The organism is Streptomyces sp. NPDC008121 (assembly GCF_042957155.1).
Lineage (GTDB): Bacteria > Actinomycetota > Actinomycetes > Streptomycetales > Streptomycetaceae > Streptomyces.
In genome coordinates, this window is sequence record NZ_JBIBHT010000005.1 from 1 (window position 1) to 54454 (window position 54454).

General features: G+C 72.0%; 58 protein-coding genes (1 of these 58 cut by a window edge). 24 read left to right on the top strand and 34 right to left on the bottom strand.

What is annotated here, in order from left to right; all coding sequences use genetic code 11:
* Window positions 1–560: 560 nt before the first annotated feature.
* The gene (locus ACFZBD_RS17560; protein ID WP_391140473.1) at window positions 561–1202 is read right to left on the bottom strand and encodes a DNA-3-methyladenine glycosylase; all 642 of its coding nucleotides are present in this window, start codon (window positions 1200–1202) and stop codon (window positions 561–563) included.
* 94 nt (window positions 1203–1296) lie between these two features.
* Between ACFZBD_RS17560 and ACFZBD_RS17565 the strand changes: the two genes are divergently transcribed.
* The 3 genes from ACFZBD_RS17565 (at window position 1297) to ACFZBD_RS17575 (ending at window position 3328) form a co-directional block, all read left to right on the top strand.
* A complete protein-coding gene (locus ACFZBD_RS17565) occupies window positions 1297–2079 on the top strand; it encodes a sporulation protein (RefSeq protein ID WP_391140474.1) in 783 nt (260 codons plus the stop codon).
* 41 nt (window positions 2080–2120) lie between these two features.
* The gene (locus ACFZBD_RS17570) at window positions 2121–2657 is read left to right on the top strand and encodes a YbhB/YbcL family Raf kinase inhibitor-like protein (RefSeq protein WP_391140475.1); all 537 of its coding nucleotides are present in this window, start codon (window positions 2121–2123) and stop codon (window positions 2655–2657) included.
* A gap of 164 nt (window positions 2658–2821) precedes the next feature.
* On the top strand, window positions 2822–3328 hold the full coding sequence (locus tag ACFZBD_RS17575; protein ID WP_391140476.1) for an HNH endonuclease: 507 nt from the start codon (window positions 2822–2824) through the stop codon (window positions 3326–3328).
* A 60-nt stretch (window positions 3329–3388) separates the two neighbouring features.
* On the opposite strand, the gene ACFZBD_RS17580 is transcribed toward ACFZBD_RS17575, so the two are convergent.
* The 4 genes from ACFZBD_RS17580 to ACFZBD_RS17595 all read right to left on the bottom strand — a co-directional run bounded on the left by ACFZBD_RS17580 (window position 3389) and on the right by ACFZBD_RS17595 (window position 6627).
* A complete protein-coding gene (locus ACFZBD_RS17580) occupies window positions 3389–4162 on the bottom strand; it encodes a TSUP family transporter (protein WP_391140477.1) in 774 nt (257 codons plus the stop codon).
* Window positions 4163–4250: 88 nt separating this feature from the next.
* Entirely contained in the window at window positions 4251–5213 is a 963-nt protein-coding gene (locus ACFZBD_RS17585; RefSeq protein ID WP_391140478.1) for an SPFH domain-containing protein, read from the bottom strand.
* Between the two features lie 93 nt (window positions 5214–5306).
* On the bottom strand, window positions 5307–5735 hold the full coding sequence (locus tag ACFZBD_RS17590; RefSeq protein WP_391140479.1) for an NfeD family protein: 429 nt from the start codon (window positions 5733–5735) through the stop codon (window positions 5307–5309).
* 94 nt (window positions 5736–5829) lie between these two features.
* Window positions 5830–6627: an ATP-binding cassette domain-containing protein gene (locus ACFZBD_RS17595; protein WP_391140480.1), complete on the bottom strand. Its 798-nt coding sequence runs from the start codon at window positions 6625–6627 to the stop codon at window positions 5830–5832.
* 151 nt (window positions 6628–6778) lie between these two features.
* Here ACFZBD_RS17595 and ACFZBD_RS17600 point away from each other — a divergent pair, with 151 nt between their 5' ends.
* On the top strand, window positions 6779–7564 hold the full coding sequence (locus tag ACFZBD_RS17600; RefSeq protein WP_391140481.1) for a hypothetical protein: 786 nt from the start codon (window positions 6779–6781) through the stop codon (window positions 7562–7564).
* Window positions 7565–7673: 109 nt separating this feature from the next.
* On the opposite strand, the gene ACFZBD_RS17605 is transcribed toward ACFZBD_RS17600, so the two are convergent.
* The 3 genes from ACFZBD_RS17605 to ACFZBD_RS17615 form a co-directional block, all read right to left on the bottom strand.
* A complete protein-coding gene (locus ACFZBD_RS17605; protein WP_391140482.1) occupies window positions 7674–7919 on the bottom strand; it encodes a chaplin family protein in 246 nt (81 codons plus the stop codon).
* A 158-nt stretch (window positions 7920–8077) separates the two neighbouring features.
* Window positions 8078–8722 (bottom strand): response regulator, encoded by a 645-nt coding sequence (locus ACFZBD_RS17610; RefSeq protein WP_391140483.1) that lies wholly within the window; start codon window positions 8720–8722, stop codon window positions 8078–8080.
* Window positions 8715–9860: a GAF domain-containing protein gene (locus tag ACFZBD_RS17615; protein ID WP_391140484.1), complete on the bottom strand. Its 1146-nt coding sequence runs from the start codon at window positions 9858–9860 to the stop codon at window positions 8715–8717. Before ACFZBD_RS17615 ends, ACFZBD_RS17610 begins: the two co-directional genes overlap by 8 nt.
* A 173-nt stretch (window positions 9861–10033) precedes the next feature.
* Between ACFZBD_RS17615 and ACFZBD_RS17620 the strand changes: the two genes are divergently transcribed.
* The 3 genes from ACFZBD_RS17620 to ACFZBD_RS17630 all read left to right on the top strand — a co-directional run bounded on the left by ACFZBD_RS17620 (window position 10034) and on the right by ACFZBD_RS17630 (window position 12952).
* The gene (locus ACFZBD_RS17620; RefSeq protein ID WP_391141177.1) at window positions 10034–10834 is read left to right on the top strand and encodes an SDR family NAD(P)-dependent oxidoreductase; all 801 of its coding nucleotides are present in this window, start codon (window positions 10034–10036) and stop codon (window positions 10832–10834) included.
* The gene (locus tag ACFZBD_RS17625) at window positions 10831–11934 is read left to right on the top strand and encodes an S-adenosylmethionine:tRNA ribosyltransferase-isomerase (RefSeq protein ID WP_391140485.1); all 1104 of its coding nucleotides are present in this window, start codon (window positions 10831–10833) and stop codon (window positions 11932–11934) included. Before ACFZBD_RS17620 ends, ACFZBD_RS17625 begins: the two co-directional genes overlap by 4 nt.
* Window positions 11935–12226: 292 nt before the next feature.
* The gene (locus tag ACFZBD_RS17630; protein ID WP_391140486.1) at window positions 12227–12952 is read left to right on the top strand and encodes a transglycosylase SLT domain-containing protein; all 726 of its coding nucleotides are present in this window, start codon (window positions 12227–12229) and stop codon (window positions 12950–12952) included.
* Between the two features lie 73 nt (window positions 12953–13025).
* Here the strand turns inward: ACFZBD_RS17630 and ACFZBD_RS17635 are convergent, their stop codons facing one another.
* Window positions 13026–15599, bottom strand: a complete 2574-nt coding sequence (locus tag ACFZBD_RS17635; protein ID WP_391140487.1) for an FHA domain-containing protein — start codon at window positions 15597–15599, stop codon at window positions 13026–13028.
* A gap of 323 nt (window positions 15600–15922) precedes the next feature.
* On the opposite strand from ACFZBD_RS17635, the gene serB reads away from it, so the two are divergent.
* On the top strand, window positions 15923–17137 hold the full coding sequence (serB, locus tag ACFZBD_RS17640) for a phosphoserine phosphatase SerB (protein ID WP_391140488.1): 1215 nt from the start codon (window positions 15923–15925) through the stop codon (window positions 17135–17137).
* Between the two features lie 97 nt (window positions 17138–17234).
* Here the strand turns inward: serB and ACFZBD_RS17645 are convergent, their stop codons facing one another.
* The 4 genes from ACFZBD_RS17645 to ACFZBD_RS17660 form a co-directional block, all read right to left on the bottom strand.
* Window positions 17235–17753, bottom strand: a complete 519-nt coding sequence (locus tag ACFZBD_RS17645; RefSeq protein WP_391140489.1) for a histidine phosphatase family protein — start codon at window positions 17751–17753, stop codon at window positions 17235–17237.
* A gap of 35 nt (window positions 17754–17788) precedes the next feature.
* The gene (locus tag ACFZBD_RS17650; RefSeq protein WP_391140490.1) at window positions 17789–17992 is read right to left on the bottom strand and encodes a hypothetical protein; all 204 of its coding nucleotides are present in this window, start codon (window positions 17990–17992) and stop codon (window positions 17789–17791) included.
* A 212-nt stretch (window positions 17993–18204) separates the two neighbouring features.
* A complete protein-coding gene (locus tag ACFZBD_RS17655; protein WP_268247900.1) occupies window positions 18205–18321 on the bottom strand; it encodes an SGM_5486 family transporter-associated protein in 117 nt (38 codons plus the stop codon).
* 17 nt (window positions 18322–18338) lie between these two features.
* A complete protein-coding gene (locus ACFZBD_RS17660; RefSeq protein WP_391140491.1) occupies window positions 18339–19643 on the bottom strand; it encodes a CynX/NimT family MFS transporter in 1305 nt (434 codons plus the stop codon).
* A 63-nt stretch (window positions 19644–19706) separates the two neighbouring features.
* Between ACFZBD_RS17660 and ACFZBD_RS17665 the strand changes: the two genes are divergently transcribed.
* Window positions 19707–20414 (top strand): FCD domain-containing protein, encoded by a 708-nt coding sequence (locus ACFZBD_RS17665; RefSeq protein ID WP_391140492.1) that lies wholly within the window; start codon window positions 19707–19709, stop codon window positions 20412–20414.
* Here ACFZBD_RS17665 and ACFZBD_RS17670 read toward each other — a convergent pair.
* From ACFZBD_RS17670 to fabG, 3 genes are all read right to left on the bottom strand, one after another.
* Window positions 20365–20760 carry a hypothetical protein gene (locus ACFZBD_RS17670; RefSeq protein WP_391140493.1) on the bottom strand — a complete coding sequence of 132 codons (396 nt, stop codon included), beginning with the start codon at window positions 20758–20760 and terminating at the stop codon, window positions 20365–20367. The genes ACFZBD_RS17665 and ACFZBD_RS17670 overlap by 50 nt on opposite strands.
* Before the next feature lie 217 nt (window positions 20761–20977).
* The gene (fabI, locus tag ACFZBD_RS17675) at window positions 20978–21754 is read right to left on the bottom strand and encodes an enoyl-ACP reductase FabI (protein ID WP_391140494.1); all 777 of its coding nucleotides are present in this window, start codon (window positions 21752–21754) and stop codon (window positions 20978–20980) included.
* A gap of 5 nt (window positions 21755–21759) precedes the next feature.
* A complete protein-coding gene (fabG, locus tag ACFZBD_RS17680; RefSeq protein ID WP_391140495.1) occupies window positions 21760–22464 on the bottom strand; it encodes a 3-oxoacyl-[acyl-carrier-protein] reductase in 705 nt (234 codons plus the stop codon).
* Between the two features lie 146 nt (window positions 22465–22610).
* Here fabG and ACFZBD_RS17685 point away from each other — a divergent pair, with 146 nt between their 5' ends.
* The 3 genes from ACFZBD_RS17685 to tyrS are packed head-to-tail and all read left to right on the top strand — an operon-like array spanning window position 22611 to window position 26887.
* Window positions 22611–24173 carry a metallopeptidase TldD-related protein gene (locus tag ACFZBD_RS17685; RefSeq protein WP_391140496.1) on the top strand — a complete coding sequence of 521 codons (1563 nt, stop codon included), beginning with the start codon at window positions 22611–22613 and terminating at the stop codon, window positions 24171–24173.
* Window positions 24170–25561 (top strand): metallopeptidase TldD-related protein, encoded by a 1392-nt coding sequence (locus ACFZBD_RS17690; RefSeq protein WP_391140497.1) that lies wholly within the window; start codon window positions 24170–24172, stop codon window positions 25559–25561. The genes ACFZBD_RS17685 and ACFZBD_RS17690 overlap by 4 nt, the downstream gene beginning before the upstream one ends.
* A gap of 54 nt (window positions 25562–25615) precedes the next feature.
* The gene (tyrS, locus tag ACFZBD_RS17695; RefSeq protein WP_391140498.1) at window positions 25616–26887 is read left to right on the top strand and encodes a tyrosine--tRNA ligase; all 1272 of its coding nucleotides are present in this window, start codon (window positions 25616–25618) and stop codon (window positions 26885–26887) included.
* Between the two features lie 145 nt (window positions 26888–27032).
* Here the strand turns inward: tyrS and ACFZBD_RS17700 are convergent, their stop codons facing one another.
* Window positions 27033–27308 carry a GlsB/YeaQ/YmgE family stress response membrane protein gene (locus tag ACFZBD_RS17700; RefSeq protein ID WP_391140499.1) on the bottom strand — a complete coding sequence of 92 codons (276 nt, stop codon included), beginning with the start codon at window positions 27306–27308 and terminating at the stop codon, window positions 27033–27035.
* Window positions 27309–27490: 182 nt separating this feature from the next.
* Here ACFZBD_RS17700 and ACFZBD_RS17705 point away from each other — a divergent pair, with 182 nt between their 5' ends.
* Together ACFZBD_RS17705 and ACFZBD_RS17710 are read left to right on the top strand one after the other, a co-directional pair.
* Window positions 27491–27895 (top strand): DUF3099 domain-containing protein, encoded by a 405-nt coding sequence (locus tag ACFZBD_RS17705; protein WP_391140500.1) that lies wholly within the window; start codon window positions 27491–27493, stop codon window positions 27893–27895.
* Between the two features lie 193 nt (window positions 27896–28088).
* Window positions 28089–28385: a hypothetical protein gene (locus ACFZBD_RS17710; protein ID WP_391141180.1), complete on the top strand. Its 297-nt coding sequence runs from the start codon at window positions 28089–28091 to the stop codon at window positions 28383–28385.
* On the opposite strand, the gene moaA is transcribed toward ACFZBD_RS17710, so the two are convergent.
* The 3 genes from moaA to ACFZBD_RS17725 form a co-directional block, all read right to left on the bottom strand.
* The gene (moaA, locus tag ACFZBD_RS17715) at window positions 28368–29357 is read right to left on the bottom strand and encodes a GTP 3',8-cyclase MoaA (RefSeq protein WP_391140501.1); all 990 of its coding nucleotides are present in this window, start codon (window positions 29355–29357) and stop codon (window positions 28368–28370) included. The genes ACFZBD_RS17710 and moaA overlap by 18 nt on opposite strands.
* Before the next feature lie 161 nt (window positions 29358–29518).
* A complete protein-coding gene (locus tag ACFZBD_RS17720; protein WP_391140502.1) occupies window positions 29519–31153 on the bottom strand; it encodes a sodium/solute symporter in 1635 nt (544 codons plus the stop codon).
* Entirely contained in the window at window positions 31150–31524 is a 375-nt protein-coding gene (locus tag ACFZBD_RS17725) for a DUF485 domain-containing protein (RefSeq protein WP_391140503.1), read from the bottom strand. The genes ACFZBD_RS17720 and ACFZBD_RS17725 overlap by 4 nt, the downstream gene beginning before the upstream one ends.
* Before the next feature lie 283 nt (window positions 31525–31807).
* Between ACFZBD_RS17725 and ACFZBD_RS17730 the strand changes: the two genes are divergently transcribed.
* Window positions 31808–33346 (top strand): S8 family serine peptidase, encoded by a 1539-nt coding sequence (locus ACFZBD_RS17730; protein ID WP_391140504.1) that lies wholly within the window; start codon window positions 31808–31810, stop codon window positions 33344–33346.
* Window positions 33347–33509: 163 nt separating this feature from the next.
* Window positions 33510–34943 (top strand): CoA transferase, encoded by a 1434-nt coding sequence (locus ACFZBD_RS17735; protein ID WP_391140505.1) that lies wholly within the window; start codon window positions 33510–33512, stop codon window positions 34941–34943.
* A gap of 7 nt (window positions 34944–34950) precedes the next feature.
* On the opposite strand, the gene ACFZBD_RS17740 is transcribed toward ACFZBD_RS17735, so the two are convergent.
* From ACFZBD_RS17740 to ACFZBD_RS17765, 6 genes are all read right to left on the bottom strand, one after another.
* Window positions 34951–35994, bottom strand: coding sequence for a zinc-binding dehydrogenase (locus ACFZBD_RS17740; protein ID WP_391140506.1), 1044 nt, complete (start codon window positions 35992–35994; stop codon window positions 34951–34953).
* A gap of 139 nt (window positions 35995–36133) precedes the next feature.
* Window positions 36134–37048 carry a sterol desaturase family protein gene (locus ACFZBD_RS17745; RefSeq protein WP_391140507.1) on the bottom strand — a complete coding sequence of 305 codons (915 nt, stop codon included), beginning with the start codon at window positions 37046–37048 and terminating at the stop codon, window positions 36134–36136.
* A 145-nt stretch (window positions 37049–37193) separates the two neighbouring features.
* Window positions 37194–38417, bottom strand: coding sequence for an amidohydrolase family protein (locus ACFZBD_RS17750; RefSeq protein WP_391140508.1), 1224 nt, complete (start codon window positions 38415–38417; stop codon window positions 37194–37196).
* Window positions 38417–39697, bottom strand: a complete 1281-nt coding sequence (locus ACFZBD_RS17755; protein WP_391140509.1) for an amidohydrolase family protein — start codon at window positions 39695–39697, stop codon at window positions 38417–38419. Before ACFZBD_RS17755 ends, ACFZBD_RS17750 begins: the two co-directional genes overlap by 1 nt.
* Window positions 39698–39707: 10 nt before the next feature.
* On the bottom strand, window positions 39708–40592 hold the full coding sequence (locus ACFZBD_RS17760; protein WP_391140510.1) for an SDR family NAD(P)-dependent oxidoreductase: 885 nt from the start codon (window positions 40590–40592) through the stop codon (window positions 39708–39710).
* Entirely contained in the window at window positions 40592–41395 is an 804-nt protein-coding gene (locus ACFZBD_RS17765) for an acetoacetate decarboxylase family protein (RefSeq protein WP_391140511.1), read from the bottom strand. The genes ACFZBD_RS17760 and ACFZBD_RS17765 overlap by 1 nt, the downstream gene beginning before the upstream one ends.
* Window positions 41396–41489: 94 nt before the next feature.
* Here ACFZBD_RS17765 and ACFZBD_RS17770 point away from each other — a divergent pair, with 94 nt between their 5' ends.
* The 6 genes from ACFZBD_RS17770 to ACFZBD_RS17795 all read left to right on the top strand — a co-directional run bounded on the left by ACFZBD_RS17770 (window position 41490) and on the right by ACFZBD_RS17795 (window position 47374).
* Window positions 41490–42146 carry a TetR family transcriptional regulator gene (locus tag ACFZBD_RS17770; RefSeq protein ID WP_391140512.1) on the top strand — a complete coding sequence of 219 codons (657 nt, stop codon included), beginning with the start codon at window positions 41490–41492 and terminating at the stop codon, window positions 42144–42146.
* Between the two features lie 250 nt (window positions 42147–42396).
* A complete protein-coding gene (locus ACFZBD_RS17775; protein ID WP_391140513.1) occupies window positions 42397–43371 on the top strand; it encodes a DEDDh family exonuclease in 975 nt (324 codons plus the stop codon).
* A 54-nt stretch (window positions 43372–43425) separates the two neighbouring features.
* The gene (locus tag ACFZBD_RS17780; protein ID WP_391140514.1) at window positions 43426–43659 is read left to right on the top strand and encodes a hypothetical protein; all 234 of its coding nucleotides are present in this window, start codon (window positions 43426–43428) and stop codon (window positions 43657–43659) included.
* 179 nt (window positions 43660–43838) lie between these two features.
* Complete coding sequence (locus ACFZBD_RS17785) at window positions 43839–44639, top strand: SURF1 family cytochrome oxidase biogenesis protein (RefSeq protein ID WP_391140515.1); 801 nt, start codon at window positions 43839–43841, stop codon at window positions 44637–44639.
* Window positions 44640–44691: 52 nt separating this feature from the next.
* Window positions 44692–46614 (top strand): glycoside hydrolase family 15 protein, encoded by a 1923-nt coding sequence (locus ACFZBD_RS17790; protein WP_391140516.1) that lies wholly within the window; start codon window positions 44692–44694, stop codon window positions 46612–46614.
* A gap of 4 nt (window positions 46615–46618) precedes the next feature.
* The gene (locus ACFZBD_RS17795) at window positions 46619–47374 is read left to right on the top strand and encodes an SDR family oxidoreductase (RefSeq protein WP_391140517.1); all 756 of its coding nucleotides are present in this window, start codon (window positions 46619–46621) and stop codon (window positions 47372–47374) included.
* Window positions 47375–47454: 80 nt separating this feature from the next.
* On the opposite strand, the gene amaP is transcribed toward ACFZBD_RS17795, so the two are convergent.
* Genes amaP through ACFZBD_RS17820 form a run of 5 tightly spaced genes read right to left on the bottom strand, consistent with a single transcriptional unit; the run spans window position 47455 to window position 49710 of the window.
* Window positions 47455–48042: an alkaline shock response membrane anchor protein AmaP gene (gene amaP, locus ACFZBD_RS17800; protein WP_391140518.1), complete on the bottom strand. Its 588-nt coding sequence runs from the start codon at window positions 48040–48042 to the stop codon at window positions 47455–47457.
* Between the two features lie 4 nt (window positions 48043–48046).
* Window positions 48047–48679, bottom strand: coding sequence for a DUF6286 domain-containing protein (locus ACFZBD_RS17805; protein WP_391140519.1), 633 nt, complete (start codon window positions 48677–48679; stop codon window positions 48047–48049).
* On the bottom strand, window positions 48676–49023 hold the full coding sequence (locus tag ACFZBD_RS17810; protein WP_391140520.1) for a hypothetical protein: 348 nt from the start codon (window positions 49021–49023) through the stop codon (window positions 48676–48678). Before ACFZBD_RS17810 ends, ACFZBD_RS17805 begins: the two co-directional genes overlap by 4 nt.
* Window positions 49024–49035: 12 nt before the next feature.
* Window positions 49036–49224, bottom strand: coding sequence for a hypothetical protein (locus ACFZBD_RS17815; protein WP_391140521.1), 189 nt, complete (start codon window positions 49222–49224; stop codon window positions 49036–49038).
* A gap of 36 nt (window positions 49225–49260) precedes the next feature.
* Window positions 49261–49710, bottom strand: a complete 450-nt coding sequence (locus ACFZBD_RS17820) for an Asp23/Gls24 family envelope stress response protein (protein WP_391140522.1) — start codon at window positions 49708–49710, stop codon at window positions 49261–49263.
* A gap of 92 nt (window positions 49711–49802) precedes the next feature.
* Between ACFZBD_RS17820 and ACFZBD_RS17825 the strand changes: the two genes are divergently transcribed.
* The gene (locus tag ACFZBD_RS17825; protein ID WP_391140523.1) at window positions 49803–50480 is read left to right on the top strand and encodes a hypothetical protein; all 678 of its coding nucleotides are present in this window, start codon (window positions 49803–49805) and stop codon (window positions 50478–50480) included.
* Window positions 50481–50569: 89 nt separating this feature from the next.
* Here ACFZBD_RS17825 and ACFZBD_RS17830 read toward each other — a convergent pair whose 3' ends face one another.
* From ACFZBD_RS17830 to ACFZBD_RS17840, 3 genes are all read right to left on the bottom strand, one after another.
* The gene (locus ACFZBD_RS17830) at window positions 50570–51367 is read right to left on the bottom strand and encodes an enoyl-CoA hydratase-related protein (protein WP_391140524.1); all 798 of its coding nucleotides are present in this window, start codon (window positions 51365–51367) and stop codon (window positions 50570–50572) included.
* A 122-nt stretch (window positions 51368–51489) separates the two neighbouring features.
* Window positions 51490–51711, bottom strand: a complete 222-nt coding sequence (locus tag ACFZBD_RS17835; RefSeq protein ID WP_043439149.1) for a helix-turn-helix domain-containing protein — start codon at window positions 51709–51711, stop codon at window positions 51490–51492.
* A 322-nt stretch (window positions 51712–52033) separates the two neighbouring features.
* On the bottom strand, window positions 52034–53632 hold the full coding sequence (locus ACFZBD_RS17840; protein ID WP_391140525.1) for an ATP-binding cassette domain-containing protein: 1599 nt from the start codon (window positions 53630–53632) through the stop codon (window positions 52034–52036).
* A gap of 290 nt (window positions 53633–53922) precedes the next feature.
* Here ACFZBD_RS17840 and ACFZBD_RS17845 point away from each other — a divergent pair, with 290 nt between their 5' ends.
* Window positions 53923–54454, top strand: partial view of a neutral zinc metallopeptidase gene (locus ACFZBD_RS17845; RefSeq protein WP_391140526.1) — the 5' portion only. It continues 359 nt past the right edge of the window; only the first 532 of its 891 coding nucleotides appear in the window; the start codon lies at window positions 53923–53925; its stop codon lies off the right edge, out of view.

The window sequence follows — 54454 nt, forward strand, 5'->3', positions numbered from 1 at the left end:
TCTCCGTGAATGTTTACCCGTAATCGGGTGCACACCACGAGAGCGGAACGATCGGTCGGAATAAGACCGGTCGTTCACAGCGTCCTCGCTGTGTTTCGCCTACCCGCCACACGGGCCGGTAGGACTTTTCAAAGGAACCTCGCCATCCGAAGATGGACGGGGTATCAACTAATCTGGCGTTGATTTTTGGCACGCTGTTGAGTTCTCAAGGAACGGACGCTTCCTTCGTACTCACCCTCTCGGGCTTTCCTCCGGGCTTTTCCCTTCGGTCTTTCGTGTTTCCAACCTTACCAGATCCTTTTTCCGTTCCGTTTCCGGTTCGGATTCTGTTTCCGGTGGCCGATTGGGGGCCTTGCCTTTCGGCGTGGTCACTACTTTAGCCGAATTCCCGGGTGACTCATAATCGAGACTTGAGACCAGATTTCGGCATGCCGAAATCCGACCCCGCCGGGGTTCGTTGTAGGTAGTTGGATGGCCGCTCCGAGGTGCTCGAACAAGCACTGCCCGGTTCCAGCGGCTCGGACTACATTAGGCGTCCCCAGCACCCGGGTCAAGTCGCGTCAAGAGGACCGCTTCCGGGGCACATGGGCCCGGTACGGGCTCACCGTCGGGTCGTCGTCGATCCAGAAGCGCCAGGGGTGCGGGGCGCCGTCGCCGCCCACTCCCGTGCGGGGGCCGTTGCGTACCTGGTCAGCCGGGGGCGGGGTGCCGGTGAGGACGGTCAGGGGAGAGTCGGGGCCCGCGCAGGTGTCCGTGCCGTTCAGGGAGAGGGCGACGTCGAGCGCGGTGGCCAGACGGGCCGGGCCCTTGGCCAGTTCCTTGTCGTATCGGGCCGATCGTCGACGCTTCCGGGCCTCCTCCGCCCCGACCGTGATCTCGCCCGCGCGGAGCAGGACCCCGCTCGCGCGGCCCTCCGGACCGCAGACCAGATTCAGGCAGTGCCACATGCCGTAGGTGAAATAGACGTACGCGTGTCCGGGCGGACCGAACATGACCGCGTTGCGGGCCGTGCGCCCGCGGAAGGCGTGGGAACCGGGGTCGATCTCGCCCGCGTACGCCTCCACCTCCGTCAGGCGGACCTCCATGCGGCCGGTGTCCGACGTTCTCACCAGGGTGCGGCCCAGCAGGTCGGGGGCGACCTCCAGGACGGGGCGGTCGAAGAACTCCCGCGGGAGCGGCGTACGGTCGGGGCTCTCGCTCATGGCGTCCGAGCGTACTGGGGAGGACCGGAAAGCGGTCGGGAACCGGTTACGGTCGTCGCGCGTATGTAGGGGTCAGGACCAAGAAGGAGTGCACATGGGGTTCAAGAAGCTGCTCGCGAGCCTGGGCGCCGGTGGGGCGTCCGTGGAGACCGTGCTCACCGAGGAGAACGTCGTACCCGGCGGAGTCGTCCAGGGTGAGGTGCGGATCCAGGGCGGCTCGGTCGACCAGCAGATCGAGGGGCTGTCCGTGGGGCTCCAGGCCCGCGTCGAGGTCGAGGGCGGGGACCAGGAGACGAAGCAGGACATCGTCTTCACCAAGGTCCGGCTCGGCGGTGCCTTCGAGGTGAAGGCGGGCGCGGTCCACGTCGTCCCGTTCGGGTTCGAGATCCCCTGGGAGACGCCCGTCACGGCCATCGCCGGGCAGCAGCTGCGGGGCATGAACATCGGGGTGACCACCGAGCTGGAGATCGCCCGCGCGGTGGACTCCGGTGACCTGGACCCGATCAACGTGCACCCGCTGCCGGCGCAGCAGGCCCTCCTGGACGCCTTCCTCCAGCTGGGCTTCCGCTTCAAGAGCGCCGACATGGAGCGCGGGCACATCCGTGGCACCCGGCAGAAGCTGCCGTTCTACCAGGAGATCGAGTTCTTCCCGCCGCAGCAGTACCGCGGGCTGAACCAGGTCGAGCTCAGCTTCGTGGCGGACGACCGCGAGATGGACGTCGTCCTGGAGATGGACAAGAAGCCGGGTCTCTTCAGCGAGGGCAGCGACTCGTTCCGCGCGTTCAAGGTGGGTCTGGAGGACTTCCACACCACCGACTGGGCGGCGTACCTCAACCAGTGGCTCGCCGACGTCGGCGGCAAGCGGAACTGGCTCTAGGCTCGGCGGCGTACTGCATCGAGCGATACGGAGGTTCAGACGTGTCCGAGGGCAAGAGGGCGCCGCTCCCTCACGACTTCCATCCGCCGGTGCCGGCGTTCACCGTGGTGAGCGACGACATCGTGGCGGGCGGGGTCCTGAAGGCGGCGCAGGTGTACGCCGAGGGGAACACCTCGCCCCAGCTGAGCTGGGAGGGCTTCCCGGCGGAGACGAAGAGCTTCGCCGTGACCTGCTTCGACCCGGACGCGCCGACGGGCAGCGGATTCTGGCACTGGGTGGTGTTCGACATCCCGGCCTCGGTCACCGAGCTGCCGGCCGGCGCGGGCTCGCGGTCGTTCGAGGGGCTGCCGAAGGGCGCCGTACAGGTGCGCAACGACTACGGCTCCCGTGACTTCGGCGGGGCCGCTCCCCCGGCCGGTGAGAACCACCGCTACGTCTTCACCGTGTACGCGGTGGACACGGAGGAGCTCGGTCCGGACGCGGACGCCTCGCCGGCCGCCGTGGGCTTCAACCTGCGGTTCCACACTCTGGGCCGCGCCCAGTTGATCGCCGAGTACACCGCTCCCGCGGAGAGCTGAGGGTTCGTTTGTTGTTTGCCCGCTTCTGGTCTTGGAGAGATCAGAAGCGGGCATCTTTCGTTGTGCACGGATATTGCGTTGTCCAACCCGGCGCGCCCGGCCAGAGTTGATCCAAGCCCGAAGCTCCGCGAGGGGGCCGGGCCGGCACACGGGAGGTGGGCACAGTGCGGGACACGCTGGTACTGAACGCGAGCTTCGAGCCGCTGTCGACGGTCACACTCAACCGTGCGGTGGTGCTTGTCCTACAGGACAAGGCCGTCGTCGAGCAGGAGCATCCCGATCTCCGCATGCGTGCCGCCGCCGTCGACATCCCCGTCCCCCGGGTGATCAGACTCTGCCGCTATGTCCGGGTGCCGTTCCGAAGACAGGCTCCGTGGTCGAGACGGGGTGTGCTGGTCAGGGACCAGCACCGGTGCGCGTACTGCGGGAGACGCGCGACGACCGTGGACCATGTGGTGCCGCGGGCGCAGGGGGGTGCGGACAGCTGGCTGAACACGGTGGCGTCCTGCGCCGAGGACAATCACCGCAAAGCGGACCGGACTCCGGAGCAGGCGGGGATGCCGCTGCTCCACGAGCCGTTCGTGCCGACGCCGGCCGACGCGATGCTGCTGGCGATGCGGGCCGGTGAGCGGTCGGAGCTTCCGGCCTGGCTGGGGAGCACCGCGGCCTGAGTGGTCCGAGGTGTGCGTGTGTGGGCCCGCCCTGTCGTCCGGGGGCGGGCCCCGCGTCGTTCAGCGCAGCAGGAGCTGGACGATCGCGGCGGTGCCGACGACGACGATGAAGCCGCGCAGGACGGGGGGCGGGAGGCGGCGGCCGACCTTGGCTCCTATCTGGCCGCCGATGGCGGAGCCGACGGCGATGAGGAGGACGGCGGTCCAGTCGAAGGTGGCGACGAAGAGGAAGAAGAGCGCGGCGATGCTGTTGACGATCGCGGCGAGAACGTTCTTGACGGCGTTGAGGCGCTGGAGGGTGTCGGCGAGGAGCATGCCCATGAGGGAGAGGTAGATGATCCCTTGGGCGGCGGTGAAGTAGCCGCCGTAGACGCTGGCGAGGAGCAGTCCGGTCAGCAGGAGCGGGCCGCCGTCGGGATCGCCCTGGGCGCCGGTGCGTTCGCGGCGGGCCTGGACGGCCTTGGAGAGGCGCGGCTGCAGGATGACGAGGACCAGGGCCAGGCCGACCAGGACCGGGACGATCGTCTCGAAGGCCTCGGGCGGGAGCATCAGCAGGAGGACGGCGCCGGCGAGGCCGCCGGTCGCGGCGACGGCGCCGAGACGGAGGATCCTGCGGCGCTGGCCCTTGAGCTCCTCGCGGTAGCCGATGGCGCCGCTGATGGAGCCGGGGATGAGGCCGAGGGCGTTGGAGACGGTGGCGGTGACGGGTGGCAGTCCGGTGAGGAGCAGGACCGGGAACGTGATCAGCGTTCCCGATCCGACGATGGTGTTGATGGTGCCGGCGCCCACACCGGCGGCGAAGACCGCCAGTAGTTCCCAGAGGGACAACGCCATCTCCTCACATGGTCGGTGGGTTCCCTCTCCGCCGGGACGTGGCCGGGTCGAGGGGCGCGCACCGATCATGCACGATCAGGCGTGCGCGTCAGTCGACCGGGGGCTCCTCGCGGCGCTCGACGCCGGAGCCGGTGCGGCTGCCCGGGACGGTGCCCGAGGTGTTGAAGCCGGGGGCCCCGCCGCCGAGGTTGCCGAAGGCGCCGGAGAGTCCCTTCAGGGCGTCGCCGATCTCGCTGGGCACGATCCAGAGCTTGTTGGCGTCGCCCTCGGCGATCTTGGGGAGCATCTGGAGGTACTGGTACGAGAGGAGCTTCTGGTCCGGGTCGCCGGCGTGGATGGCCTCGAAGACCGTGCGTACGGCCTGGGCCTCGCCCTCGGCGCGCAGGGCGGCGGCCTTGGCCTCGCCCTCGGCGCGGAGGATCGCGGACTGCTTCTCGCCCTCGGCGGTGAGGATCTGGGACTGGCGGATGCCCTCGGCGGTGAGGATCGCGGCGCGCTTGTCGCGGTCGGCGCGCATCTGCTTCTCCATCGAGTCCTGGATGGAGGTCGGCGGCTCGATGGCCTTGAGCTCGACGCGGTTGACGCGGATGCCCCACTTGCCGGTGGCCTCGTCGAGGACGCCGCGCAGGGCCGCGTTGATCTCCTCGCGGGAGGTGAGGGTCCGCTCCAGGTCCATGCCGCCGATGATGTTGCGGAGGGTGGTGACGGTGAGCTGCTCGATCGCCTGGATGTAGCTGGCGACTTCGTAGGTGGCGGCCCGTGCGTCGGTCACCTGGTAGTAGATGACGGTGTCGATGTTGACGACCAGGTTGTCCTGGGTGATCACCGGCTGGGGCGGGAAGGGGACGACCTGTTCGCGCAGGTCGATGCGGTTGCGGATGGAGTCGATGAACGGGACGACGATGTTCAGGCCGGCGTTGAGCGTACGGGTGTAGCGGCCGAACCGTTCCACGATCGCGGCGCTCGCCTGCGGGATGACCTGGATCGTCTTGATCAGGGCGATGAAGACAAGCACCACCAGAATGATCAGGACGATGATGACTGCTGACATCGTGTTCCCCGTGCCCTTCGCTGCCGGTTCACTGCCGGGTTGAGTTCGATGATCGAGTTTCCCAGACGGCGGGCCGTCGTGTGGGACGTTCGGTCACATGACCACGGCGGTCGCCCCGTCGATGTCGACGACGTCGACCTGCTGCCCCGGTTCGAAGCTCAGCCCGGAGTCGAGTGCGCGGGCGGACCAGATCTCGCCGGCGAGCTTGATGCGCCCGCCGCTGCCGTCGACCCGTTCGGTGACGACGGCCTGACGGCCTTTCAGGGCGTCGATGCCGCTGGCGTGCCGGGGCGGGCCGTTGCGGTGCCGGGCCGCGATGGGGCGGACCACGGCGAGGAGCGCCACCGAGACGACGACGAAGACGACCACTTGGGCGACGATGCCGAAGCCGAGACCGGCGGTCACGGCTCCGGCGATCGCGCCGACGGAGAACATGCCGAATTCGGGCATCGCGGTCAGGACCAGCGGAATGCCGAGTCCGACCGCGCCGATCAGCCACCAGACCCACGCGTCGATGTCCACATGGTCATGGTAGGGCGGTGTCAACTCCGGGGACAGGGCGCGACGCTGTGCGGCGACGCGGCGCCCGTACGGACCGACTGGCGTGTGGGGGTGGTTACTTGAGCGGGAGGCCCTGGGCGGTGTAGCGGTCGCCGAGGTGTTCGACGACGAGCGGCAGGCCGAAGCAGAGCGAGAGGTTGCGGGAGGTGAGCTCGGTCTCCATGGGGCCGGCGGCGAGGACCTTGCCCTGGCGGATCATGAGGACGTGGGTGAAGCCCGGGGCGATCTCCTCGACATGGTGGGTGACCATGATCATGGAGGGGGCGTACGGGTCGCGGGCGAGGCGGCCGAGACGGCGGACCAGGTCCTCGCGGCCGCCGAGGTCGAGACCGGCGGCGGGCTCGTCGAGGAGGAGGAGCTCCGGGTCGGTCATCATCGCGCGGGCGATGAGGGTGCGCTTGCGCTCGCCCTCGGAGAGGGTGCCGAACCTGCGGTCCAGGTACTCGGTCATGCCGAGCCGGTCGAGGAAGGCGCGGGCGCGGTCCTCGTCGACGGCGTCGTAGTCCTCGTGCCAGGTGGCGGTCATGCCGTAGGCGGCGGTGAGGACGGTCTGCAGGACGGTCTGGCGCTTGGGGAGCTTCTCGGCCATCGCGATGCCGGCCATGCCGATGCGGGGGCGGAGGTCGAAGACGTCGGTGCCGACGCCGCCGAGCTGCTCGCCGAGGACGCGTGCGGTGCCGGTGCTCGGGAAGAGGTAGCTGGAGGCGAGGTTGAGGAGGGTGGTCTTGCCGGCGCCGTTGGGGCCGAGGATGACCCAGCGCTCGCCCTCCTTGACCGACCAGGAGACATCGTCCACCAGAGCCCGTCCGTCGCGGACCACGGATACGTCCACCAGCTCCAGTACATCGCTCATGAGCGCGTTGTCTCCCCTTGCGGTCGAGTCGGGTCGTCGCCTTGCGCCGGTGGGCGCGGCGTCCAGGGAAAACCTACGCCACTGTCGGAGCGGGCCGGTCCTTAGGTCCGGTGGTTCCGTGCTCCGGACCCCGAGTCCCTAGGCTGGGGGCATGCTTTCGGAACCACGCTCAGGACGTCTGGCCGCTTGGGGCAATGCCCTGTCGGCCGGATCGGTGTCGCCGGACGACGCGGCGCTGGCGATTGTCGGGGAGGACGCGGTGCACCGCGTGGAGGGGCTGCCCGGGGAGGCGGGGCGGGTCGGGCTGACCCTGGCGCTCGGGCGGCTGCGGCGGCTCGGGGTGACCGGGTGGCGGGTGGCGCTGCCGGCGCCGGGGCATCCGCTGGGGCTGAGCGGACCGCCGGACTTCAACGCGCGGGCGCTGGAGGCGGAGGAGGCGGCGGTGGGTTTCGGCGCGCCGTACGGGCTGGTGCCGGAGGTCACGGAGGCGGGTCCCGCAGGCGACGTGCACGTGGAGGTGGTCTGGCACTGTCTGCCGGTGCGGGAGGCGCCGCCGGCGGACGTGCCGTCGCTGGGCGAGGCGGAGCGGGAGCTGGCGGAGGCCCTGCGGGAGGCGACCGTGGTCCTGACGAAGCTGGACGTGGCGGGGTCGGGTCCGGTGGCGGACGCGGCCCGTGACGCGTACCGGGCGCGGGCGGAGGCCGGCCGGGAGGTGCTGGCTCCGGGCTATCCGCCGCGGGCGGTACGGGTGTTGGAGCTGGCCCAGCGAGTGGGTCTGCTGATCGACCTGGCGTACGACCACGGGCACGGGGGCGCGGTCAGCGCCGCCGAGATGGCGGCGCGGGGGGAGGCGTTGCGGCCGGTGGAGCGGGTGGCCCGGCGGGCGCAGGTGGCCGCCTACAACGCGTACGTGGAGGAGCGGGAGCGGGAGAGCTAGAGGTTCGACGGCCCGGGGGCGTGTCCCCCGGGGGCACGGGCGGGTGTGGGACACGACGAAGCCCGGTCTCCGGGGGGGTATTCCGGAGCCGGGCTCGGTCAGGGGGGCGTCAGCCGTTGAGGGCGCCGTTGCCGAAGGCCGGGTTGAGCAGGCCGATGACGTTGACCGTGTTGCCGGAGACGTTCACCGGGACGTGGACCGGGGCCTGGACCAGGTTGCCGGAGGCGACGCCCGGGGAGTTGAGGGCCTGCCCGTGGGCGTGCGCACCGCCGTGGGCGGAGGCGGCGCCGGCGCCCGCGGCGACGATGCCGCCGGCGACCATGGTGAGGGCTGCGGCCTTCTTGAGGTTGTTCACTTCAGGATCCTCCTGGTATTCGCCGCGGCCGGCCGCCGCGGCACGCCATGGAGAACGTCGGCGCCCCCGTCGGGTTGCGCCGAATGGGGGACATCCACCCGACAGTATGAAGAGGGGAACGGAGGTGCCTCTTCCGTCTCACCTGTCACACGCGTCGGTCACGAGGTCATGCCGTGGCGGACCGCCCACAGCGCCGCCTGGGTGCGGTCGGCGAGGTCGAGCTTCATCAGGATGTTCGAGACGTGCGTCTTGACCGTCTTCTCCGAGAGGACGAGCGCCCGGGCGATCTCCCGGTTGGACCGCCCGTCGGCGATCAGGCCGAGCACCTCGCGCTCCCGCTCGGTGAGGGTGGTGCCGCGGCCGGTGCCGCCGTGGCCGTCCTCCTGGGCGAGGAGCGCTCCGGCGACCTCCTGCTGGAGCAGGACGTGCCCCGCGTGGACGGAGCGGATGGCGCCGGCCAGGGCGTCGGGGTCCACGTCCTTGTAGACGTATCCCGAGGCGCCCGCGCGGAGGGCCGGGACGACCGTGCGCTGCTCGGTGAAGCTGGTGACGATCAGCACCTTCGCCGGGTTGGCCAGCTCGCGGAGCTTCCGCAGCGCCTCGATACCGTCCATGCCGGGCATCCGCACGTCCATGAGGACGACGTCGGGGCGCAGCTCCTCGGCGCGCGCGACGCCCTCGGCACCGTCCGAGGCCTCCCCCACGACCTCTATGTCGTCCTGGACCTCCAGGAAGGTGCGCAGGCCGCGGCGGACCACCTGGTGGTCGTCGACCAGCAGGACGCGGATGTGGGTGTCAGCCACCGGGGACCTCCATCTCGATCGTGGTGCCCCGGCCGGGCTCCGATGTCACGGTGAGCCGGCCGCCGACGCCGCCGGCCCGGTCGCGCATGGAGACCAGGCCGAGGTGGCGGCCGGCCCTGCGGACCGTGCGCGGGTCGAAGCCCGTCCCGTCGTCGGTGACGGTCAGGAGCGCTCCCTGGCCGTGGCGGGTCAGGGAGACGGCGACCAGCTCGGCACCGGCGTGCCGCAGGGCGTTGTGCAGGGCCTCCTGGGCGACCCGGAGCATCGCCTCCTCCTGGGCGGCGGGCAGCGCCCGCACTCCGGTGCTGTCGAAGGTGACGCGGGCGGTGTGGGCCCGGTCGAGGACCTGGATCTGCGTCCGGAGGGTGTGGACGAGGCCGTCCTCGTCGAGCGCGGCGGGGCGCAGCTCGACGACGGCGGCGCGCAGCTCGTCGGCGGCCTCGGCGGCCAGCGAGGCGACCTGCTGGAGCTCGCCCTTGGCGCGGGCCGGGTCGCGGTCGACGAGGGCCGCGGCGGCCTGGGCGGTGAGCCGGAGCGAGAAGAGCTTCTGGCTGACGGCGTCGTGCAGCTCGTGGGCGAGGCGCGAGCGCTCCTCGGCGATGGTGAGCTCGCGGCTGCGCTCGTACAGCCGGGCGTTGGTCAGGGCGATGGCCGCGTGCTGGGCGAGGATCGACAGCAGCTCCTCGTCCTGTGCCGTGAAGCCGCAGCCGCCGTTGGGCCGGGGGCAGCGCTTGTTGGCGAGGAAGAGGGCGCCGATCGTCTCGTCGCCGTCCTGGATGGGCAGGCCGAGGAAGTCGGACATCTCCGGGTGCGCGGACGGCCAGCCCTCGAAGCGCGCGTCCTCGCGGACGTCGGCGAGCCGCTCGGGCTCCGCCTTGTGGAGCATGGCGGCGAGGATGCCGTGCTGGCGGGGCAGCGGGCCGATGGCGCGCCACTGCTCCTCGCTCACCCCGTCGACGACGAACTGGGCGAAGCCGCCGTGATCGTCCGGCACGCCCAGGGCCGCGTACTCGGCGTCGAGCAGCTCGCGCGCGGAGGCGACGATCGTCTTGAGGACGTCGCGGACCTCCAGATGGCGGCTCATCGCGAGCAGCGCGGTGCTCACGGCGGCGAGGCCGGAGCCGGGTCGGTGACTCATGGCTTCACCGTACCGGTGGGGTGTGACGGTGCGTATCGGCCTGGGGACGGCCATCGGGTAGGGCCGCGGGACTAGGCCGAAGTGCCCCGGGTGGTCGGGGCCCGCGGCGGAGGCGGCGGGCGGGGGCGTGGTCCGAGTCTGGAGGTCGAACGTACCGAGAGGGGATGGACGTCATGCCTGTCGCGATCGTCACGGGAGCGTCGAAGGGGCTGGGGCTGGCGCTGGCCGCCGGGCTGGCCGAGGAGGGCTGGGACCTGGTCCTGGACGCGCGGACGGCGGAGGTGCTGGAGGAGGGTGCGCGGGCGGTCCGGGCGCGGGGCGGGCCGGGGCGGGTGGTGGCGCGGCCGGGCGATGTGACGGACGCGGAGCACCGGGCGGAGCTGGTGGCGGCTGCGCGGGGTCTCGGAGGACTCGATCTGCTGGTGCACAACGCGAGCGCGCTGGGCGCTGAGCCGCTGGTGCGGCTGGAGGGCCTGTCCCTGGACGGGCTGCGGGTGGCCCTGGAGACGAATCTGGTGGCCGCGCTGGGTCTCGTACAGGAGGGGTTGCCTTCGCTGCGGGAGAGCGGGGCCGGTGCGGTGGTCGTGATCAGCTCGGACGCGGCGGTGGAGGCGTACGAGACGTGGGGCGGGTACGGGGCGTCGAAGGCGGCGCTCGACCTGCTGGCGGGGGTGCTGGCGGTGGAGGAGCCGGGGCTGCGGGTGTGGGCGGTCGATCCGGGGGACATGGCGACGGCGCTGTACGCGGCGGCGGTCCCCGGCGACGACGGTCCGCGGCCGGATCCGGGGACGGTGGTGCCGGGGATCCTGCGGCTCCTGGCGGCCCGGCCGGCGAGCGGGCGGTACACGGCGGCGGAGTGGTCGGAAGCGGAGTGGTCGGGGGCGGACGGGGAGCCTCCGGGGCCGGAGGCCGCCTCGGCGTCGGCGTCGGGTTCGGCTTCGGCTTCGGTGGAGCGGGCGGGGGCGGACGGATGAGCGTCCTGGAGGAGCTGAGGGTGCCGGAGGAGCGGTCGGCGCGGGTCCCGGCCGAGCAGCGCGGTCCCGGCCGGGGGCGGGACGACGTACGGCTGATGGTCTCGCGCGGGACGGAGGTGTGGCACCAGGCCTTCCGGGAGCTGCCCGGGTGGCTGCGGGCCGGGGACGTGCTGGTGGTCAACACCTCGCCGACGCTGGCCGCCGCCGTGTCGGGGCGGCTGGGCGGGGAGCCGGCCGGACGGCCGGTCGTCGTGCACTTCTCGACCCGCGGCGACGACGGCCGGTGGGCGGTGGAGCTGCGGGATCCGGACGGCCGGGGCAGCAGCCGGGCGCGGGCGGGCGGCCCGCCGGGGGCGGCGGTACGGCTGCCGGACGGGGCGCGGCTCGTTCTCGATGAGCCCCTGGCGCCGGGGTCGGGCCGGCTGTGGTGGGCGCGGGCGGACGCCCCCGTACCGGAGCTGCTGGCGCGCCACGGGCGCCCGATCCGCTACGGGTACACGGAGCGGGACCAGCCGCTGGAGGCGTACCAGACGGTCTTCGCGCTCCCCTCCCCCGACGGCGCGGGGTCCGCGGAGATGCCGAGCGCCGGGCGGCCCTTCACCACCCGGCTGGTGACGGAGCTGGTCTGCAGGGGGGTGCGGTTCGCGCCGATCACCCTGCACACGGGGGTGGCGTCGGCCGAGGCGCACGAGCCGCCCTATCCGGAGCGCTTCGAGGTGCCGGAGGCGTCGGCGCGGGTGGTGAACGAGGCGAGGGCGACGGGCGGGCGGGTCATCGCGGTGGGGACGACGGCCGTACGGGCGCTGGAGTCGGCCGCGGCGGGCGGGCCGGGCGGGTGGCCGCGGAGCGTGGTGCGGGCCGCGGCGGGGTGGACGGACCTGGTGGTGACACCGGCGCGCGGGGTGCGGGTGGTGGACGGGCTGCTGACCGGGCTCCACGAGCCGGCGGCCTCGCATCTGCTGATGCTGGAGGCGGTGGCCGGGAGGGCCGCCCTGCACCGTGCGTACGAGGAGGCGCTGCGGGCGCTGTACCTGTGGCACGAGTTCGGGGACCTCCACCTCATCCTCCCGGAGGACCCCCCTCACCGAGCGCATTGCTGACGCAACGTGTGGTGAGTTCAGCGGGGGGCCCGTGTGAGCCCTCGCATAGGACCCAGGTCACTTACGAACACCTTTAGTGGAGGGTGAAAGGGTGGATATGGGCTGTATGACGCGGCCCCAGGGGGCTATCCGTGCGCGGTGCACGGGACCCTGATCCACTACCCGGGGTCGTACGTCACACCTTTGCCACAGCATTTTGCGGCCGCTAAGAATTGCAGCCGTCGCCGCCGAACAGGGCGCAGCGCCGCCCGGCCTGAGCGACACCCCCTGCGATTCGAAGAGGTATCTCCGCATGTCTGCGAACACCCCTGGTAACCGTCGTCTGAACAAGACCCACAAGATCTCGATCGCCGGCGTCGCCGCTCTCAGCGCCGCTGCCATCGGCTTCTCCCTGGTTCCCGGCAACGCCGCCGCGGAGACCGAGCCGCAGGCCCTGACGAACACGCAGCAGGTCGCCTGGGCGTACAACGCCGACAGCCCGCAGGCCAAGGCGCTGCACGCCGGCCTTACCGAGCAGCAGAACGTCATCGGCCTCAAGGCCAAGCAGGAGGCCGAGGCGAAGGCCAAGGCCGCCGCCGCCAAGGTCAAGGCCGACGCTCAGGCGAAGGCCGCCAAGGCGAAGGCCGAGGCCGCCGCGAAGAAGCGCGCCGCGGAGAAGGCGGCCGCGAGCCGTGCCGCCGCCCGCACCCCCGTCTTCGCGAACAACCTCGACGGCTGGATCCGCGAGGCGCTGTTCATCATGGACAAGCACAACATCCCGGGCACCTACGAGGGCATCCACCGCAACATCATGCGGGAGTCCAGCGGTAACCCGCGGGCCATCAACAACTGGGACATCAACGCCATCAACGGTGTCCCGTCGAAGGGCCTGCTCCAGGTCATCTACCCGACCTTCAAGACCTACCACGTGGCGGGCACCAAGTTCGACCAGTACGACCCGGTCGCCAACATCGTCGCGGCGTGCAACTACGCCGCCGACCGCTACGGCTCGATGGACAACGTGAACAGCGCCTACTGATCCAGGCGCAGCGCAGACGCCGAAAGGGCGGCACCCGTGCTGGGGTGCCGCCCTTCGGCGCGTCCGGACGCGGTTACTTGCGCATGACCTCAGGCTCGTGGCGGCGCAGCAGACGCGCCACCGCGAAGCCGCAGGCGATGCCGATGAGCAGCAGGACCGTGAGGTTGAAGCCCCACTGGGCGACCGTGTGGTCCCACAGCGGGTCCAGGTTGGTCGGGTTCTTGTGGTCCCACGGCGGCATCAGGTGGGCGAGGTCGAGGGTCGAGCCCGCCGCGGCGATGGCCCAGCGGGAGGGCATCAGCCAGGCGAACTGCTCCAGGCCCGGCGATCCGTACACCTGGAAGAGGATGCCGGTGAAGACGACCTGGACGATCGCGAACATCACCAGGAGCGGCATGGTCTTCTCGGCGGTCTTCACCAGCGAGGAGATGACCAGGCCGAACATCATCGAGGTGAAGCCGAGGGCGATGATCGTGATGCACAGCTCGACGGCCGGCGGGAGGACCAGGCCCTCCGCGGGCAGCTCGCGGGTGGCGAAGCCGATGCCGCAGATGATCACGCCCTGGATGGCGGTGATCACGCCCAGGACGATGACCTTGGACATGAGGTACGCCGAGCGGGACAGGCCGGTGGCCCGCTCCCGTTCGTAGATGACCCGTTCCTTGATCAGCTCTCGTACGGAGTTGGCGGCGCCCGAGAAGCACATGCCGACCGCGAGGATCAGCATGATCGTGCCGGCGTCGCCGTTGAAGCGGGACGGCGGCGTGGGCGGCGCGAGGCCGAAGTCGGCGGGGATGACGACCGAGACCACGCCGAGGACGGCCGGCAGGATCACCATCAGGCCCAGGAAGCCCTTGTCGGAGGCGATGACCGAGGAGTAGCGGCGGATCAGGGTCCACAGCTGGGAGCCCCAGCCCTGCGGCTTGGGCGGCCTGGTCGCCGCGTGCTGCAGCATCTGGACGGGCTGCGCGGCGACGGCGTCGATGTCCGCGGCGTACATCTGGTAGTGCTGCGAGCCCTTCCAGCGGCCCGCCCAGTCGTAGTCGCGGTAGTTCTCGAAGGCGGAGAAGACGTCGGCCCAGGTGCTGTAGCCGAAGAAGTTCAGCGCCTCCTCCGGCGGGCCGAAGTAGGCCACCGAGCCGCCGGGGGCCATCACCAGGAGCTTGTCGCACAGGCCCAGCTCGGCCACCGAGTGGGTGACGACGAGGACGGTGCGGCCGTCGTCGGCGAGGCCGCGCAGCAGCTGCATGACGTCACGGTCCATGCCCGGGTCGAGGCCGGAGGTCGGCTCGTCGAGGAAGATCAGCGACGGCTTGGTGAGGAGCTCCAGGGCGACGGAGACGCGCTTGCGCTGGCCACCGGAGAGGGAGGTGACCTTCTTCTCCTTGTGGATGTCGAGCTTGAGCTCGCGCAGCACCTCGTCGATGCGGGCCTCGCGCTCGGCCGGGGCGGTGTCGCCGGGGAAGCGGAGCTTGGCGGCGTAGCGGAGCGCCTTCTGGACGGTCAGCTCCTTGTGCAGGATGTCGTCCTGCGGGACCAGACCGATGCGCTGGCGCAGCTCGGCGAACTGCTTGTAGAGGCTCCGGTTGTCGTAGAGGACGTCACCCTCGTTGGCCGGGCGGTAGCCGGTCAGCGCCTTGAGCAGGGTGGACTTGCCGGAGCCGGAGGGGCCGATGACGCCGATCAGCGACTTCTCGGGGACGCCGAAGGAGACGTCCTTGAGGATCTGCTTGCCGCCGTCGACCGTGACGGTGAGGTGGCGGGCCGAGAAGGAGACCTCGCCGGTGTCGACGAACTCCTCGAGTTGGCCGCCGACCATCCGGAAGGCCGAGTGACCGACACCGACGATGTCGTTGGGGCCGATGAGGACGGAGCCGCCCTTGGCGATCGGCTGGCCGTTGACGTACGTGCCGTTGTGGGAGCCGAGGTCGCGGATCTCGAAACGGCCGTCGGGTGTGGCGTGGAACTCGGCGTGGTGGCGCGAGACCTGGAGGTCGGAGACGACCAGTTCGTTCTCGAGCGCACGACCGATCCGCATGACGTGGCCGAGCGACAGCTGGTGGAACGTGGTGGGGCTGCGGTCGCCGTAGACCGGCTGCGCCCCCGCGTTGCCGCCGCCCTGGCCCGGCACCTTCTGCGCCAACTGCTCGACGGGACCGGCCTGCTGCTGCGGGAACTGCGGTTGCGGGGCCTGCTGGTGCGGCTGGGCCGGGGCCTGTTGCTGCCAGCCCTGCTGCTGCGGCGGGGCCTGGTGGGTGGCCCAGTCGGCCTGCGCCGCGCCCTGGTGGGCAGGGGCGGCCTGCGCCGGCGCCTGCTGGGCCGGGGCCTGCTGCGGGGCCGCGGCGCTCGCGGCGAGATTCAGCCGGGGCCCGTCGGTCGCGTTGCCGAGGTGCACCGCGGAGCCGGGCCCGATCTCCACCGCGTGGACGCGCTGGCCCTGCACGAAGGTGCCGTTGGTCGAGCCGTGGTCCTCGATGACCCAACTCCGGCCGCCCCAGCTGATGGTGGCGTGCCGCCACGAGACCCTGGCGTCGTCGATCACGAGGTCGCCCTGCGGATCGCGGCCGAGGGTGTACGACCTGGACGGCTCGAGAGTCCAGGTCCTTCCGTTCAATTCCAGTACGAGTTCTGGCACTCCATGCCCCACTACTTGTCCCCCGATGCAACCCCCGTCGTCGGGAGTCCAGGGATGGCGAACATCCGGGGGGAACTATTTCAGGCCGGGTCCCGTATCCGAAAGTCGGGCGGTGTGAAGACCCCGCAGAGGCACGGACGGAGCATCCGTGAATCGGGCAAGCCGTGACGAATGGGAGGCGCGGCGGGGGTGGGGGGTGCGGGGTCGGGGCGCGAGCGGTCGCGAGGCGGGGCGGCCGGCGCGGCGCTACGGTGGCAGGGGCGGGACCAGTCGGGTGTCCGGTACGCGGGACGGGGAGGCTGGTGGCACCCCGTGCCCGATACGGTGGAAGCACCATGAGCGCATCGCAGACCTCAGACGTTCCCACCCTTCTCGTCAAGATCTTCGGGAAGGACCGTCCCGGGATCACCGCCGGACTCTTCGACACCCTCGCCGCCTACTCCGTCGACGTCGTGGACATCGAGCAGGTCGTGTCCCGCGGGCGCCTCGTGCTGTGCGCGCTCGTGACCGAGCCGACCGTCGCCTCGCAGGGCGAGCTCCGGGCCACCGTGCACAGCTGGGCGGAGTCGCTGAAGCTGCAGGCCGAGATCATCTCCGGCACCGGCGACAACCGTCCGCGCGGCAGCGGCCGGTCCCACGTCACCGTGCTGGGGCACCCGCTGACCGCCGAGGCGACGGCCGCCATAGCGGCCAGGATCACCGAGACCGGCGGGAACATCGACCGTATCTTCCGTCTCGCGAAGTACCCGGTGACCGCGGTGGAGTTCGCCGTGTCGGGGTGCGAGCCCGAGCCGCTGCGGACCGCCCTGGCGCCCGCCTCGCACCACATCGGCGTGGACGTCGCCGTCGTCTCGGCGGGGCTGCAGCGCCGCGCCCAGCGGCTGGTGGTGATGGACGTCGACTCGACCCTCATCCAGGACGAGGTCATCGAGCTGTTCGCGGCGCACGCGGGCTGCGAGGACAAGGTCGCCGAGGTCACCGAGGCGGCGATGCGCGGCGAGCTGGACTTCGAGCAGTCGCTGCACGCACGGGTGGCGCTGCTGGAGGGGCTCGACGTCTCGGTGGTGGACAAGGTCCGCGCCGAGGTGCGGCTCACGCCGGGCGCCCGCACCCTGATCCGTACGCTCAAGCGGCTCGGCTATCAGGTCGGGGTGGTCTCCGGTGGCTTCACCCAGGTCACGGACGATCTCCAGGAGCGGCTGGGCCTGGACTTCGCCTCGGCCAACACCCTGGAGATCGTGGACGGCAAGCTGACCGGCCGGGTGACGGGCGAGATCGTGGACCGGGCGGGCAAGGCCCGGCTGCTGCGGCGGTTCGCCGCCGAGGCGGGTGTGCCGCTGGCGCAGACCGTGGCCATCGGCGACGGGGCCAACGACCTGGACATGCTGAACGCCGCCGGGCTCGGGGTGGCGTTCAACGCCAAGCCGGTCGTGCGGGAGGCCGCGCACACGGCGGTGAACGTGCCCTTCCTCGACACCGTCCTCTATCTGCTCGGCATTACCCGCGAAGAGGTCGAGGCGGCGGACGGCGGCGAGGAGCTGCTGCACTGACGGCGCGCCCGCGCGAGCCGTCGCACCCGCCGCGGCGAAAGGCCCGGTCACCCAGCGGTGGCCGGGCCTTTCGCGCGCGGTGGGGCCGGGTCGGTGGTCAGTCGTGCGGTGCCCAGTAGTCGAGCAGGGTGGCGACGCCGTGCTCGACGGACTTCCAGGTGCCCTGGAAGCCGAGGACGGAGAAGGCGGCGGTGGGGAACCCGCCGCGGTTCATCCGGGTCAGCGCGTCCCCCTCGGCCGAGCCCGCGAGGGCGTCGGAGAGCGCGTGCATCCCGGGGTTGTGGCCGATGACGAGGACGTCGTCGACCTCCTCCGGCGTCTCGTTGAGCAGGGCGATGAGCTCGCCGAGGGAGGCTTCGTACAGCCGCTCCTCATAGACCGTCCGGGGACGGTGGGGCAGCTCCTGCACGGCCAGCTTCCAGGTCTCGCGGGTGCGGACGGCGGTCGAGCAGAGGGCCAGATCGAAGGAGATACCGGTGTCGGCGAGCTTGCGGCCGGCGACGGGGGCGTCCGTGCGGCCGCGCTCGGCGAGCGGACGCTCGTGATCGGACACCGGGGGCCAGTCGGCCTTCGCGTGCCGGAGCAGCACGATCCTGCGGGGTGTGTCGACGCTCATGCGCTCCACCTTCCCACGAAACGGCTCACGCCGACTCAGAGAGAGAGCGTTTGCTGGATCTGCCGCAGGACGTGGCCGACCGCCGGATCGGAGCCGACGGCGTGCGCCTTTCCCGGTCCGGCTATCAGCGCGAAGAGCGCGAGGAACGCGGCCACCGGGAGGGCGAGGGCCCACCAGGGCAGCCGGGTGTCGACGCCGTGCGACGTGCTCCGGGTGCTGGGGTGCGTACGGGCCGGCATGGCCGCCTCCGGGGAAAGGGTGATCCGTTGCGATGGCTCCAACGTACGGATCGGCGGCGACCGGGCCCATCCGGTGATCCACCCACTTCACCCTGAGAAGAACCCCCTAGGGGATGGGAGGGCGAACCCCACCCTCCCCCGCCTCACGGCGCGTCGACGGACGGGCGGGAGGGGCGGGGGTGCGGCTCAGGGGGAGGAACGTGGGGTGCGGCTCAGGGGGAGGCGATCGAGGCGATGACGGCGATGACGACCGTGATGCCCAGCATCGCGCCGAGCACGATGAGGAGCTTCTTCTGGCCGTTCTGGGGGTTCGGGTCGAGCACTGGCATGGGGCCAGTCTCGCATCTCAGCACTCGTCCTCGACGATCCGGTCCCTGCCGGCGAGGACACCGACGACCATCTGGGGCACCATCAGCCCGGCCATCAGGGCGATGGGCAGGCCCCAGCCGCCGCTGTGCTGGTAGAGGACGCCCACGAGGAGCGGCCCGGGGATCGAGAGGAGATAGCCGACGCTCTGCGCGAAGGCGGAGAGCCGGACCACCCCGGCGCCGGTGCGCGAGCGCATGCCGATCATCGTGAGGGCGAGCGGGAAGGCGCAGTTGGAGACGCCGAGGAGCACGGCCCAGACCCAGGCGCCGCCGGCGGGCGCGAGGTACAGACCGGTGTAGCCGCCGAGGCCGCACAGGCCCAGGGCGACGGCGATCGGGCCCTGGTTCCTGAGCCGTCCGGCGAGGCGCGGGATGACGAAGGCGAGGGGGACGCCCATGACCATCGTGACGGCGAGGAGCACGCCGGCGGTGCCGGCGGGGACGCCCGCGTCGCGGAAGATCTGGGGCATCCAGCCCATGGTGATGTAGGCGCCGGTGGCCTGGAGGCCGAAGAAGACGCCGAGGGCCCAGGCGGTGCGGCTGCGGGTGATCCGGAGCGGCGCGGCGGAGCGGGCCGGTTCCCGGGCGGGAAGGGAGGCGGCCGGGGCGGCCGCCCCTCCCTCGGACCGGTCGCGCAGCATCAGGACCCAGGGCAGGACGGCGAGCGCGGCGAGGCCCGCCCAGAAGCCGAGTCCGGCGCGCCAGCCCCCGCCCATGGCCGCGGTCAGGGGCACGGTCGCGGCGGCGGCCAGGGAGGTGCCGAGGGCGAGGGCCATGGAGTAGAGGCCGGTCATGGTGCCGACGCGGTCGGGGAAGTACCGCTTGACGATGACGGGCATCAGGACGTTGCTGACGGCGATGCCCATCAGCGCGAGGGCGCTGGCCGCGAGGAAGCCGACGGTGCCGCCCACGAAGGGGCGCAGGGCGAGTCCGGCGAGGATCGCCACCATGCCGGCGCAGACGACGGCGGCGGGGCCGAAGCGGCGGGCGAGGCGCGGGGCGGTGATGCCGAAGACCGCGAAGCAGAGCGGGGGCACCGAGGTGAGGACGCCGGCGACGCTGCCACTCATGTGGAGGCCGTCGCGGACCTCTTCGAGGAGGGCGCCGAGGCTGGTGATGGCGGGGCGGAGGTTGAGCGCCGCAAGGACGAGCCCGACGATGACGAGTCCGGTGAGCCGGCGGGCCGGGGTGGCGGGTGCGGAAGAATCCTCCACCGTGGTGGCCGGTGAGGAGGCGCGGGCCGGGGGCGTGGCGGTCTTCAGGGTCTGCGGCTCGTCAGGCATGGGGCCATCATAGAATCATGGGATGATTGATTGTCCAATCCGGAACCAACCGAAAGGTCCACCATGGCGCTCGGCTCTCCCCGGCGGTCCGGGCTCTCCGATCAGGTGATCACCGAGCTGCGGAACCAGATCACCTCGGGCGAGTGGCCGGTGGGGTCGCGGATCCCGACCGAGCCGGAACTGGTCGAGCAGCTGGGCGTGGCCCGCAACACCGTGCGCGAGGCGGTCCGCGCGCTCGCGCACAACGGTCTGCTGGACATCCGGCAGGGCTCCGGCACCTATGTCGTGGCGACCAGCGAGCTGGCGGGGGTCATGCACCGGCGGTTCGCCGACTCCGACCCGCGGCACATCGCGGAGCTGCGCTCGACCCTGGAGTCCGCGGCGGCGCGGTTCGCGGCGCTGCGGCGCACGGAGCGGGACATGAAGCAGCTGGACGCGCTGCTGGCGGGGCGGGAGGAGGCCTGGACGTCGGGGGACGCCGAGCGCTTCGTGACGGCGGACGCGGCGTTCCACCACGCGGTGGTGGTCGCCTCGCACAACGACGTCCTGACCGCGCTCTACGCCGACCTCGGGCACGTGCTGCGCGCGTGGCTGCGGGACGACGTGGGGCAGGACCTGCGGCCGGAGCACCACATGGACCACGCGCGCCTGGTGGAGGCGATCCGGGGCGGGGAGGCGGAGACGGCGGAGACGGAGGCGGCCGGCTACCCCTTCATGTGCCTCAGGAGCGCCGCGCCCCGGGAGGAGCCTCCGTCGCCGGCTGGTGGGTGACCCAGGCGGCCCGGACCTCCTTCCAGCAGCGGCCGGTCACCTGGACGTAGGCGGTCGGGGCCACGTCGGCGGGGGCGCTGTCGGTGTCCACGTCCCACCAGCGGGCGCACTCGACGTGCAGCCGGACGCGGTCGGTGGCGGGGTAGGGGTTGTGGCAGTACGCGGTGACGCGGGAGCCCTGGACGACCGTACGGCAGGAGGCGCCGAAGTCGTCGGGCTGCTCGGCGACGGGCACGGGGTCGTCGGCGGGGGCCGGGGCCGCGCTGACCTCGGCGGCGACGGCGAATCCGGCGAGAAGAGCGGCGGCCGAGGCGAACGCGGCGACCCCGCGGTGTGGCGCGCGCATACCCGTACCTCCTCCCCGGGAGTAGTCGGAACGTCACGCTTCGACCCAGTCTGCGGGGATCCGGCGGACTTTTCGACTCGGGAGGGGACGAGGCCCTAGGCCCGGGGGTTCGACGGTGCGGCCCTTGCCGACGGCGACGGGCGCCTACGGCCCGCCGACGACGAAGGCCGGGTGCCCGTCCCCCCGAGGGACGGGCACCCGGCCGTGTCAGGTCCGGTCAGGCACCGATGGCGTGCAGGCCGCCGTCGACGTGCACGATCTCGCCGGTGGTCTTCGGGAACCAGTCGGACAGCAGCGCGACGACGCCGCGGCCGGTCGGCTCCGGGTCCGTGAGGTCCCACGCGAGCGGGGAGCGGGTGTCCCAGACGGCGGCGAGGTCGGAGAAGCCGGGGATCGACTTCGCGGCCATCGAGCCGAGCGGGCCGGCCGAGATCAGGTTGCAGCGGATGTTCTGCTTGCCCAGGTCACGCGCCATGTAGCGGTTGGTGGCCTCGAGGGCGGCCTTGGCCGGGCCCATCCAGTCGTACTGCGGCCAGGCGAACTGCGCGTCGAAGGTGAGGCCGACGACCGAGCCGCCCTGGTTCATCAGCGGCAGCAGCGCCATCGTCAGGGACTTCAGCGAGAAGGCCGAGATGTGCATGGCGGTGGCCACGGACTCGAACGGCGTGTTGAGGAAGTTGCCGCCGAGCGCGTCCTGCGGGGCGAAGCCGATGGAGTGGACGATGCCGTCGAGGCGGTCACCGAGGTGCTCGCGGACCTGGCCCTCCAGCCGGGCGAGGTGCTCGTCGTTGGAGACGTCCAGCTCCAGGACCTTGACCTTGTCGGGCTGCGGCAGCTTCTTGGCGATGCGCTCGGTCAGCGTCGGCCGCGGCCAGGCGGTGAGGATGATCTCCGCGCCCTGCTCCTGGGCCAGCTTCGCGGTGTGGAAGGCGATGGAGGACTCCATCAGCACACCGGTGATCAGGATGCGCTTGCCCTCGAGAATTCCGCTCATGGTGATCAGTGACCCATGCCCAATCCGCCGTCAACCGGGATGACGGCTCCAGTGATGTACGAGGCGTCGTCGGAGGCGAGGAACCGCACCGTGGCGGCGATCTCCTCGGGCTGCGCGTAGCGGCCCAGCGGCACCTGGGACACGATGCCCTTGCGCTGCTCCTCGGTGAGCACCTTGGTCATGTCGGTGTCGACAAACCCGGGCGCGACGACATTGAACGTGATGTTGCGCGAGCCGAGCTCTCGGGCGAGGGAACGGGCGAAACCGACCAGGCCGGCCTTGGAGGCGGCGTAGTTGGCCTGTCCGGCCGAGCCGAGGAGCCCGACGACCGAGGAGATCAGGACGACGCGGCCCTTCTTGGCCCGCAGCATGCCGCGGTTGGCGCGCTTGACGACCCGGAACGTGCCGGTGAGGTTGGTGTCCAGGACGGAGGTGAAGTCCTCCTCGGACATCCGCATCAGCAACTGGTCCTTCGTGACACCGGCGTTGGCCACCAGCACCTCCACCGGACCGTGCTTCTCCTCGATCTCCTTGTACGCCTGCTCCACCTGCTCGGCGTCGGTGATGTCGCACTTGACGGCCAGGAAGCCGGCCGGCGGCTCTCCGGACCGGTACGTGACCGCGACCTTGTCGCCGGCCTCGGCGAAAGCGCTGGCGATGGCGAGGCCGATGCCCCGGTTTCCTCCGGTGACGAGAACCGAGCGGCTCAACGGATCACCCTTTCGATAGCGGTCTGGTACGCCGAAAACCTATCGGTCCGGCCCCTTGCGCGAAGAATCGGGCCCTGACAGTGGCGTCCGCACCCCGCTGTCGGGTCCCTACAGAAAGGCCTGGGCATCGCGGCCGAAAGCGCGACATGATCGGGGCGACCGGTGTCACACGACAGGAGACATTCGTGCCTCATTCCATCGACGCGGCTTTCACGGCGCTGCCGCTGCGCGCGCTCGCCGACGCCGCGCTCGCCCGCGCCCGCGCACTCGGCGCCGAGCACGCCGACTTCCGCCTCGAGCGGGTCCGCAGCGCCTCCTGGCGGCTGCGGGACGCCAAGCCGTCCGGCTCCTCGGACATCACGGACCTCGGCTACGCGGTCCGGGTGGTGCACGGCGGGGCCTGGGGCTTCGCCTCCGGGGTCGACCTGACCATGGACGGGGCCGCGAAGGTCGCCTCGCAGGCGGTCGCCATGGCCAAGCTCTCCGCCAAGGTCATCGCGGCGGCCGGCTCGGACGAGCGGGTGGAGCTCGCGGACGAGCCGGTTCACGCGGAGAAGACGTGGATCTCCTCGTACGAGATCGACCCCTTCACCATCCCCGACGCCGACAAGAGCGCGGTGCTCGCCGACTGGAGCGCGCGGCTGCTGCGGGCGGAGGGCGTGGCGCACGTGGATGCCTCGCTGCTGACCGTGCACGAGAACAAGTTCTACGCCGATACGGCGGGCACGGTCACCACCCAGCAGCGGGTGCGGCTGCATCCGCAGCTCACCGCCGTCGCCGTCGACGAGACGACCGGCGAGTTCGACTCGATGCGGACGATCGCGCCCCCGGCCGGCCGGGGCTGGGAGTACCTCACCGGCACCGGCTGGGACTGGGACGCGGAGCTGGAGCGGATCCCGGAGCTGCTGGCCGAGAAGATGCGGGCGCCGAGCGTGCAGGCGGGGAGGTACGACCTGGTGGTCGACCCGTCGAACCTCTGGCTGACCATTCACGAGTCGATCGGCCACGCCACCGAGCTGGACCGCGCGCTCGGCTACGAGGCGGCGTACGCCGGGACCTCGTTCGCCACCTTCGACCAGCTGGGGAAGCTGGCGTACGGCTCGTCGATCATGAACGTGACGGGTGACCGCACCGCCGAGCACGGGCTCGCGACGATCGGGTACGACGACGAGGGCGTCGAGGCGCAGAGCTGGGACCTGGTGAAGGACGGCACGCTCGTCGGCTACCAGCTGGACCGGCGGATCGCGAGGCTGACGGGTCTCGGGCGGTCGAACGGTTGCGCCTTCGCCGACTCCCCCGGGCACGTCCCGGTCCAGCGCATGGCGAACGTCTCCCTCCAGCCCGACCCGGGCGGCCTGTCGACGGAGGACCTGATCGGCGGCGTCGAGCGCGGCATCTACGTGGTCGGCGACCGGTCCTGGTCGATCGACATGCAGCGGTACAACTTCCAGTTCACCGGCCAGCGCTTCTTCCGCATCGAGAACGGCCGGCTGGCGGGGCAGCTGCGGGACGTCGCGTACCAGGCGACGACGACCGACTTCTGGGGGTCGATGGAGCAGGTCGGCGGCCCGCAGACGTACGTCCTGGGCGGCGCCTTCAACTGCGGCAAGGCACAGCCGGGCCAGGTCGCGGCGGTCTCGCACGGCTGCCCGTCCGCCCTGTTCCGCGGTGTCAACATCCTTAACACGACGCAGGAGGCCGGTCGATGAGCCGCGTCAGCAAGCCGTACGAGATCGTCGAGCGGGCTCTGGAGCTGTCCCGCGCCGACGGGTGTGTCGTCCTCGCCGACGAGGAGTCCTCGGCCAATCTACGCTGGGCGGGCAACACGCTGACCACCAACGGCGTGACCCGCGGGCGCACCCTCACCGTCATCGCGACGGTCGACGGCTCCCAGGGCACCGCCTCGGGTGTCGTCTCGCGCTCCGCCGTGACCCCGGAGGATCTGGAGCCGCTGGTGCGGGCCGCCGAGGCGGCCGCGCGGGCCGCCGGGCCCGCCGAGGACGCGCAGCCGCTGATCGAAGGCATCGACGCCTCCCCGGACTTCGCGGACGGGCCGGCCGAGACGACCTCGGCGGTCTTCACGGACTTCGCGCCCGCCCTGGGCGAGGCCTTCGCCCGGGCCCGGGCGGGCGGCCGTGAGCTGTACGGCTTCGCCCACCACACGATGACCTCGACCTACCTCGGCACGTCGACGGGGCTGCGGCTGCGCCACGACCAGCCGAACGGGACCCTGGAGCTGAACGCCAAGTCCCCGGACCGCTCGCGCTCGGCGTGGGCCGGGCGGTCCACGCGCGACTTCAAGGACGTCGACCCGGCGGCGCTCGACGCCGACCTGGCGCGGCGGCTCGGCTGGGCGGAGCGGCGGATCGAGCTGCCGGCCGGGCGGTACGAGACGCTGCTGCCGCCGACGGCCGTGGCCGATCTGCTGATCTACCAGCTGTGGTCCTCCGCCGCCCGGGACGCGGCGGAGGGGCGGACGGTCTTCTCGAAGCCGGGCGGCGGCACGCGACTGGGCGAAAAGCTCTCCCCGCTGCCGCTGACGCTGCGCAGCGACCCGAACGAGCCCGGTCTGGAGTCCGCGCCGTTCGTCATCGCGCACTCCTCCGGCGACGACTCGTCCGTCTTCGACAACGGTCTGCCGCTGGCGGCCACGGACTGGGTACGGGAGGGCAGGCTGGAGAGCCTGATCACCACCCGGCACACGGCGGCGCTCACCCGGCTGCCGCTGGCACCGAGTGCCGGGAACCTGATCCTGGACGGCGGCGGCGAGCGCTCCTTGGAGGAGATGGTCGCCTCGACCGAGCGGGGACTGCTGCTGACCTGCCTCTGGTACATCCGCGAGGTCGACCCGGCCACGCTGCTGCTGACCGGTCTGACCCGGGACGGCGTCTACCTGGTCGAGAACGGCGAGGTCGTCGGCGAGGTGAACAACTTCCGGTTCAACGAGTCGCCGGTGGACCTGCTGTCGCGGGCCTCGGAGGCGGGCCGGACCGAGAAGACCCTGCCGCGCGAGTGGAGCGACTGGTTCACCAGGGCGGCGATGCCGGCCCTGCGGGTGCCGGACTTCAACATGAGCTCGGTCAGCAAGGGTGTCTGACCCCCATAGACTGAGTCACGGCGTGACGACCATCAACCAAGGAGACCGAAGATCGTGACGGACATCGTCGACGAGCTGAAGTGGCGCGGGCTGTTCGCCCAGTCCACCGACGAGGACGCACTGCGCAAGGCTCTCGCGGACGGTCCCGTCACGTTCTATTGCGGTTTCGACCCGACCGCCGCCAGTCTCCACGTCGGTCACCTGGTCCAGGTGCTCACGGTCCGCCGGCTCCAGCAGGCCGGTCACCGGCCGCTGGCGCTGGTCGGCGGGGCCACCGGCCAGATCGGCGACCCGCGGCCGACGGCCGAGCGCACCCTGAACGACCCCGAGACGGTCGCGAACTGGGTGCACCGGCTGCGGACCCAGATCGAGCCGTTCCTCTCCTTCGAGGGGGAGAACGCCGCGGTCATGGTGAACAACCTGGACTGGACCGCGGGCCTGTCCGCGATCGAGTTCCTGCGGGACATCGGCAAGCACTTCCGGGTCAACAAGATGCTGACCAAGGACTCCGTCGCCCGGCGCCTGGAGTCCGAGCAGGGCATCAGCTACACCGAGTTCAGCTACCAGCTGCTCCAGGGCATGGACTTCCTGGAGCTGTACCGGCGGCACGGCTGCACGCTGCAGCAGGGCGGTTCCGACCAGTGGGGCAACCTGGTGGCGGGGCTCGACCTGATCCACCGGCTTGAGCCGGGCGCCGAGGTGCACGCGCTGGCGACGCCGCTGATGGTCAAGGCGGACGGCACGAAGTTCGGCAAGACCGAGAGCGGGGCCGTCTGGCTGGACCCCGAGATGACGACGCCGTACGCGTTCTACCAGTTCTGGCTGAACGTCGACGACCGGGACATCTCCACCTACCTGCGGATCCTCTCCTTCAAGTCCCGTGAGGAGCTGGAGGAGCTGGAGGAGCTCACCGCGGAGCGGCCGCAGGCGCGGACCGCGCAGCGGGCGCTCGCCGAGGAGCTGACGACGCTGGTGCACGGCGCCGAGCAGTGCGCGGCCGTGATCAACGCCTCGAAGGCGCTCTTCGGACAGGGCGACCTGGCCGAGCTGGACGAGGCGACGCTGGCGGCGGCGCTCTCCGAGCTGCCGCACGCGCGGGTGGCGGAGCTGGGGCAGGTCGTGGACCTCTTCACCGAGGTCGGCCTGGCGCCGAGCAAGTCGGCCGCGCGCCGGACGGTGAAGGAGGGCGGGGCCTACGTGAACAACGTCAAGGTCACCGCCGAGGACGCCGAGGCATCGGCGGACGAGCTGCTGCACGGCCGCTGGCTGGTGCTGCGCCGGGGCAAGAAGAACCTGGCGGCGATCGAGCTGGCCGCCGGGAGCTGACGGGCCCGGCCCCGGTGCCCTGACGACGGCCCCGTGGTGACACGACGATGGCCCGGTGCACGCCTGACGCGTGTGCCGGGCCGTCGTCGTACGGCGCCGTGCCGGTCGCGGAGCCGTCAGGCGGCGCCGCTCCGGGAGCGCGGTGTCACGCCCGTCGTCTGTTGCCCTTGATCGAGGCCCACAGCATGTCGCCGACGCCCACCACCGCGACCGCGCCGATGAGTTGGAGCAGATGACGGGTCCAGTCGATGCCCTTGGTGTCGTTGACCCCGATCCAGGTCGCCACGGCATTGCCGAGGACACTGCCGAGGATCCCGAAAACGGTCGTCAGCCACAGGGGGATCTGCTGCTTGCCCGGCAGGATCGCCTTGGCGATCAGACCGAGCACCAGACCCACGATGATTGCCCACAGCCAGCTCATGGTCGCCTCCTGACGCGGCGCACTCTGCGCATGTGGGCCCAGTCTCGGCCCGGCGGGCATACGCCGCATGTCGGACGGGTCCATACGTGACCCGGTCTCCTCCGGCCCGAGCCGCGGGCGTACCGTGGAGGCGAGGTCCGGACCGGGGAGCGTCCGGCGCGACATGCCGGGTGGTGAGCGCGATGCGCAAGCGTGGCGGAACCGAGGTGTTCCGGATCACCGGCGCCCGTCAGGGACTGGCCGACGATGTACGCGGCCGCCAGCGGCGCTATGTGATCTCGATGTCCGTACGGACGCTGGCCGTGATCGCGGCCGCCACGCTCTGGAACGTCGAACGGCATGTGGCCGTCGTGGCGCTGGTGCTCGGCGCAGTGCTCCCCTACATCTCCGTGGTGATCGCCAACGCCGGCCGGGAGCGCGCGCCGTCCCTCCCCTCCACCTTCACTCCTGCCCCGACGCGCCCCGAGCTTCCGACGCCCAAAAGCCCGGCCGGAAGCTCGCCGGGGGCCTCGACCGGGGGCCCGACGGAGGGCTCGACGGCGAGCGCGGAGGGCACCCCCACGGATCGCGCGTACGGGCAGAGTTGATCAGCAAAGGGCTGGAAAAGCTCAAGAAATGCTCAGATCAATCATGAAGTTCCGGTGCACCACACCCCATGTCCCGTGACATACTTCCTACGCGCTCCGCATCCCCCGTCGGAGCGACGGACCGATGCCGGGCAGCTCCCCCCGTGGCTGCCCGGCATCGCCCTTGTTGGACAATGTCCCGGTGATCAATCCGGTGAGTGAAGAGACCCCGATCTGCTCCGCCAAGGGCTGCCGTGTCGCCGCGGTCTGGGTGCTGGCCTGGAACAACCCGAAGCTGCACACGCCGGAGCGTCGCAAGACCTGGCTCGCCTGCGAGGAGCACCGCGAGCACCTCTCGCAGTTCCTCGGTGTCCGCGGCTTCCTCAAGGACGTCGTGCCGCTCGCCGACTGGGAGGCGGCCGGCGCCACGGACGACGCCCCGGGCGGTACGGGCCCCGAGGGGACGAACCCCGGCGGTACGGACCCCGGGGGCTCAGCCGCCGATCGCTGACATCGGGCGGTCCGGCTGCAGGAAGCTCGGGTCGTCCAAGCCCGAACCGGCCTTCTTGCCCCACATCGCCAGCTTCCAGATCCGGGCGATCTCCTCGTCCGGGGCGTCCGAGCGCAGCGCGGCCCGCAGGTCGGTCTCCTCGGTGGCGAACAGACAGGTGCGCACCTGGCCGTCGGCGGTGAGCCGGGTCCGGTCGCAGGCCCGGCAGAACGGGCGGGTGACGGAGGCGATGACGCCGACCCGGTGCGGCCCGCCGTCGACGACCCAGCGCTCGGCGGGCGCCGATCCGCGCTCCTCGTCGCCCTCGGCGGTCAGCGTGAAGCGGGTGCGCAGCGACTCCAGGATGTCCCCGGCGGTGATCATGCCGTCGCGCTTCCAGCCGTGCTGGGCGTCGAGCGGCATCTGCTCGATGAAGCGCATTTCGTAGGCGTTCTCCACCGCCCAGGCCAGCAGCTCGGGGGCCTCGTCGGCGTTGAGCCCGGGCATCAGGACGGCGTTGACCTTGACGGGGGTGAGGCCGGCGTCGCGGGCGGCGGCCATGCCGTCGAGCACGTCCTGGTGGCGGTCGCGGCGGGTCAGCGCCTTGAAGACCTCGGGCCGCAGGGTGTCGAGGGAGACGTTGACCCGGTCCAGGCCGGCCGCCTTCAGGGCGGCGGCCGTGCGCTTGAGGCCGATGCCGTTGGTCGTCAAGGACATCTTGGGGCGCGGCTCGAGGGCGGCGCACCGCTCGACGATGCCGACCAGGCCGGGACGGAGCAGCGGCTCGCCGCCGGTGAAGCGGACCTCGGTGACGCCCAGGTCGGTGACCGCGATACGGACCAGCCGGACGATCTCGTCGTCACTGAGGAGGTCGGGCTTGGCCAGCCACTGCAGGCCCTCTTCCGGCATGCAGTACGTGCAGCGCAGGTTGCACCGGTCCGTGAGCGAGACACGCAGGTCGGTGGCGACCCGGCCGTAGGTGTCGATGAGCACTGTGGGCCCCCTCCCCTTGGTGTCGCGATGGATGTTCCGTACGTTCCCGAGCCTACGTGAGCGCACCGACAACGCGCATGGACGATTGTCACCAGGACCGGCGCGGCCGCGTCGTAGAACTCTACGACGCGGCCGTCCGCCGATCGCTGACCGTATGCGGATCAGTGCGCTCCGACACCGGTGAGGGACTTGACCTCGAGTTCCGCGTACTTGCCCTTGTCCGGACCCTCCTTGGAGAGGAGGGAGCCGAGCCAGCCGAGGAGGAAGCCGAGCGGGATGGAGACCAGGCCGGGGTTCTCCAGCGGGAACCAGTAGAAGTCCACGGTCTTGAACATCGAGGTGGGCTTGCCGGAGACGACCGGCGAGAAGAGCACCAGGACGACCGAGGAGATCAGACCGCCGTAGATCGACCAGAGCGCGCCCTGAGTCGTGAACCGCTTCCAGAACAGGCTGTAGAGGATGGTGGGCAGGTTGGCGGAGGCGGCGACGGCGAAGGCCAGGGCGACCAGGCCGGCGACGTTGAGGTCGCGGGCGAGCGCGCCGAGGGCGATCGAGACGACACCGATGAGGACCGTCGCCCAGCGGGCCGCGCGGACCTCCTCCTTCTCGGTGGCCTTGCCGCGCCGGATGACGTTGGCGTAGATGTCGTGCGCGAAGGACGACGAGGAGGCCAGGGTCAGTCCGGCGACCACCGCGAGGATGGTGGCGAAGGCGACGGCCGAGATCACCGCGAGCAGGATCGCGCCGCCGGTGGAGCCGGCGCCGCCGCCGACCTCCAGGGCGGCCAGCGGGGCCGCGGTGTTGCCCGCCTTGTTGGAGGCGATGATGTCGCTGTTCTTGAGCAGGGCGGCGGCGCCGAAGCCGAGGACGATCGTCATGAGGTAGAAGGCGCCGATGATGCCGATGGCCCAGTTGACCGACTTACGGGCGGCCTTGGCGGTCGGCACCGTGTAGAAGCGGATCAGGATGTGGGGCAGGCCGGCCGTGCCGAGGACGAGCGCGATGCCGAGCGAGAGGAAGTCCAGCTTGGAGATCTCGCTGACCCCGTACTTGAGGCCGGGCTCCAGGAACGCCTGGCCCTTGCCGCTGTTGGTGGCGGCGGCGCCGAGCAGGTCGGAGAGGTTGAAGCCGAACTTCAGCAGGATCAGGAAGGTGATCAGGAGCGTGCCCGCGATCAGCAGGACGGCCTTGACCATCTGCACCCAGGTGGTGCCCTTCATCCCGCCGATGGTGACGTACACGATCATCAGGAGGCCGACCAGTGCGACGATGGCGATCTTGCCGCCGTCGCTGGTGATGCCGAGGAGCAGCGAGACGAGCACACCGGCGCCGGCCATCTGCGCGAGCAGGTAGAAGATCGAGACGACGATGGTGGAGGTGCCGGCGGCGGTGCGGACCGGGCGCTGGCGCATCCGGTAGGCCAGGACGTCGCCCATGGTGAACCGGCCCGAGTTGCGCAGCGGTTCGGCCACCAGGAGCAGCGCGACCAGCCAGGCGACCAGGAAGCCGATCGAGTAGAGGAAGCCGTCGTAGCCGTAGAGCGCGATGGCGCCGGCGATGCCGAGGAAGGACGCGGCGGACATGTAGTCGCCGGAGATCGCGAGGCCGTTCTGGAAGCCGGTGAACTGGCGGCCGCCGGCGTAGAAGTCCGCGGCGCTCTTGGTCTGCCGGCCGGCCCAGACGGTGATGACGAGGGTGGCGACGACGAACGCGCCGAAGAGGGTGATGATCAGCGGCCGGTGCTCGCTGGTGGCGTTGCCGGCCGCCAGCGAGACGGTGTCGAGGATGCTGCTCACGCGTCGCCCTCCATACGGGACTTGATGGCCTCGGCCTTCGGGTCGAGGCGTTCGGCCGCGTGCCGCGAGTAGAACCAGGCGATGAGGAAGGTGGTCAGGAACTGGCCGAGGCCCAGGACCAGGGCCACGTTGATGTTGCCGAAGAGCCTGGTCCCCATGAAGCCGCCCGCGTAGTTGGAGAGCAGCACGTACAGCAGGTACCAGGCGATGAAGGCGACGGTCAGGGGGAAGGCGAAGGAGCGGTAGGTGCGGCGCAGTTCGCCGAACTCCGCACTCTCCTGGACCGCGACGAACGCCTCCGTCGTGGGCTGGGCGGGGACGCCCGGGGCGTCCCTGTCCTCTCGGGGCGGCGGCGGTGCTTCGGTGGCCACGGATTCTCCTCGGGACACGGGTGCGTCGGGCATGGACAAAAGGGGCCTCACTCGGGTGAACGCGGAGCTTCGGACGGAGCTGCGGAGGGAGCTCCTCCCCTGCACAACGGCACGGGAGACGGGGCGACTCGGTTCACCGCCGACGATTTTCTTCTCCGGGATCTTCATCAAGTCTTCTGAACTCATTGAAGGGCCGGGTTGATCAGCGATAGCTTCACTCGTCATGCACCTGCCCGCCCGCAACCGGCGTTCGGGCAGTACATACGGATGATGTGGAGAACCCATGGCTCATCTGGGATCGAGACGCGGTCGAGTACTCGCTCTTCCGGTCGGTCTCGCGCTCACGGCCTCGCTCGGCTTCCTTCCGTCCGGCGCATCCGCCGCGGAACTGAGCGATGCCCCGGCGAAGGCCGCCGTGGCGACGGACGGCCCCAAGCTGTCGTACGTCGTCAACATCGAGGGTGGCCGCTGGACGGCCGCCTCGGTGAAGAAGGCGATCGCCGCGGCCGGTGGCACGGTGGTCGTCTCCTATGACCAGATAGGCGTGATAGTCGTCCACTCGCAGAACCCCGGGTTCGCGAAGACGATCCGCAAGGCCAAGGGCGTGGTGTCGGCCGGTTCGACGCGCACCGCGCCGCTCTCCGTCCAGACCGACACCTCCGTCGACGAGGGCGGCCAGGCGCTCACCGCCGCCGAGGCCACCGCCGCGGCGGCCGGCGCCACCGACGCGCAGGACCCGCTGGAGCCCCTGCAGTGGGACCTGCCGGCCATCAAGGCGGACAAGGCCCACCAGCGGACGACGGGCAGCAAGAAGGTCACGGTCGGTGTCATCGACACGGGTGTCGACGACACCCACCCGGACCTGGCGCCGAACTTCGACGCCGCCGCGTCCGCCAACTGCGTGACCGGCGCCCCGGACACCACGCCCGGCTCGTGGCGTCCCCAGCCGGGCGAGAGCGACCACGGCACGCACGTCGCCGGCACCATCGCCGCCGCCAAGAACGGCATCGGCATCACGGGTGTCGCGCCGGGCGTGAAGGTCTCCGGCATCAAGGTCTCCACCCCCGACGGCTTCTTCTACACCGAGGCCGTGGTCTGCGGCTTCATGTGGGCGGCCGAGCGCGGTGTCGAGATCACCAACAACAGCTACTACACCGACCCGTGGCTGTTCGCGTGCAAGAACGACGCCGACCAGAAGGCACTGATCGAGGCGGTCACCCGCGCCACCCGCTACGCGGAGCGCAAGGGCACGGTCAACGTCGCCGCGGCCGGCAACTCCAAGATGGACCTGGCGGCGGACGAGCTCACCGACGCCACCAGCCCGAACGACACCACGCCGGTGACGCGGGTCGTCGACCCTCAGCAGTGCCTCGACTTCCCGGCGATGCTGCCGGGCGTGGTCACGGTCTCCGCGACGGGTGCGAAGGACCTCAAGGCCTCGTACTCCAACTACGGCCAGGGGGTCGTCGACATCGCGGCGCCCGGTGGCGACCGCACCGAGTACCAGACGCCGGAGGCCCCGGCGATCAACGGCCGCATCCTGTCGACCACGGTCGAAGGCGGCTACAACTACAAGGCGGGCACCTCCATGGCCTCGCCGCACGCGGCGGGCGTGCTCGCGCTGCTGAAGTCGACCCACCCGCACGCGAGCCCGGCGGCGCTCAAGGCCCTGCTGTACGCGCAGGCCGACGACCGCGCCTGCACCAACCCCTACGACATCGAGGGCGACGGCACGATCGACGCGGTGTGCGAGGGCGGCAAGAACAAGAACGGCTTCTACGGCGCGGGGCTGATCGACGCCCTTGACGCCGTGCGCCGGTAGGACGACCGCCGGACCTTTGCCGGTCCGGAGTGAGGGCCCTGGTGCGGCAGCCCGCCGCACCGGGGCCCTTCGTCATGGGGCCCTTCGTCATGGGGCCCTCGGCGCGGGGGCGGTCGGTCGTCGTCCCGGTCCTTCGCGTGGCACCGCGTGCCATCATGCGCGCATGGACATGACGGTGCGCGATGCCACGGAACGGATCTGGGCCGTCCTGGGGGGCGATCCCGCCCTCCTCGACCGGGTGACGTACGAGGGCCCGTCGGGGCTGTTGCCGGCCCGGCTGCCCGCGATGGACCTGGCCCGGGCCACGGTCGCCGTCGCCGGGCTGGCCGCCGTGGAGCGCCTGGGCGGGCAGGGCGCGGGCCCCGGGGGCGCGCGTACGGGCCCGGGGGGTGGCGGTGCGCGGGCCGGGGTGGAGGGTACGCGGGTCCGGGTGGACGACGGGGCCGTCGCCACGGCCTTCGTGAGCGAGCGTCATCTGCGGATCGACGGCCGCGCGCCGGTCGCCTTCGCCCCGCTCTCCCGCTTCTGGCGGGCCTCCGACGGCTGGGTCCGTACGCACGCGAACTATCCGCACCACCGGGCGGCGCTGCTCGCGGCGCTGGGGGTGCGCGAGGAGTCGGTGGAGGCCCTGGAGGCGGCGATCGGCGAGCGTACGGCCGTGGAGGTCGAGACGGCGGTGTACGCGGCCGGGGGCCTCGCGGTCGCCCTGCGCACGCCCGAGGAGTGGGCCGGGCACGCACAGGGCCGGGAGGTGGCGGCGCGGCCGCTGCTGACCTGCGAACGGCTCGACGACGCGGCCCCGAGGCGGTTCGCGGGCGGGGAGGCGGGGTCCGCGGCGGGCGGGCCGGCCTCCCTCGGCGGGGCGCTCGCCGGGCCGGGGGGACGGCCGTTGCGGGTCCTGGACCTGACGCGGGTCATCGCCGGGCCGGTGGGCACCCGTACGCTCGCCCTGCTCGGCGCGGACGTGCTGCGCGTCGACCCGCCGGGCAACCCCGAACTGCCCGACCAGCACGCCGACACCGACATCGGCAAGCGGACGGCCGCGCTCGATCTGACGAGCCGCTCCGGCCGCCGTACCTTCGACGAACTCCTGGACGCGGCCGACGTCCTGGTCACCGGCTACCGCCCCGGCGCCCTGGACCGCTTCGGCCTCCACCGGCCCGGTCTGGTGATCGCCCGCCTGTCGGCGTGGGGCGACTACGGCCCCTGGGGCGACCGGCGCGGCTTCGACAGCCTGGTGCAGGCGGCGACGGGGATCGCGGTCACCGAGGGCTCGGCGGAGCGGCCGGGGGCGCTGCCGGCGCAGGCGCTGGACCACGGCTCGGGGTACCTCCTCGCGGCCGCGGTGCTCCGGTCGCTGACCGAGCAGGACCGGGAGGGCGGCGGCACGCGCCTCGTCCGCCTGGCGCTGGCGCAGACCGGGCACTGGCTGACGACCGCGCTCCCCCGCTACGACCCCGAGCGGTACCTGACCGAGACGGACGGCCCGCTGGGGCGGCTGCGGCACGCGCGGTCGCCGGTGACGTACGACGGGGGCCCGGCGGGCTGGTCGCGCCCGCCGGGGGCCGCGGGGGCGGACGCCCCGGTCTGGTCCTGACCGGGGGCTACGGCGTGACGAGGACCTTGAGGGCGGTGCGCTCGTCCATGGCCCGGTAGCCGCCGGGGACCCCTTCGAGGTCGACGGTCAGGTCGAAGACCGGGGAGGGGTCGATGGTGCCGGCGAGGACGTCCGGGAGCAGTTCGGGGATGTAGGCGCGGACCGGCGCGACGCCGCCGCGCAGGGCGATGTTCCGGTCGAACATGACGGAGAGGTCGAGTCCGGTGCCGCTGCCGTGCGGGACGCCGACGTAGCCGATGGAGCCGCCGTCTCGGGTGATCGCGACGGCGGTGCGCATGGACTGTTCGGTGCCGACGGCCTCGATGACCGCGTGGGCGCCCTGGCCGCCGGTGAGTTCGCGTACGGCGGCCTCGGCGGCCTCGCCCCGCTCGGCGACGACATCGGTGGCGCCGAAGGCGCGGGCGATGTCGGTCCGGACGGTGTGGCGGCCGAGCGCGATGATCCGCTCGGCGCCCAGCCGCTTGGCGGCGAGGACACCGCACAGGCCGACGGCGCCGTCGCCGACGACCGCGACGGTGGAGCCGGGCCGCACGTCCGCGCCGAGGGCGGCGTGGTGTCCGGTGCCCAGGACGTCGGAGAGGGCGAGCAGGGCGGTGAGCAGGCGGTCGTCGGAGGCGGCCTCGGCGGGGAGCCCGACGAGGGTGCCGTCGGCGAAGGGGACGCGGACGGCCTCGCCCTGGCCGCCGTCGGAGCCGACGGAGCCCCAGAAGCCGCCCTGCGGGCAGGAGGTGTGCAGCCCCTCGACGCAGTACGCGCAGGAGCCGTCGGACCAGACGAAGGGGGCGACGGCGAGGTCGCCGGGGCGGAAGCCGGTGACGTCGGCGCCGGCTTCCTCGACGACGCCGAGGAACTCGTGGCCGATGCGCTGCCCCGGCTGCCGGGCGGACTCGCCGCGGTAGGCCCACAGGTCGCTGCCGCAGACGCAGGCGCGCAGCACCCGCAGGACGACATCGGTGGGCCGCTGGATCACCGGGTCGGGCACGTCCTCCACGCGCAGGTCGAACGGGGCGTGGATGGTGGTGGCGCGCATGGCGGGCGGTCCTTGCTCTCGGTCGGTGGTACGCCCTTCACCGTACGCCCGGCCGCGGACGGGTGGTCGGCAGGTACGGGGCGGGGCGGCAGGCCCCGGGCAGCGGCGGCGGCGCCCGGCAGGGCGCGCGGAGCCGTGCTCATCCGGCCGGCTCCGGCGCGGGCCCGGCGGCCGGCGCGGGCCCGGGCTGCGGGGCGGCGGCGGGCGGGGCGGCGGCGGGCCGTGGCGCCGGCTGCCAGCCGGGACCGCGGAAGACCCGCCCGGCGCGCTCGCGCCAGCCGGTCGCGGCCCGGACGTCGCGGGCGATGGCGGCGTACTCGTGGGTGGCGACCCGCAGGGGGTTGTAGGTCTCGATGTTCTTGGTGAGGCCGAAGACGGGCTTCTCGGTCTCCCCCGCCCAGGAGCCGAAGACCCGGTCCCAGAGGATCACGATGCCGCCGAAGTTCCGGTCGAGGTAGCCGCCCTGGGAGGCGTGGTGCACGCGGTGGTGGGAGGGCGTGTTGAGGACGTACTCGAGGGGCCGGGGCAGTCTGTCGATGCGCTCGGTGTGGATCCAGAACTGGTAGACGAGGTTCACCGAGTAGCAGAAGGCGAGGGCGGCCGGGTGCACGCCGAGCGCGACCAGCGGCAGGTAGAACGGCCAGGACGTCAGGGCGGTCCAGGGCTGGCGCAGCGCGGTGGTGAGGTTGAACTTGCGGCTGCTGTGGTGCACGACGTGACAGGCCCACAGGACGCGGATGACGTGGTGGCCGCGGTGCTGCCAGTAGTAGAGGAAGTCCTGGGCGAGCAGCATCAGCGGGATGGTCCACCACAGGACGGGGACGCGGAGCGGGGTCAGTTCGTAGACCGCGGTGTAGATCGCGACGATCGGGATCTTCCAGAGGAAGTCGAAGCCGAGACTGCCGATGCCCATGCCGAGGCTGGTGGCGGCGTCCTTGGTCTCGTAGCCGGCCGCGTCCTCGTCGGGGTGCAGCCGGTAGCTGACCACCTCCACGACGGTGAGCAGCACGAAGGCGGGTATCGACCACAGCACGACATCGGGCAGGTTCGGCATGCCGACGACGGTAGGGGCGCGGGGCGGGCGCGGCTAGACGTGATTACCGACAAGTATGCGAGACGACTTGTCAGCAAGCTTTGGCACCTTCCGACAGGGACCGCGCAGCGTACGACCGCCGGCGCCGCACCCCGGCCCCCCTCCCTCACCAGACGCGGACCGACCCGCCCGGGGCGAACGCCGGGCTGGTGGCGCCGGGCGGGATCTCCTTCAGGGGTTCGGCGATCTCCGCGACGGTCGGGCCGTGGACGGCTGCCAGGGAGTCCAGGAACGGCAGGTCGAAGCCGTAGACCCGGGCCGCGTTGCCGCCGACCATCGCGGCGACCTCCTCGCGGGGCAGCCCCGCGTAGGCGATGCGGAGGCCTTCGCGGGAGTACGGCGCGGTGCCCTCGTCGTGCGGGTAGTCGCTGCCCCACATGATCTTGTCGAGGCCGATCCGGTCGCGCAGCGGCACCTCGTGCGGGCGCATGAAGCTCGCGCCGACGAAGCAGTTGTCGCGCCAGACCTCGCTGGGGCGCCGGCCCGTCGCCTCCGCCAGTCCCCTGCCGAACTTGGACTCGGCGGTGGCGGTGCGGGAGGCGGCGGTCACCAGGCGGGCGTGGTAGTAGTCCAGCATCTCCACCACACCGGGGATCCAGCCCGAGCCCTGTTCGGTGAGGACCAGCCGGAGATCCGGGTGCCGGCGGAAGGCGCCGCCGAACACCAGGTGCCACAGCGCCCGGTGGGAGAACCAGGTCGTCTCGACCATGAAGACGGCCCGCGCGGCCGGCTCGTCGCCGAGTGGCGGCGAGGCCGAGCCGCCGTGGTGGTTGACGGGGACGCCCAGCTCGGCGCAGACCGCCCAGATCGGGTCGTACGACTCCGAGTGGAGCTCCGGGATCCCGCTGCCGGGCGGGGTGCCCGGCAGCAGGATGCCGCCCGTCAGACCCGCCTCCCGGGCGCGCCTGATCTCCCGTACCGCCTCGTCGACGTCGTTGAGCAGGATCTGCGCCACCCCCGCCCGGCGGCCTGGCGCGTCCGCGCAGAAGTCGGCCAGCCAGCGGTTGTGGGCGCGCAGTCCCGCCCAGCGCCGCTCGTACTCCTCGCGGGTGGGCGCGGGGGCCATCAGGGAGGCGGACGGGAAGAACGGCGGGATGGTGTTCGGGAAGACGACCTCGGCGACGATGCCGTCCGCCTCCAGCTCGGCGAGCCGGCGGCGGGAGTTCCAGTTGCGGTCGGCGGTGTCGGCGAGCAGGTCCTCGTACGGGTTCACATAGCTCGCGGCCCAGGCGTCGAAGTCGTCGTGGTGCCGCTTCTCCAGGTAGGGCCTGTAGTCGAGGAGGTCGGCGCCGGCGTGGCAGTCGGCCGAGATGACGGTGTAGCGGTCCATCAGCCCACCCCCACGGCGGGGAAGTCGTGGTCCGTCAGCCAGTGGCGGCCGACCTCGCGGGAACGGGCCCAGGAGGCCTCCACCGCCGTCTGGTCCGCCGGCTGGCCGAGGTCAGCCGGGGTCGGGCCGATGCGACGGGCGATCGGATCCAATATTCGGATATCGAATCCGAAGACCTCCGCCGCCGCGAGACCCAGCATCCGCCGGGTCTCCTCCACCGGGATGTCGTGGAAGGTGTTCCGCAGCCACGCGCGCGTGGCCGGCCAGGTCCCCTCCGGGTGGGGGAAGTCCGAGCCCCAGAGGATGTTGTCGACCCCGATCTCGTACCGCTGGGCCAGCTCTCGTCGCTTGGTGTTGGTGGCGCAGACGAAGACCTGCCGGTCGAGGTACTCGCTCGGGGGCCGTCGCAGCTCCGCGAAGGGCGAGAGCTTCTTGCCGCCGTGGGCGCCCAGATAGAGCCGGTCCATGAACCACAGCAGGTTCGGCAGCCACCAGCAGCCGGACTCGGCGACGCCGAACCGCAGCCCCGGGTGCCGCTCGAAGACCCCGGACCAGAGCAGGAACCACAGCGGCCTGGCGGGCCACCAGGTCACCTCGCTGACGTAGATGCCGAGATGGTCGCCGTACTCCTCGCGCGGCGCCGCGCCCGAGTGGGTGACCAGCGGCATACCGGTCTCGGCCGCGGCCGCCCACACGGGGTCGTAACGCCGGTCGTGATAGGGCTCCTTGTCCACCCACATCGACGGGATCATCAGCGCGCCGAGCCCGGACTCCTTGGCCCGGTGGATCTCGGCGACGACCTTGTCGGTGTCGGCGGTGACCGGCAGCAGCGCCACCCCGCAGTGCCGCGCGGGGTTCTGCCCCACGAACTCCGCCAGCCAGCGGTTGTGGGCCTGCGCGCCGGCCATGCCGAGCTCCGGGTCCTGGTCGCCGGAGAGGCCGAGGCCGACGCCGAAGGGCGCGGCGGTCCGGCTGTCGACGGCGTCCGCGTCGGGGAAGACGACCTCGGCGGCCACGCCGTCGCCGTCGAGCTCCTTGAGCCGCTGGGCGGCGTCCCAGCCGCCCCGGAGCCCTTCCTCGTTGTCGCTGAACCACTTGTTCGCGAAGTCCTCGTTGCGCACCCCGAGCCGGGTCATGGCCTCGCGGCGGGCCTCGCGCCCGGCGAGGAAGTCGTCGAAGGCACGGTGGAAGCGGGGGTCGAGGTAGGGCCGGTACTCCTCGGTGGGCAGTCCGGCGTGGCAGTCGGAGGAGATGATCAGATACGGGTCGTCATGGCTCACGGGACACCCCTCAGTCGAGGATGAAGCTCTCCAGGTACGACGGGTCGGAGCGGTCGAGCATCGACCGCGAACGCGCCCTGATCTGCCGGTCGCTGTGCTCGCTCGCCGGCAGCATCCAGAACCGGTCGGCGCGGATGCCGTCGACGACGTGCTCGGCCACCTCCTCGACGGCGGTGAAGGCGACCTCGTGCCCGGCCTCCTTCATGGCCGCCTCCCACTGGTCGAGGCTGCGGTACGGGGTGCGGCGCGGGCGCTCCTTGGCGTACCGCTCGGGGCGGTTGCGGTGCGACTCCCACAGGCCGGTGCGCAGCATGTGCGGGCCGGGGAAGAGGACGGAGGCCCCCACGCGCGCGTGCTCCGCCTTCAGGTGCGCGTACAGCGACTCCGTCATCGTGACGACGGCCGCCTTGGTGACGGCGTAGACGGAGGCGGTGGGCAGCGGGGCGATCCCGCCGTCGCCGGAGGAGGTGTTGACGACGTGCCCCGGCTCGCCGCCGGCGATCATGCGCGGGACGAAGGCCTGGATGCCGTGGAAGACGCCCCAGACGTTGACGGAGAAGGCCCACTTCCAGTCGTTGGGCTCGTGCTCCCACATGCGGCCCTCGGCGCCTGAGCCGACGCCCGCGTTGTTGCAGAGCACGTGGACGGCGCCGAAGGTGTCGTAGGCGGCGTCCGCGAAGGACCGGACCGAACCCTCGTCGGCGACGTCGACGGTACGGGCGAGGATCCGCGCCCCGTCCGCGCGCAGCTCCTCGGCGGCCCGGTCGAGCGCGGCCTCCTCCACATCGCCGAGGACGACGGCGAGGCCCTCGGCGGCGAAGCGGCGGGCCATGGCGAGCCCGATCCCGCTCGCGGCGCCGGTGACGACGGCGACCTGACCCCCGCGCAGCTCCATCACACGCTCCCTTCCGGCGGCCCGTCGAGGATCTGCCGCGGGTCGTCGTAGCGCTGGTGGATGTAGGGGAGGAGGGCCTGGGCGCTGACGCGTTCGACGACCCTGCCCTTCTGGGCGGTGGTCTTCTCGCCGAGGGTGATCCCGACGATCCGGCGCACGGGGAGATCGGCGACGGGGTCGTACATGGACTCCCGCAGGACCACGTCACCGGTGACCTGTTCCAGCCGTCGGACCTTCTCGGACCGGACGCAGTGGACGAGGACGGGGTCGGCGTCGAAGCCGGAGCCCGATCCGTCGACGGCGGGGAGGAACTTGAAGTAGAAGTCGGTCCTCTCGGCGGGTCCGGGCAGCGGAAGCGGTCCGGAGACCGCACCGCGCACCTCGACGAAGTCGATGCCGTGGCGGCCGAGCGAGGCGTGCACGACGAGCCCGTCGCGCTCGACGACGACCCGGCCCAGCTTCTTCGGTTCGCCGAAGACCTCGCGGCCGCCGGTCAGGGCCCGCTCGTGGGTCATCGGCATGACCAGCGGATACCAGCCCTCCTGGTCGCCGTGGGCGGCGGCGACGGAGACCGAGCCTGCGCCGAGGGGGTAGCCGGGGAGCTCCACCCGGGAGACGGTGGCCCGCACCAGCGGCCGCTCGGTGGGCTTGAGCGGCGGCGGCAGCACGGCCGCGACCACGTCCGGATCGGTCTCCCAGACGGCCACCACCCCGGTGGACCAGATGTCGGGGAGCGCGGAGCCCTGTGCGCGGACCGCGGCCATCTCGGCCTCGGTGCGCGCCCCGTACCGTACTCGTGCCATGACGTACCACCCTTCAGGGAGTGTCGGCCTGTAACACAGTTACACCGGCGCGCGAGAAGGGTAAAGAGCCGTGCACGCACCGGAAGGGGGAGCTTTGGCTCGCAGCGCACTCACCCGCGAGGAGGTGGTGGAGGCCGCCGCCGCCCTGGTGAAGCGGCACGGGCCCGACGCCCTCACCATGCGCAGGCTCGCCGCGGAGCTGGACACCGCCGTGACGTCGATCTACTGGCACGTGGGCAACCGCGAGTCCCTGCTCGACGCCCTCGTCGAGCGGACCGTCGACGACCTCGCCGCCATCACGCCGCGCGGCGGCACACCCGCCACCCGGATCGTCTCGGTGGCCCGCGCGCTCCGGCGCGAGCTGCGCGACCGCCCGCACCTGGTGGCGATGGTCCACGAACGGGGCCTGACGGAGCGGATGTTCCTGCCCGCCCAGCGCGCCCTGGCACACGAGGTGCACGCCGCGGGGCTGCGCGGGGCGCGGGCGGCGGAGGTGGTGCGGGCGGTGCAGTTCCAGGTCGTCGGCTACGTCCTGGTGGAGCGCAACCGGGAGCGGGGCCCGGTCCAGTCCCCGGGCGAGGAGACCCTCTGGGACGCCGAGCAGCCGGGCCCGGATCCCGCCCTCGCCCGCGCCCTGGCCCGCCCGGTCGACACGGACCGGCTCTTCACCACGTCCGTACGGGCGCTGGTGGACGGCCTGCTGGGCACGGCCGGCGGACCGCCGGAGCCCACGGACGGCGCGACGCGGTGAGCGGGGTCGGGGCCGCGAGGCACGACGGAGTAGGCGGAGCCGGGGCCACGAGGCGCGACGCTGGGAGCGCGGTCCGCCGGGCGGAGGGCGCGTCGCACGGGCCCCGGCCCGCCGGTCGGCCTCGGCGCGCGGTCCCGAACTGCCCGGCGCACGCCCGCCCGTGACCCGTCGGCGTCATCCCCGCGGGGGGGATTCCGGCCACGGGAGGGGACACCGGGGACCGCGTTGTCAGCGGCGGCCCGTATTCTCAGTGACCATGCTCGACGACCGCACGACAGCGCCGACGTGGCCGGCCGCGTACCCACAGGGGTACGCGGTCGTCGACGTGGAGACCACCGGACTCGCCCGCGACGACCGGATAGTGTCCGCTGCCGTCTACCGCCTGGACGCCCAGGGCAATGTCGAGGACCACTGGTACACGCTCGTCAACCCGGAGCGCGATCCCGGACCGGTCTGGATCCACGGTCTGACCACCGACGTGCTGGCGGGGGCTCCGCTCTTCCCGGAGATCGCCGCCGAGTTCGCGGCGCGGCTCGACGGCCGGGTTCTGGTCGCGCACAACGCCATGTTCGACTGGTCGATGATCGCGCGGGAGTACGCCCGCGCCGAGAGCGCCGCGCCCGTGCGCCAGCGGCTGTGCACCATCGCCCTGTCGAAGGAGCTGTCGCTCCCGCTGCCCAACCACAAGCTGGAGTCGCTCGCCGCGCACTTCGGCGTCGTCCAGCAGCGCGCGCACAACGCGCTGGACGACGCGCGGGTGCTGGCCGAGGCGTTCCGGCCGAGCCTGCACACGGCGGCCGAGCGGAACGTCCGGCTCCCGCTCCTCGAGTGCCGGCCGCTGACGGAGTGGGCGGCGACGCCGGTCGCGCCCCGGATCGGCCACCAGGCGTCGTACCGCGTGAACAGCTGGCGCCCCTCACGCAAGCGTCCGCCGTGCCCGTACCCGAACCCCGGGCGGTACGCATCGGGCGAACTGCTCAAACAGGGCATGCGGGTGGCGTTCTCGGGCGACACCTCCGTCGACCGGGAGCTCCTGGAGGACCGCGCGGTCGAGGCGGGGCTCCACGTGGCGTCGAGCGTCTCGCGGCTGACGAGCCTGCTGGTGACGAACGACCCCGACGCGGCCACGTCCAAGACGGTCAAGGCCAAGGCCTTCGGCACCCCGATCGTCGACGAGGCCGCCTTCACCCAGCTGCTGCGGGACGTGGCCCCGGCAGACGAGTGAACGGCCGGGCGTGCCGCCCGGCCATCACCGGCCCCGGACAGCACCCTGTGGCGCATGGCACGTTGTGAGGTCTGCGGAAACGATTACGGCATGTCCTTCGAGGTGCACGCGCAGGGCGCCGTGCACGTCTTCGACTGCTTCTCCTGCGCCATTCACCGCATGGCGCCCATCTGCGAGCACTGCCGGGTCCAGATCATCGGCCAGGGCGTCGAGGTCCAGGGCAAGTGGTACTGCGGCGGGCACTGCGCCCGCGCGGAGGGAAAGGTGGGCATCGTCGACCACGTCTAGAAGTAGCGGCGGACGTGCGCGGCGGACCGGCCCCCGGGGCTCAGGCGGGCGGCCTCCCGTGGGCCGGATCACACGGGTCCGCCGCCCGGTCCGCGCCGTCCCCGTCTGCGCCGCGCCCGTCCGGCCCCCTCCGGCACCCGCCGCGAGGGGGCCGTCCGCGACGTTGTACCGTCGACGGCGTGTACCGCTTCCTGTTGTCCCGGCAGTGGGTGATCCTCACCCTCATCGCCCTCGTCCTCATCCCCGTGATGATCGAGCTGGGTTTCTGGCAGTTCCACCGGCACGAGCGCCGGGTCGCCCAGAACGCCCTGATCGCGGACAACCTCCAGGCGAAGCCCGTACCCGTCGAGTCGCTCACCTCCCCCGGTCACACCGTGCCCCGCGCCGACTACTGGCGGGCGGTCACCGCCACCGGCACCTTCGACACCGCGCACGAGGTCGTCGTCCGCCGCCGGACCTCCGCCGACGAGAAGATCGGCGTCCTCGTACTGACCCCGCTGGTCCTCCAGGACGGGCGGACCGTCCTGGTCAACCGCGGCTGGATCCCCGCCGCCCCCGACCAGAAGGCCTACCCCGAGGTCCCGCCCGCCCCCCAGGGCGAGGTCACCGTCACCGGCCGTCTCAAGGCCGACGAGACGACCGGCGCCAGCGGCATCAAGGACCTGCGCGGGCTGCCGGACCGTCAGGTCATGCTGATCAACAGCGCCCAGCAGGCCGAGCTGACGGGCCGTGAGGTACTGGGCGGCTACCTGGAGCAGACGGCGCCCGAACCGGCCGGCGACTCCCCCGAGCTGATCCCGGAGCCCGACCACGACTCGATCGGCGCGCACATGGCGTACGCCGTGCAGTGGTGGCTCTTCGCGTCGGGCGTACCGGTCGGCTGGGTGATCCTGGTTCGCCGGGAGAAGCGCGACCGCGAGGCCGCCCGCGATACGGACGGTGGCAGTGGTGCCCCCGAGCCCGCTGTGGCTGCGGTGTAGCCCACTCCCGACATCTGATTGACCGTTGCCTCTTTCGGGAACACGCCAGAGCGTGACGCAACGTATCGACGACTATGCCCTCATCGGTGATCTGCAGACCGCCGCCCTCGTCGGACGCGACGGGTCGATCGACTGGCTGTGCCTGCCGCGCTTCGACTCGGCCGCCTGCTTCGCCGCGATCCTCGGCGACGAGGACAACGGTCACTGGCGGATCGCGCCCAAGGGGGCGGGGAACTGCGCGAGCCGGAGCTACGCCGGCGACTCGCTCGTCCTGGAGACGTACTGGCAGACCCGCACCGGCACCGTCAAGGTCGTCGACTTCATGCCGCAGCGCGACACGTCGCCCGACCTCATGCGGATCGTGGAGGGCGTCAGCGGCACGGTGGAGATGAGCTCGGTGCTGAAACTGCGCTTCGACTACGGCTCGGTGGTGCCGTGGATACGGCGCACCGACGGCCACCGGGTGGCGATCGCGGGCCCCGACTCGGTGTGGCTGCGCAGCGAACCGCCGGTCAAGACCTGGGGCCAGCAGTTCTCCACCTGCTCGGCGTTCACGGTCAAGGAGGGCGAGAAGGTCGCGTTCGTCCTCACCTGGCACCCCTCCCACGAAGCGCGCCCCCCGCTGATCGATCCGTTCCAGGCGCTGGAGGAGTCCCTGGCGGAGTGGCGGGAGTGGTCCTCCCAGTGCACCTACGAGGGTCCGTACCGCGACGCGGTGATGCGCTCCCTGATCACCCTCAAGGCGCTGACCTACGCCCCGACGGGCGGCATCGTGGCCGCGCCCACCACCTCCCTGCCGGAGGAGATCGGGGGCGTACGGAACTGGGACTACCGCTCCTGCTGGCTGCGCGACTCCACCCTGACGCTCGGAGTGCTGCTCTCCGCCGGCTATGTCGACGAGGCGGCGGCGTGGCGCGACTGGCTGCTGCGCGCGGTGGCGGGCGACCCGGCCGATCTGCAGATCATGTACGGGCCCGCCGGGGAGCGGCGGCTGCCCGAGATGACGCTCCCCTGGCTGCGCGGCCACGCGGAGTCGGCGCCGGTCCGGATCGGGAACGCGGCCGTGGACCAGTTCCAGCTCGACGTCTACGGCGAGGTCATGGACTCGCTCCACCGGTCGCGGGAGGCCGGGATCCCGCCCGAGCGGCACGCCTGGAACCTCCAGCTGAGCCTGCTCGGCTTCCTGGAGTCGACCTGGCGGGAGCCGGACGAGGGGCTGTGGGAGGTGCGCGGTCCCCGGCGCCACTTCGTCCACTCGAAGGTGATGGCCTGGGTCGGCGCCGACCGGGCGGTCCGCACGCTGGAGTCCGATCCGACGCTGCCGGGGGACGTCGCGCGGTGGCGGGAGATGCGGGACGCCATCCACGCGGAGGTGTGCGAGAAGGGGTACGACCCCGAGCGCAACACCTTCACCCAGTCCTACGGCTCACGCGAGCTGGACGCGGCGACGCTCCTCATCCCCCAGGTCGGCTTCCTCCCGCCGGACGACCCCCGGGTGGTGGGGACGGTGGACGCGGTGCGCAAGGAGCTGACGCAGGGCGGACTGCTGCTGCGGTACGACACCGAGGGCGTCTCCGTCGACGGTCTGCCGGGGCGGGAGGGGACCTTCCTCGCCTGCTCCTTCTGGCTGGCGAACGCGCTCTGGCTGATCGGGCGGAAGGGGGAGGCGAAGGAGCTGTTCGAGCGGCTTCTGGAGCTGTGCAACGACGTGGGGCTGCTGGCGGAGGAGTACGACCCGGTGGCCCGGCGGCAGCTGGGGAACTTCCCGCAGGCGTTCAGCCATGTCGGTCTGGTGGGCACGGCGTTCGTGCTGAGCGGGGCGGAGCCCGTGCCGCCCGGCGAGGAGGTCGCGCCGCCGGGGGCACGGGTCGGCCCTGCCGGGGAGCAGGCCCCGCCGGCCCGGAGCGGTCCTTCCGACGAGGCCCGGCCTTCGGAGGGGGAGGTCGCGCCGTCCGAGCGGGGCACGGCAGGATAGCCGCATGGATCTTGGACTGAAGGACCGTGTGTACGTGGTGACCGGGGCGACGCGGGGGCTCGGCCGGGCCTCGGCCGAGGCGCTGCTCGCCGAGGGCGCGAAGGTGGTGATCACCGGGCGCGAGGAGAAGACGGTCGCCGAGGCGGTGGACCGGCTGGGGCCGGGGGCGGCGGGCGTCGTCGCCGACAACGCCGACCCGGAGGCGGCGGAACGGGTGATCGCCGAGGCGCGGTCCCGGTTCGGCCGGTTCGACGGGATCCTGGTCAGCGTGGGCGGCCCGGCGCCGGGTTTCGCCGCCGACAACACCGACGAGCAGTGGGCGACGGCGTTCGACACGGTCTTCCTCGGGGCGGTGCGGATGGCCCGGACGGCGGCGGAGACGCTGACCGAGGGCGGGGTCATCGGCTTCGTCCTGTCGGGCTCGGTCCACGAGCCGATCCCCGGGCTCACGATCTCCAACGGGCTGCGCCCCGGTCTCGCCGGCTTCGCCAAGTCCCTCGCGAACGACCTGGGCCCGCGGGGCATCCGGGTCGTCGGCGTCCTGCCGGGGCGGATCGACACGGACCGGATCCGTTCGCTGGACGCCCTCTCGGGCGATCCGGACGCCTCGAGGGCGGCGAGCGAGGCGACGATTCCGCTGCGCCGGTACGGCACGCCCGAGGAGTACGGCCGTACGGCGGCGTTCCTGCTGTCGCCGGCCGCCTCGTACGTCACGGGCGTGATGGTCCCGGTGGACGGCGGCGCCCGGCACGGCTTCTGAGCCGGAGCCGGGCGGGGGCGGGAGCGTCCCGGGGCCCGCGAGGACCGCGGGCCCCGGTGGACCGTCGGTGTCGAGGAGCCTCAGGTGACGCGGCGGGCCCGGTGTTTGACGGCCCGCAGCCGGGCCTCGGCCGGGAGGGAATCCAGCCCCGCCGAGGTACGGGCATGGGCCAGGGTGTCGTCGGTCAGCGTGGTCAGGGTCCCGCCCGGGGAGGCGTGCGGCTCCAGGAGCAGGGCGATCCGGGCGCGCGGGGCGGTGCGGCGGCCGGTGAGGGCGATCCGGGCGCGGGCGACGCCGTCCTGCGCGGCGGCGTCCGCCTCCAGGACGTCCACCAGGGTCCGGCCCCGCACCATCGCGCCCTCCCCGTCGCCGGTGTCGACCAGCAGCTCCGCGAGCCGGGCCCGGCGGAACTGCGCGATCAGCCACCACAGGGCCAGGAGCACCACGATCCCCAGGACGGCGATGACCACCGGCCACCACCAGCCCTCGTCCGCCCAGCGCCGCCGGTCGGCCTCGCTGAGCAGGACGTCGGACGGGCCGGACCAGGGCCACCAGGACGGCACGGACAGGCCGTAGCCGGCGGCGAGGACCGCGCCGCCGAGGACGAGGAGGACCAGCCCGGCCAGCCCGAGCACGATCCGGTTGACCCGGCGGAGTACGACCGTCATCGACTCATCCCTTCTTCGGGGGCCGGGCGACCCGTACCGTCGGCGCCGGCGGGTGGGCGAGTCCGAGTCCGTCGATGCCCTTGGTCACCACGCCCTCCAGGTCGCTCCGTACCTCGTCCAGTGCGCGGAAGTGCGAGACGGCCCGCACCGCCACCTTCCGCCGCCCCATCTTCACCCACACGGACTGCACGCCGGAGACCTCCATCGCCCGGTCGCGCAGCGCCAGCGCGGCGGCGTCCCGGTCGAGCCCCGCCCGGACGTCCGCGTGGTCGCGCCGCATCGGCAGCACGGCCCGCAGGCCAGGGGTGAGCGCGAGCAGGAGGAGCCAGAGGCCGATCACGGCGGCCACGGCGGCGCCGACCCGGACCCAGGTGTCGTCCAGCGGCCGGGTCGCCAGCTCGTCGGCGAGGACGCGCCGCCACCGCATGGCGGAGTGCTCCGTGCGGACCGCCGCGACGTCGTAGAGGAGCAGTCCCGCGCCGCCGAGGATCACGGCGGCGAGGACGGCGGCGGGGATCCGCCGTACGGCCCAGAAGCGGGGCGCGCGGGCGGCGGGCGTCCGGTCGCGCCCGGCCTGCGGCGCCTCGCCGTCCGCCGGGGTCCGGTCGTCCGCGTCCGCGCGGGCGTCGGTGGTCATCGCAGGTTCCCCTTCCCGGAGTCGCGGACGGTGCGCGGGGAATGCAGCCGTTCCACGTGGACGGCCACGTCGGGGACGTCCAGGCCCGCCAGCTCCCGCACCCGCCGCGTCACCTGTCGGCGAACCTCTCCGCACTGCCGGCCGAGGTCGGTGGGGTAGCCCAGTTCGAGGCTGACGGAGACGCGCGCCGTGTCCCGGTGCACGACGACGGAGGCGTGCGGCGCCGAGCCGCCCCGCGGGAGGGACCCGAGCGCCTCCCGGGCCGCCTGCGCGGCGATCTTCGCGACGACCCGGTCGGCGATCGTCGTCGCGCCGCGCCCGGCCGCCCCCACCGGCTCATCCACTGCCACTCCCGGTCACCCGCGCCGGTCGCGTTCACGACCGTGGAAGAAGTCACGGGCTTCCATGTCCCCGTCGAGGAGGCGACCGGCGATGAAACCGATCGCTCCCAACGCGGCGACCAGCACGAACGCCCCGAAGCCGCCGAAGTATCCGGCGAAGCCAAGGGCCATTCCGGCCACCATCCCGATCACAGCCATGTTCATGTCCGACCACCGACCCATTCCGCCGAGCGTCCGCGGCTACTGAAGCCGCTGCTCCGGCTCCTCTTCCTCGTCCTCGGGCAACTTCACATCGCTGACGGCGATGTTCACTTCGACGACCTGAAGGCCGGTCATGCGTTCGACGGCGGCGATCACGTTCTCGCGGACCTCGCCGGCCACATCGGAGATGGAGACGCCGTAGTCGACGACGATCTCCAGGTCGAGAGCGGTCTGGACCTCGCCGACCTCGGCCTTCACGCCACGGGTGGCACCGGACTTGGTACCGCCGCCGGGAACCTTGTCGCGGACGGCGCCGAAGGTGCGGGACAGTCCGCTTCCCATGGCGTGGACGCCGACGACATCGCGGGCCGCGAGGCCGGCGATCTTCTCGACGACCCCGTCGGCGATGGTGGTCCGGCCCCGGGTGGCGGGGGCTCCGCCGCCGCGCTTGGTCATGGACGTGTCGTCGGAGTGTGCGGTGTCACTCATGCCGTTCATCCTTTCCGGGCTGTTATGGGGTTACTTGCCCACATTAAGTGCGCATGCCCCGTCTTGCGCCGTGGATACGGCAGGCTGGCCCTATGACGACGGCTGAGAATTGGGCGGCGCCGGTACGCAAGCGCCTGGGTCCGGGCAGGCTGCTGCCGCTCGGGGAGGCGACGGACGGCGCGTGGCTGACGGAGGAGGCGGCGCGCGGGGTGCTGCTGGCGGCGGCGGCCTCGGTACGGGGCGTGCTGCCGGGGACCTTGCGCGTGGGGCTCGTGGAGCCGGGCGGGACGGAGCCGTTCCCCGTACCGCCGGGCGGGCTGCCGCCGGGGCCCCTGCGGATCACGGCGGAGTTCGCCGCGAGGGACAGCACACCGCTGCCCGGGCTCGCGCAGGCGCTGCGGGAGGCCCTGTTCGCTGCGGCGGAGACGGCGTTGGGGCTGGTGGTGGTGGAGGTGGACCTGCGGGTGACGGACCTGGTGGAGGGCGGGGACGCCGAGCGGAATTCGCCGCCCGCCACTCCCCCGCCCGGGCGAACCTCGCCGGCCGCCTCGGCCCCGGAGGCCCTGGCGGCCCTCGCGGTCGACGGCGTGGCCGCGCTCACGGACGTGCTGGGCTCGCCGGTCCACCGCGCCGAGGACGGCCTGCGGATGGAGGTGGCGGTGACGGCCGGCCACCGCGCCTTGGACGTGGCGAAGGCGGTCCGCGCCCGGGTGGCCGCGACCGCCCCGGAGGCGGCCGCGGTCACGGTCCTGATCACGGAGATCCGCTGAGGCGCCGGGGACACGCTTCCGCCCGGGGCCCCGGGCGGGCTCCCGCTCCGGCGGGTGGCTCGGGGCGACGCTACGTTCGAAAACAGGCCCTAGTCGCCGAGGCCCGCGAGGTCGCGCAGGCGACGGGCCTGGGCGGCGCGTTCGGCGGTGCGCTGGTCTTCGTAGGAGCGGCCGGAGACGCCCTGGAGCAGCGCCTTCGTCTCGACGACGGCGTCGCGCGGCGCGGCGAGGAGGGCGGCGCCGAGGTCCCGTACGGCGTCGTCCAGCTCGGACGCGGGCACGGCGATGTTGGCGAGGCCGATGCGCTCGGCTTCGTCGGCGCGGACGAAACGGCCGGTGGCGCAGATTTCGAGCGCGCGGGCGTATCCCACGAGGGAGACGAGCGGGTGGGTGCCGGTCAGGTCCGGCACGAGGCCCAGGCTGGTCTCGCGCATGGCGAATTGCACGTCCTCGGCGACGACCCGCAGGTCGCAGGCGAGGGCGAGCTGGAACCCGGCACCGATGGCGTGCCCCTGGACGGCCGCGATCGACACGATGTCGCTGCGGCGCCACCAGGTGAAGGCCTCCTGGTACTCGGCGATGACCGCGTCCAGGTCTTCGTCCGACCCGCGTGCCAGGTCCAGGAAGGACGGCTCCCCGTCGAAGCCCTCGGGCGTGAAAGCCTGCCGGTCGAGCCCGGCGGAGAAGGACGCACCCTCACCGCGCAGGACCACGAGCCGCACGCTGCCCGGCAACGACCGGCCGGCCTCCGTCAACGCCCGCCACAGAGCGGGAGACTGAGCGTTGCGCTTCGCCGGATTGGTCAAGGTCACCGTGGCAACGGCGTCCTCGACGGTGAGCCGTACACCGTCCTTGTCGAACACGAGCACAGAGTCGAGCGAAGTCATGGGGCGCCTCCGGTTCCGGTGCAGCACAGCTAAGTGACTGCACAGTAACCACCCGGTCGACCACACGGTCGACCGGGTGGCCACCGCGAAAGACGGTGGACCGGACGAGCCGCGCCCCGATGTCAGGCCGAGGGCGCCTTCTTGCCCCGTGTCGCCCCGCCGCGTCCACGCAGCGTGACTCCGGATTCGCTGAGCATCCGGTGGACGAATCCGTAGGAGCGGCCCGTTTCCTCGGCCAGCGCCCGGATGCTCGCACCGGAGTCGTACTTCTTCTTCAGGTCTGCCGCGAGCTTGTCGCGCGCGGCGCCGGTCACCCGGCTGCCCTTCTTCAGAGTCTCGGCCACCCGTGCCTCCTCATGGGAAGTGCGCTCTGGACTTCTCATGATCACCCCTCTCGGACGTCCTGGCCACCCATTCGACAAGGTCTCTGGCACGAGGTTCGCGGACGGGGAAGGGTTCGCCACGACCGGAATGACACATTCCGAGGGGCGGGATCACGGCCCGGGAGCGCGTTGCGCCGCGAAAGGCCAGGTCAGCGGCGCGGCGGGAGAAAGGGCGCGGCGCGACCCTGACGGAAGGATTCCGCACAGGGCCGCGCCCGGAGGATGAGACGCCCTCACTCAGATGAAGGATCACCGATAAGCCGAATGATCCATACCGAGATGATCAGGCGAGTGCCACGAGGTCCTTGTAGTCGGGGCCCCACAGGTCCTCGACGCCGTCCGGGAGCAGGATGATCCGCTCCGGCTCCAGGGCGTCGACCGCGCCCTCGTCGTGGGTGACGAGGACGACCGCGCCCTTGTAGGTGCGCAGCGCGCCGAGGATCTCCTCGCGGCTGGCGGGGTCGAGGTTGTTGGTCGGCTCGTCGAGGAGCAGCACGTTCGCCGAGGAGACCACCAGGGTCGCGAGTGCGAGGCGGGTCTTCTCGCCGCCGGAGAGCACCCCGGCCGGCTTGTCGACGTCGTCGCCGGAGAAGAGGAAGGAACCGAGCGTCTTGCGCACCTCGACGAGGTCGAGGTCGGGCGCGGAGGACCGCATGTTCTCCAGGACGGTGCGCTCCGGGTCGAGCGTCTCGTGCTCCTGGGCGTAGTAGCCGAGCTTGAGGCCGTGGCCGGGGGTGACCTCGCCGGTGTCGGGCTGCTCGGCCCCGGCGAGCAGCCGGAGCAGGGTGGTCTTGCCCGCGCCGTTGAGGCCGAGGATGACGACGCGCGAGCCCTTGTCGATCGCGAGGTTCACATCGGTGAAGATCTCGAGGGAGCCGTACGACTTGGAGAGGCCCTCGGCCGTCAGCGGGGTCTTGCCGCAGGGCGCGGGCTCCGGGAAGCGGAGCTTGGCGACCTTGTCGGAGACCCGGACGGCGTCCAGACCGGACAGCAGCCGCTCGGCGCGCTTGGCCATGTTCTGCGCGGCGACGGTCTTGGTGGCCTTGGCGCGCATCTTGTCGGCCTGGGAGTTGAGGGCCGCGGCCTTCTTCTCGGCGTTCTGCCGCTCGCGCCTGCGGCGCTTCTCGTCGGCCTCGCGCTGCTGCTGGTAGAGCTTCCAGCCCATGTTGTAGACGTCGATGGCGGAGCGGTTGGCGTCCAGGTAGAAGACCTTGTTCACGACGGTCTCGACGAGCTCGACGTCGTGGGAGATGACGATGAAGCCGCCGCGGTAGCTCTTGAGGTAGTCGCGCAGCCAGACGATCGAGTCGGCGTCGAGGTGGTTCGTGGGCTCGTCGAGGAGCAGGGTGTCGGCATCCGAGAAGAGGATCCGGGCCAGCTCGATCCGGCGGCGCTGGCCACCGGAGAGGGTGTGGAGCGGCTGGCCGAGGACCCGGTCGGGCAGGCCGAGGGCGGCGGCGATGGTGGACGCCTCGGCCTCGGCGGCGTACCCGCCCTTGGTGAGGAACTCGGTCTCCTGGCGTTCGTACTGCTTCATCGCCTTCTCGCGGGTGGCGCCGGCACCCGTCGCGATGCGCTCCTCGTTCTGCCGCATCTTGCGCAGCAGGACGTCGAGCCCGCGGGCGGAGAGGACGCGGTCGCGGGCCAGGACGTCGAGGTCGCCGGTGCGCGGGTCCTGCGGGAGGTAGCCGACCTCGCCGGAACGGCTGATGGTGCCGCCGGCGGGCTGGCCCTCGCCGGCGAGGCACTTGGTGAGGGTGGTCTTGCCCGCGCCGTTGCGGCCGACGAGGCCGATGCGGTCGCCCTTGGCGATGCGGAACGAAGCGGACTCGAGGAGGATGCGGGCGCCGGCGCGCAGCTCGATGCCGGAAGCGGTGATCACGGACAGACTCCAGGGCGGGGATGGACGGCGGAAGGGCTCTCGAAGGCGGTTCGACGCCGCTAATGCACGAGGAGAATGGCCATACGGCCAGTCTAACGGGCCCCTGCAACTGGTTTTCGGCCACGCCCGCCCGACGGCCCCGCTCCCCCTTCCCGCCCATGCCCGCCCGACGGCCCCGCTCCCCCTTCCCGCCCATGCCCGACAAAAGGAGCGATCCCGTACGGAGTGCTCGATACTCGGGCACAGGGCGGCGGCCTCTGCCGCGGCGGTGACGCGGAGGGCGGTGCCCCATGCAGTTCGACGACGACGCCGACCTGGACACCTCGGAGGTACGGGACGTCCGCGGCAGCCGGATCCCCGGCGGCCGGGCCACCGTCGGCGGCGGCATCGTCGCGTTCATCGCGTTGATCATCGGTATGTTCTTCGGGGTGGGTCCCGAGCAGCTGGGGCTGTCCTCCGGCGATCCGGCGCCCGTGCCGACCTCGTCGTCGGCGGCCGAGGTGGAGCGCGCCTGCCGGACCGGCGCCGACGCGAACACCCGCGACGACTGCCGGATCGTGGGCGTGGTCAACAGCGTGCAGGACTTCTGGCGCGCGGAGTACGCGCGCCGGGGCGGCCGGTACGGGGACGCGCGCACGGTGGTCTTCGGCGACCGGGTGGGCACGGCCTGCGGCACGGCCACCTCGGCGGTCGGGCCGTTCTACTGCCCCGGTGACCGCCAGGTCTATCTGGACCTGGGCTTCTTCGACGAGCTGCGGACCGCCTTCGGGGCCCGCCGCGGCCCGTTCGCCCAGGCGTACGTGGTGGCGCACGAGTACGGAC

Excerpts from the sequence above, each read along its gene's own strand:
- ACFZBD_RS17765 (WP_391140511.1), bottom strand. The coding sequence starts at position 41,395 with ATGGCACGAGTACGGTACGGGGCGCGCACCGAGGCCGAGATGGCCGCG.
- ACFZBD_RS17585 (WP_391140478.1), bottom strand. The coding sequence starts at position 5,213 with ATGTCAGCAGTCATCATCGTCCTGATCATTCTGGTGGTGCTTGTCTTC.
- ACFZBD_RS17650 (WP_391140490.1), bottom strand. The coding sequence starts at position 17,992 with ATGCCGGCCCGTACGCACCCCAGCACCCGGAGCACGTCGCACGGCGTC.
- ACFZBD_RS17655 (WP_268247900.1), bottom strand. The coding sequence starts at position 18,321 with ATGCCAGTGCTCGACCCGAACCCCCAGAACGGCCAGAAGAAGCTCCTC.
- ACFZBD_RS17730 (WP_391140504.1), top strand. The coding sequence starts at position 31,808 with ATGGCTCATCTGGGATCGAGACGCGGTCGAGTACTCGCTCTTCCGGTC.
- ACFZBD_RS17565 (WP_391140474.1), top strand. The coding sequence starts at position 1,297 with ATGGGGTTCAAGAAGCTGCTCGCGAGCCTGGGCGCCGGTGGGGCGTCC.
- ACFZBD_RS17735 (WP_391140505.1), top strand. The coding sequence starts at position 33,510 with ATGGACATGACGGTGCGCGATGCCACGGAACGGATCTGGGCCGTCCTG.
- ACFZBD_RS17630 (WP_391140486.1), top strand. The coding sequence starts at position 12,227 with ATGTCTGCGAACACCCCTGGTAACCGTCGTCTGAACAAGACCCACAAG.
- ACFZBD_RS17665 (WP_391140492.1), top strand. The coding sequence starts at position 19,707 with ATGGCGCTCGGCTCTCCCCGGCGGTCCGGGCTCTCCGATCAGGTGATC.
- ACFZBD_RS17625 (WP_391140485.1), top strand. The coding sequence starts at position 10,831 with ATGAGCGTCCTGGAGGAGCTGAGGGTGCCGGAGGAGCGGTCGGCGCGG.
- serB (WP_391140488.1), top strand. The coding sequence starts at position 15,923 with ATGAGCGCATCGCAGACCTCAGACGTTCCCACCCTTCTCGTCAAGATC.
- ACFZBD_RS17560 (WP_391140473.1), bottom strand. The coding sequence starts at position 1,202 with ATGAGCGAGAGCCCCGACCGTACGCCGCTCCCGCGGGAGTTCTTCGAC.
- ACFZBD_RS17795 (WP_391140517.1), top strand. The coding sequence starts at position 46,619 with ATGGATCTTGGACTGAAGGACCGTGTGTACGTGGTGACCGGGGCGACG.
- fabI (WP_391140494.1), bottom strand. The coding sequence starts at position 21,754 with ATGAGCGGAATTCTCGAGGGCAAGCGCATCCTGATCACCGGTGTGCTG.
- ACFZBD_RS17815 (WP_391140521.1), bottom strand. The coding sequence starts at position 49,224 with ATGAACATGGCTGTGATCGGGATGGTGGCCGGAATGGCCCTTGGCTTC.
- ACFZBD_RS17740 (WP_391140506.1), bottom strand. The coding sequence starts at position 35,994 with ATGCGCGCCACCACCATCCACGCCCCGTTCGACCTGCGCGTGGAGGAC.
- ACFZBD_RS17780 (WP_391140514.1), top strand. The coding sequence starts at position 43,426 with ATGGCACGTTGTGAGGTCTGCGGAAACGATTACGGCATGTCCTTCGAG.
- ACFZBD_RS17660 (WP_391140491.1), bottom strand. The coding sequence starts at position 19,643 with ATGCCTGACGAGCCGCAGACCCTGAAGACCGCCACGCCCCCGGCCCGC.
- ACFZBD_RS17760 (WP_391140510.1), bottom strand. The coding sequence starts at position 40,592 with ATGGAGCTGCGCGGGGGTCAGGTCGCCGTCGTCACCGGCGCCGCGAGC.
- ACFZBD_RS17690 (WP_391140497.1), top strand. The coding sequence starts at position 24,170 with ATGAGCCGCGTCAGCAAGCCGTACGAGATCGTCGAGCGGGCTCTGGAG.
- amaP (WP_391140518.1), bottom strand. The coding sequence starts at position 48,042 with ATGACGGTCGTACTCCGCCGGGTCAACCGGATCGTGCTCGGGCTGGCC.
- ACFZBD_RS17615 (WP_391140484.1), bottom strand. The coding sequence starts at position 9,860 with ATGAGTCACCGACCCGGCTCCGGCCTCGCCGCCGTGAGCACCGCGCTG.
- ACFZBD_RS17825 (WP_391140523.1), top strand. The coding sequence starts at position 49,803 with ATGACGACGGCTGAGAATTGGGCGGCGCCGGTACGCAAGCGCCTGGGT.
- ACFZBD_RS17620 (WP_391141177.1), top strand. The coding sequence starts at position 10,034 with ATGCCTGTCGCGATCGTCACGGGAGCGTCGAAGGGGCTGGGGCTGGCG.
- ACFZBD_RS17750 (WP_391140508.1), bottom strand. The coding sequence starts at position 38,417 with ATGGACCGCTACACCGTCATCTCGGCCGACTGCCACGCCGGCGCCGAC.
- ACFZBD_RS17820 (WP_391140522.1), bottom strand. The coding sequence starts at position 49,710 with ATGAGTGACACCGCACACTCCGACGACACGTCCATGACCAAGCGCGGC.
- ACFZBD_RS17670 (WP_391140493.1), bottom strand. The coding sequence starts at position 20,760 with ATGCGCGCGCCACACCGCGGGGTCGCCGCGTTCGCCTCGGCCGCCGCT.
- ACFZBD_RS17595 (WP_391140480.1), bottom strand. The coding sequence starts at position 6,627 with ATGAGCGATGTACTGGAGCTGGTGGACGTATCCGTGGTCCGCGACGGA.
- ACFZBD_RS17745 (WP_391140507.1), bottom strand. The coding sequence starts at position 37,048 with ATGCCGAACCTGCCCGATGTCGTGCTGTGGTCGATACCCGCCTTCGTG.
- ACFZBD_RS17705 (WP_391140500.1), top strand. The coding sequence starts at position 27,491 with ATGCGCAAGCGTGGCGGAACCGAGGTGTTCCGGATCACCGGCGCCCGT.
- ACFZBD_RS17805 (WP_391140519.1), bottom strand. The coding sequence starts at position 48,679 with ATGACCACCGACGCCCGCGCGGACGCGGACGACCGGACCCCGGCGGAC.
- ACFZBD_RS17685 (WP_391140496.1), top strand. The coding sequence starts at position 22,611 with ATGATCGGGGCGACCGGTGTCACACGACAGGAGACATTCGTGCCTCAT.
- ACFZBD_RS17600 (WP_391140481.1), top strand. The coding sequence starts at position 6,779 with ATGCTTTCGGAACCACGCTCAGGACGTCTGGCCGCTTGGGGCAATGCC.
- ACFZBD_RS17645 (WP_391140489.1), bottom strand. The coding sequence starts at position 17,753 with ATGAGCGTCGACACACCCCGCAGGATCGTGCTGCTCCGGCACGCGAAG.
- ACFZBD_RS17700 (WP_391140499.1), bottom strand. The coding sequence starts at position 27,308 with ATGAGCTGGCTGTGGGCAATCATCGTGGGTCTGGTGCTCGGTCTGATC.
- ACFZBD_RS17830 (WP_391140524.1), bottom strand. The coding sequence starts at position 51,367 with ATGACTTCGCTCGACTCTGTGCTCGTGTTCGACAAGGACGGTGTACGG.
- ACFZBD_RS17580 (WP_391140477.1), bottom strand. The coding sequence starts at position 4,162 with ATGGCGTTGTCCCTCTGGGAACTACTGGCGGTCTTCGCCGCCGGTGTG.